48 protein-coding genes, 1 tRNA gene and 2 pseudogenes (1 of these 51 running past the window's edge) are annotated in these 57532 nt (G+C 70.2%); 10 read left to right on the top strand and 41 right to left on the bottom strand.

Annotation, left to right across the window (positions count from 1 at the left end):
- From ACFONC_RS02315 to nudE, 6 genes are all read right to left on the bottom strand, one after another.
- A protein-coding gene (locus ACFONC_RS02315; RefSeq protein WP_386741996.1) for a response regulator transcription factor crosses the window boundary here: on the bottom strand, positions 1-262 show its start. The gene continues 452 nt to the left of window position 1, outside the view; only the first 262 of its 714 coding nucleotides appear in the window; the start codon lies at positions 260-262; the stop codon falls past the left edge of the window.
- Positions 263-541: 279 nt separating this feature from the next.
- Complete coding sequence (locus tag ACFONC_RS02310; protein ID WP_386741995.1) at positions 542-844, bottom strand: Mpo1-like protein; 303 nt, start codon at positions 842-844, stop codon at positions 542-544.
- Positions 845-857: 13 nt separating this feature from the next.
- Complete coding sequence (locus ACFONC_RS02305; RefSeq protein ID WP_386741994.1) at positions 858-1181, bottom strand: YnfA family protein; 324 nt, start codon at positions 1179-1181, stop codon at positions 858-860.
- Positions 1178-2002 carry a nucleoside triphosphate pyrophosphohydrolase gene (gene mazG, locus ACFONC_RS02300; protein ID WP_386741992.1) on the bottom strand — a complete coding sequence of 275 codons (825 nt, stop codon included), beginning with the start codon at positions 2000-2002 and terminating at the stop codon, positions 1178-1180. The genes ACFONC_RS02305 and mazG overlap by 4 nt, the downstream gene beginning before the upstream one ends.
- 33 nt (positions 2003-2035) lie before the next feature.
- Positions 2036-2857 carry a 3'(2'),5'-bisphosphate nucleotidase CysQ gene (gene cysQ, locus ACFONC_RS02295; RefSeq protein ID WP_386741991.1) on the bottom strand — a complete coding sequence of 274 codons (822 nt, stop codon included), beginning with the start codon at positions 2855-2857 and terminating at the stop codon, positions 2036-2038.
- Entirely contained in the window at positions 2844-3398 is a 555-nt protein-coding gene (gene nudE, locus ACFONC_RS02290) for an ADP compounds hydrolase NudE (RefSeq protein WP_386741990.1), read from the bottom strand. Before nudE ends, cysQ begins: the two co-directional genes overlap by 14 nt.
- 53 nt (positions 3399-3451) lie before the next feature.
- Between nudE and bioA the strand changes: the two genes are divergently transcribed.
- Together bioA and ACFONC_RS02280 are read left to right on the top strand one after the other, a co-directional pair.
- A complete protein-coding gene (gene bioA, locus ACFONC_RS02285) occupies positions 3452-4945 on the top strand; it encodes an adenosylmethionine--8-amino-7-oxononanoate transaminase (protein WP_386741989.1) in 1494 nt (497 codons plus the stop codon).
- A 35-nt stretch (positions 4946-4980) separates the two neighbouring features.
- On the top strand, positions 4981-5715 hold the full coding sequence (locus tag ACFONC_RS02280) for a 16S rRNA (uracil(1498)-N(3))-methyltransferase (protein ID WP_386741988.1): 735 nt from the start codon (positions 4981-4983) through the stop codon (positions 5713-5715).
- Positions 5716-5779: 64 nt separating this feature from the next.
- Here ACFONC_RS02280 and ACFONC_RS02275 read toward each other — a convergent pair whose 3' ends face one another.
- The 3 genes and pseudogenes from ACFONC_RS02275 to ACFONC_RS02265 all read right to left on the bottom strand — a co-directional run.
- The gene (locus ACFONC_RS02275) at positions 5780-6262 is read right to left on the bottom strand and encodes a chemotaxis protein CheW (RefSeq protein WP_386741987.1); all 483 of its coding nucleotides are present in this window, start codon (positions 6260-6262) and stop codon (positions 5780-5782) included.
- Positions 6263-6275: 13 nt separating this feature from the next.
- Positions 6276-7811 (bottom strand): chemotaxis protein CheB, encoded by a 1536-nt coding sequence (locus ACFONC_RS02270; protein ID WP_386741986.1) that lies wholly within the window; start codon positions 7809-7811, stop codon positions 6276-6278.
- A pseudogene (locus ACFONC_RS02265) lies at positions 7804-10065 on the bottom strand (response regulator); the annotation flags it as partial. The pseudogene ACFONC_RS02265 and the gene ACFONC_RS02270, both read right to left, overlap by 8 nt.
- On the opposite strand from ACFONC_RS02265, the gene ACFONC_RS02260 reads away from it, so the two are divergent.
- Positions 10026-11111, top strand: coding sequence for a pentapeptide repeat-containing protein (locus ACFONC_RS02260; RefSeq protein WP_386742214.1), 1086 nt, complete (start codon positions 10026-10028; stop codon positions 11109-11111). The pseudogene ACFONC_RS02265 and the gene ACFONC_RS02260 sit on opposite strands and share 40 nt — an antisense overlap.
- A 700-nt stretch (positions 11112-11811) precedes the next feature.
- Here the strand turns inward: ACFONC_RS02260 and ACFONC_RS02255 are convergent.
- From ACFONC_RS02255 to ACFONC_RS02235, 5 genes and pseudogenes are all read right to left on the bottom strand, one after another.
- Positions 11812-14010, bottom strand: a pseudogene (locus ACFONC_RS02255) (Hpt domain-containing protein); the annotation flags it as partial.
- A gap of 79 nt (positions 14011-14089) precedes the next feature.
- Complete coding sequence (locus ACFONC_RS02250; RefSeq protein ID WP_386741984.1) at positions 14090-16111, bottom strand: methyl-accepting chemotaxis protein; 2022 nt, start codon at positions 16109-16111, stop codon at positions 14090-14092.
- Between the two features lie 39 nt (positions 16112-16150).
- Complete coding sequence (locus tag ACFONC_RS02245; protein ID WP_386741982.1) at positions 16151-16786, bottom strand: chemotaxis protein CheW; 636 nt, start codon at positions 16784-16786, stop codon at positions 16151-16153.
- 2 nt (positions 16787-16788) lie between these two features.
- Entirely contained in the window at positions 16789-17154 is a 366-nt protein-coding gene (locus ACFONC_RS02240) for a response regulator (RefSeq protein ID WP_386741981.1), read from the bottom strand.
- Between the two features lie 19 nt (positions 17155-17173).
- Positions 17174-17578: a response regulator gene (locus ACFONC_RS02235; RefSeq protein ID WP_386741980.1), complete on the bottom strand. Its 405-nt coding sequence runs from the start codon at positions 17576-17578 to the stop codon at positions 17174-17176.
- 184 nt (positions 17579-17762) lie between these two features.
- Here ACFONC_RS02235 and gshB point away from each other — a divergent pair, with 184 nt between their 5' ends.
- Both gshB and ACFONC_RS02225 read left to right on the top strand, forming a co-directional pair.
- Complete coding sequence (gshB, locus tag ACFONC_RS02230) at positions 17763-18719, top strand: glutathione synthase (protein ID WP_386741979.1); 957 nt, start codon at positions 17763-17765, stop codon at positions 18717-18719.
- Positions 18720-18833: 114 nt separating this feature from the next.
- Complete coding sequence (locus tag ACFONC_RS02225) at positions 18834-19712, top strand: TonB family protein (RefSeq protein WP_386741978.1); 879 nt, start codon at positions 18834-18836, stop codon at positions 19710-19712.
- A 4-nt stretch (positions 19713-19716) separates the two neighbouring features.
- Here ACFONC_RS02225 and lepB read toward each other — a convergent pair whose 3' ends face one another.
- From lepB to mrcB, 5 genes are all read right to left on the bottom strand, one after another.
- On the bottom strand, positions 19717-20346 hold the full coding sequence (lepB, locus tag ACFONC_RS02220; protein WP_386741976.1) for a signal peptidase I: 630 nt from the start codon (positions 20344-20346) through the stop codon (positions 19717-19719).
- A gap of 61 nt (positions 20347-20407) precedes the next feature.
- Positions 20408-21112 (bottom strand): tRNA (adenosine(37)-N6)-threonylcarbamoyltransferase complex dimerization subunit type 1 TsaB, encoded by a 705-nt coding sequence (gene tsaB, locus ACFONC_RS02215; RefSeq protein ID WP_386741974.1) that lies wholly within the window; start codon positions 21110-21112, stop codon positions 20408-20410.
- A gap of 153 nt (positions 21113-21265) precedes the next feature.
- On the bottom strand, positions 21266-23236 hold the full coding sequence (locus ACFONC_RS02210) for an ATP-dependent DNA helicase (protein ID WP_386741973.1): 1971 nt from the start codon (positions 23234-23236) through the stop codon (positions 21266-21268).
- A gap of 1 nt (position 23237) precedes the next feature.
- Positions 23238-23780: a hypothetical protein gene (locus ACFONC_RS02205; RefSeq protein ID WP_386741972.1), complete on the bottom strand. Its 543-nt coding sequence runs from the start codon at positions 23778-23780 to the stop codon at positions 23238-23240.
- 11 nt (positions 23781-23791) lie between these two features.
- Positions 23792-26209: a penicillin-binding protein 1B gene (gene mrcB / locus ACFONC_RS02200; protein WP_386741971.1), complete on the bottom strand. Its 2418-nt coding sequence runs from the start codon at positions 26207-26209 to the stop codon at positions 23792-23794.
- Positions 26210-26394: 185 nt separating this feature from the next.
- On the opposite strand from mrcB, the gene ACFONC_RS02195 reads away from it, so the two are divergent.
- A complete protein-coding gene (locus ACFONC_RS02195) occupies positions 26395-28500 on the top strand; it encodes a glycosyltransferase (protein WP_386741970.1) in 2106 nt (701 codons plus the stop codon).
- An 84-nt stretch (positions 28501-28584) separates the two neighbouring features.
- On the opposite strand, the gene ACFONC_RS02190 is transcribed toward ACFONC_RS02195, so the two are convergent.
- Positions 28585-30186, bottom strand: a complete 1602-nt coding sequence (locus tag ACFONC_RS02190) for a hypothetical protein (RefSeq protein ID WP_386741969.1) — start codon at positions 30184-30186, stop codon at positions 28585-28587.
- Positions 30187-30253: 67 nt separating this feature from the next.
- Positions 30254-32416, bottom strand: a complete 2163-nt coding sequence (locus tag ACFONC_RS02185; protein WP_386741968.1) for a bifunctional (p)ppGpp synthetase/guanosine-3',5'-bis(diphosphate) 3'-pyrophosphohydrolase — start codon at positions 32414-32416, stop codon at positions 30254-30256.
- Between the two features lie 62 nt (positions 32417-32478).
- Between ACFONC_RS02185 and ACFONC_RS02180 the strand changes: the two genes are divergently transcribed.
- Both ACFONC_RS02180 and ACFONC_RS02175 read left to right on the top strand, forming a co-directional pair.
- On the top strand, positions 32479-32988 hold the full coding sequence (locus tag ACFONC_RS02180; protein ID WP_386741966.1) for a hypothetical protein: 510 nt from the start codon (positions 32479-32481) through the stop codon (positions 32986-32988).
- Entirely contained in the window at positions 32985-33929 is a 945-nt protein-coding gene (locus ACFONC_RS02175; protein WP_386741964.1) for a 2OG-Fe(II) oxygenase, read from the top strand. The genes ACFONC_RS02180 and ACFONC_RS02175 overlap by 4 nt, the downstream gene beginning before the upstream one ends.
- Positions 33930-33999: 70 nt before the next feature.
- Here ACFONC_RS02175 and hrpA read toward each other — a convergent pair whose 3' ends face one another.
- Positions 34000-38229 (bottom strand): ATP-dependent RNA helicase HrpA, encoded by a 4230-nt coding sequence (gene hrpA, locus ACFONC_RS02170; RefSeq protein ID WP_386741962.1) that lies wholly within the window; start codon positions 38227-38229, stop codon positions 34000-34002.
- An 83-nt stretch (positions 38230-38312) separates the two neighbouring features.
- On the opposite strand from hrpA, the gene ACFONC_RS02165 reads away from it, so the two are divergent.
- On the top strand, positions 38313-38855 hold the full coding sequence (locus ACFONC_RS02165; protein WP_386741960.1) for a Dps family protein: 543 nt from the start codon (positions 38313-38315) through the stop codon (positions 38853-38855).
- A 245-nt stretch (positions 38856-39100) separates the two neighbouring features.
- Positions 39101-40948 (top strand): DNA helicase RecQ, encoded by a 1848-nt coding sequence (gene recQ, locus ACFONC_RS02160; protein WP_386741958.1) that lies wholly within the window; start codon positions 39101-39103, stop codon positions 40946-40948.
- 96 nt (positions 40949-41044) lie between these two features.
- Here recQ and ACFONC_RS02155 read toward each other — a convergent pair.
- From ACFONC_RS02155 to ACFONC_RS02065, 19 genes are all read right to left on the bottom strand, one after another.
- A tRNA-Lys gene (locus tag ACFONC_RS02155) sits at positions 41045-41120 on the bottom strand.
- A 58-nt stretch (positions 41121-41178) separates the two neighbouring features.
- Complete coding sequence (gene queC / locus ACFONC_RS02150) at positions 41179-41862, bottom strand: 7-cyano-7-deazaguanine synthase QueC (protein ID WP_386741956.1); 684 nt, start codon at positions 41860-41862, stop codon at positions 41179-41181.
- Between the two features lie 129 nt (positions 41863-41991).
- A complete protein-coding gene (queE, locus tag ACFONC_RS02145; RefSeq protein WP_386741954.1) occupies positions 41992-42675 on the bottom strand; it encodes a 7-carboxy-7-deazaguanine synthase QueE in 684 nt (227 codons plus the stop codon).
- 125 nt (positions 42676-42800) lie between these two features.
- Positions 42801-43619 carry a tol-pal system protein YbgF gene (gene ybgF / locus ACFONC_RS02140; protein WP_449284275.1) on the bottom strand — a complete coding sequence of 273 codons (819 nt, stop codon included), beginning with the start codon at positions 43617-43619 and terminating at the stop codon, positions 42801-42803.
- Between the two features lie 115 nt (positions 43620-43734).
- Positions 43735-44250, bottom strand: a complete 516-nt coding sequence (gene pal / locus ACFONC_RS02135) for a peptidoglycan-associated lipoprotein Pal (protein WP_386741949.1) — start codon at positions 44248-44250, stop codon at positions 43735-43737.
- A 76-nt stretch (positions 44251-44326) separates the two neighbouring features.
- The gene (gene tolB, locus ACFONC_RS02130; RefSeq protein ID WP_386741947.1) at positions 44327-45655 is read right to left on the bottom strand and encodes a Tol-Pal system beta propeller repeat protein TolB; all 1329 of its coding nucleotides are present in this window, start codon (positions 45653-45655) and stop codon (positions 44327-44329) included.
- Between the two features lie 566 nt (positions 45656-46221).
- Entirely contained in the window at positions 46222-47187 is a 966-nt protein-coding gene (tolA, locus tag ACFONC_RS02125; RefSeq protein ID WP_386741945.1) for a cell envelope integrity protein TolA, read from the bottom strand.
- The gene (gene tolR / locus ACFONC_RS02120) at positions 47187-47630 is read right to left on the bottom strand and encodes a protein TolR (RefSeq protein WP_386742213.1); all 444 of its coding nucleotides are present in this window, start codon (positions 47628-47630) and stop codon (positions 47187-47189) included. The genes tolA and tolR overlap by 1 nt, the downstream gene beginning before the upstream one ends.
- A gap of 80 nt (positions 47631-47710) precedes the next feature.
- Positions 47711-48508 carry a protein TolQ gene (tolQ, locus tag ACFONC_RS02115; RefSeq protein WP_386741943.1) on the bottom strand — a complete coding sequence of 266 codons (798 nt, stop codon included), beginning with the start codon at positions 48506-48508 and terminating at the stop codon, positions 47711-47713.
- Positions 48509-48580: 72 nt separating this feature from the next.
- Positions 48581-49030: a tol-pal system-associated acyl-CoA thioesterase gene (gene ybgC, locus ACFONC_RS02110; RefSeq protein ID WP_386741941.1), complete on the bottom strand. Its 450-nt coding sequence runs from the start codon at positions 49028-49030 to the stop codon at positions 48581-48583.
- A 61-nt stretch (positions 49031-49091) separates the two neighbouring features.
- Complete coding sequence (ruvB, locus tag ACFONC_RS02105) at positions 49092-50135, bottom strand: Holliday junction branch migration DNA helicase RuvB (RefSeq protein WP_386741939.1); 1044 nt, start codon at positions 50133-50135, stop codon at positions 49092-49094.
- Positions 50136-50273: 138 nt separating this feature from the next.
- Positions 50274-51269: an LLM class flavin-dependent oxidoreductase gene (locus tag ACFONC_RS02100; protein ID WP_386741937.1), complete on the bottom strand. Its 996-nt coding sequence runs from the start codon at positions 51267-51269 to the stop codon at positions 50274-50276.
- Between the two features lie 168 nt (positions 51270-51437).
- Entirely contained in the window at positions 51438-53360 is a 1923-nt protein-coding gene (locus tag ACFONC_RS02095) for a potassium transporter Kup (protein WP_386741935.1), read from the bottom strand.
- 41 nt (positions 53361-53401) lie between these two features.
- On the bottom strand, positions 53402-54001 hold the full coding sequence (gene ruvA, locus ACFONC_RS02090) for a Holliday junction branch migration protein RuvA (RefSeq protein ID WP_386741933.1): 600 nt from the start codon (positions 53999-54001) through the stop codon (positions 53402-53404).
- 136 nt (positions 54002-54137) lie between these two features.
- Positions 54138-54659, bottom strand: a complete 522-nt coding sequence (gene ruvC, locus ACFONC_RS02085; protein WP_386741931.1) for a crossover junction endodeoxyribonuclease RuvC — start codon at positions 54657-54659, stop codon at positions 54138-54140.
- Positions 54660-54865: 206 nt separating this feature from the next.
- Positions 54866-55597: a YebC/PmpR family DNA-binding transcriptional regulator gene (locus ACFONC_RS02080; RefSeq protein ID WP_386741929.1), complete on the bottom strand. Its 732-nt coding sequence runs from the start codon at positions 55595-55597 to the stop codon at positions 54866-54868.
- 158 nt (positions 55598-55755) lie between these two features.
- Positions 55756-56472: an esterase/lipase family protein gene (locus ACFONC_RS02075; protein ID WP_386741927.1), complete on the bottom strand. Its 717-nt coding sequence runs from the start codon at positions 56470-56472 to the stop codon at positions 55756-55758.
- Positions 56429-56740, bottom strand: a complete 312-nt coding sequence (locus tag ACFONC_RS02070; RefSeq protein WP_386741925.1) for an I78 family peptidase inhibitor — start codon at positions 56738-56740, stop codon at positions 56429-56431. The genes ACFONC_RS02075 and ACFONC_RS02070 overlap by 44 nt, the downstream gene beginning before the upstream one ends.
- A 187-nt stretch (positions 56741-56927) precedes the next feature.
- Positions 56928-57488 carry a GNAT family N-acetyltransferase gene (locus ACFONC_RS02065; protein ID WP_386742211.1) on the bottom strand — a complete coding sequence of 187 codons (561 nt, stop codon included), beginning with the start codon at positions 57486-57488 and terminating at the stop codon, positions 56928-56930.
- Positions 57489-57532 lie beyond the last annotated feature (44 nt).

Here is a 57532-nt window from a genome sequence, read left to right as displayed (position 1 = left end):
TCAGCATCAGCACCGGCGTCGACTTGCGCGCTTCCTCGCGCAGGCGCTTGCAGACCTCGATGCCGTCCAGCCGCGGCAGCATCAGGTCGAGGACGATCACGTCGTAGGTGTTCTCGGCCGCCAGCCGGTAGCCGTCGAGGCCGTCGGAGGCGTAATCGACCTCGAAGCCGCGGCCTTCGAGGTATTCGCCCACCATTTCCGAGATGTTGCGGTTGTCCTCGACGATGAGGACGAGCCCGCCCGGTTCCGTTGATCCACGCATGCCTGCTCCAGCAAGGTTGATGAGTCGGGGTAGTGTCTTCAGGTTTGTGAAGGCTGCCGGTTCGGCGGTGGAAATCGCGTGAAGAGCGACCCACTCCGGCAAAGCGACAGGTCCCGGACCGGGGCATCGCCCTTTCAAGGACGTGCGTAGGTCGGGACTACGCCCCCGACGCTCGATCGATCCGTTGGCCCCGCGTCTTCGGCCATCCCGAGCGTCGAGGGCGTAGCGCCGGCCCACGGCGGAACGCACGGGGCCGGGATTCCTTGAACATCACCCCGCTCAGAAGCGAATCCGTCCGGTCAGGATGTCCCGGAACATCACCCAGTCGCCGGCAAACGAATAGAACGGATGCTTGAACGTCGCCGGACGGTTCTTCTCGAAGAAGAAGTGCCCGACCCAGGCGAAGCCGTAGCCGCACAGCAGCGCGCCGAGCACCCACCACGCATTGCCCATGGCGATCGCCACGGCCAGCAACGCCAGCACGCCACAGCTGCCGACGAAATGCAGTCGGCGCGAGGTGCGGTTGGCGTGTTCGCTCAGGTAAAACGGGTAGAACTCGCGGAAGCTGGCAAACCGGGCCACGGCGGTCCTCCGGTCACAGGGGTCTTGGCGAAAACATGATGACCGCCATCCCGCACAGGCACAACATCGCCCCGAGCAGGTCCCAGCGCGTCGGCCGCACCGCGTCCACCGCCCACAGCCAGCCGATGGCGACGGTGACGTAGACGCCGCCGTAAGCGGCATACACGCGGCCCGACGCCGTGGGATGCAGGGTCAGCAACCAGACGAACGCGGCCAGCGCGACCGCCGCCGGCAGCAGCAGCCAGGTGCTGCCGTCCTTGCGCAGCCACAGGTATGGCAGGTAACAACCGACGATCTCGGCCAGCGCGGTGGCGACGAACAGCAGCAGGGTTTTCATTCGCCCTCACCGCGCTTGGCGTGCACCCAGTACGCTTCCTGCGCGTCCAGCGGCAGGTCCTGCAGGCGCACGCCATCCGCCCGCGCCAGTCGCTCGATCGCGCGGAAGCGGCGCTCGAACTTGGCGTTCGCCCGGCGCAGCGCGCTGCCGACGTCGACCTTCGCGTGGCGGGCGAGGTTGGCGCAGACGAACAGCAGGTCGCCCAGTTCGTCCTCCAGCCGTGCGTGCACCACCGCGTCATCGGGCGCGTCGGCCAGGGCGGCGAACTCGGCCTGCACCTCGCCGATCTCCTCGTGCAGCTTGTCGATCACCGGCGCCGGTCCCGGCCAGTCGAAGCCGACCCGCGCCGCGCGCTGCTGCAGCTTCACCGCGCGCTGCCACTCGGGCATGCCGCGGGCGATGCCGGCCAGCGCCGATGTGTCGGCGTCTCCCGCGGCGGCACGCTCGGCGCGCTTGATCTCTTCCCAGCTGCGGAGCACGCCTTCGGCATCGCTTTGTTCGTCGTCGCCGAACACGTGCGGATGGCGGCGGACCATCTTGTCGCTGATCGCGGCGGCGACGTCGTCGAAGCCGAACGCGCCCTGCTCGCTCGCCATCTGCGCGTGGAACACCACCTGCAGCAGCAGGTCGCCCAGCTCGTCCTTCAGCGCCGGCAGGTCGTTGCGGTCGATCGCATCGGCGACCTCGTAGGCCTCCTCGATCGTGTACGGCGCGATGGTGGCGAAAGTCTGTTCGATGTCCCACGGGCAACCGTTCTCGCGGTCGCGCAGGCGGGCCATGATGTCGAGCAGGCGTTGGAGGCTGGCGAACGGACTGCTCACTGTTGCTTCCTGATCGTCATTCCCGCGAAGGCGCTACGCACTCTCGCCCACCCAGTCCTGCCACGGCAGCGCCGGGTCCCCCAGCACCATGAAGTCACCATTGAGCACCGTGTCGCGCTGGTTGTAGCGCAGCGGCCGGCCGCGCGGGTCGAGCACGACGCCGCCGGCGGCCTCGACGATCGCCTGCCCCGCCGCGGTGTCCCACTCGCTGGTCGGGCCGAAGCGCGGATAGACGTCCATGCCGCCCTCCGCCAACCGGCAGAACTTCAGCGACGACCCGAGCGCCACCGGCTCCCCGGCGGCGCCGGTCTCCGCGGCGATGCGCTCGAGCAACGCCTCGGTGCGCGCGTTGCGGTGCGAGCGGCTGGCGGCCACCCGCAGCGGCGCCTGCGCGGGCACGCGGGTATGCAGCGCGACGTCGACGTCGCCATCGCGGCGGAACGCACCGTGTCCGCGCGTCCCGTGCCACAGTGCGCCGGTCACCGGCGCCTGGATGACGCCGAACACGACCTCGCCATCTTCGACCAGGGCGATGTTGACCGTGAACTCGCCGTTGCGCTTGACGAACTCGCGCGTGCCGTCGAGCGGGTCGACCACCCACAGCCGCGTCCACGTGCGCCGCACCGAAGTGGGAATGGTGTCGGCCGATTCCTCAGACAGCACCGGGATGTCCGGCGTCAGCGCCTCGAGGCGGTCGACGATGCAGCGATGCGCGGCGAGGTCGGCGGCGGTCAGCGGGCTATCGTCGGCCTTGTGGTCGACGTCGAAGCAGGTGTCGTAGACGCGCAGGATCTCCGCCGCCGCCTCGCGCGCGGTGGCGATGACGGCTTCGCGCAGCGCGTCAGGGACCTGCATGGCGCTGCAGGTATTCGCGCGCGATGAACAGCGCGGCGATGGACCGTCCTTCGGAAAAATCCTCGCGCAGGATCAGTTCATGCAGGGCATCGAGTTTCCATGGCACCACGTCGAGTTCCTCGGGTTCGTCGCCGGGCAGGCGTTTCGGATACAGGTCGCGCGCGAGTACCAGGTAGGTCTGGTGGCTCATGTAGGTGGGCGCGAGGGTCAGCGAGCGCAGCACCTGCACCGAATTGGCGCCGTAGCCGGCTTCTTCCATCAGCTCGCGGTTGGCGGCTTGCTCGGGCGTTTCGCCGGCGTCGATGCGGCCCTTGACCAGTCCCAGTTCGTAGCGGTGCACCCCGGCGGCGTACTCGCGCACCAGCAGCACGGTGTCGTCGTCGAGCATCGGCACCACCGCCACCGCGCCGTGGCCGCGTCCGTGCAGGCGCTCGTAGCGGCGGCGCTCGCCGTTGCCGAACTCCAGGTCCAGGCGCTCCAGCCGGTACGGCCCGGCGTCATGCTCGGTGATGCCATGGATGATGGGCAGGCGGCGCGTCATCTGCGCGCCCCGGCCGCGCCGCGGATGGGCGCCGGGCGCGCGATAATGGTGGAATGAATATAAAGGCTCACGATGCGTCGATTCTAAACGACGCGGCCTCCGGCGAGGCCGCGAACTGGCGTTCGCGCGACCTTGCCGTGCTCTGGCACCCCTGTACGCAGATGCGCGAGCATCTCTCCCATGGCGCGGCGGCGGACGGCCGCCATGGCGACACCCTGCCGCTGCTGCCGATCGCCCGCGGCGAGGGCGCCTGGCTGGTCGGCCACGACGGCCGCCGCACGCTGGACGCGGTGAGCAGCTGGTGGACCAACCTGTTCGGCCACGCCGAACCACGCATCGCCGCGGCGATCGCGCAGCAGGCGCACACGCTGGAACAGGTGATCCTGGCCGGCTGCTCGCACCCGCCGGCGGTGGAACTGGCCGAACGCCTGCTGGCCATCGCCCCGCGAGAGGCCGGACGCGACCCGCTGGCCAAGGTGTTCTACGCCGACAACGGCTCGGCCGGCGTCGAGGTGGCGCTGAAGATGGCTTTCCACTGGTTCCGCAACCGCGGCGACGAGCCGCGGCGCACGCGCTTCGTCTCGCTGACCAACAGCTACCACGGCGAAACGATCGGCGCGCTGTCGGTGGGCGACATCCCGCTGTACCGCCGCGTGTATGCGCCGCTGCTGCTGGAACCGCTGTTCGCGCCCTCCCCCGACGCCTACGCCGCGCGCGCAGGCCAGTCCGCCGCGGCCTGCGCGGAGGAGGCCGCCGACGCGCTGGCGCGCCTGCTCGACGAGCACCCCGGCGAGGTCTGTGCGCTGATCCTGGAACCGCGCGTGCAGTGTGCCGGCGGCATGCGCATGCACGACCCGGTGTATCTCAGGCGCGTGCGCGAACTGTGCGACGTGCATGGCGTGTTCCTGATCGCCGACGAGATCGCGGTCGGCTTCGGCCGCACGGGCACGATGTTCGCCTGCGAGCAGGCCCCCGCCGACGCTCGCGTCGGCGGGTACGGTGGTGTTCAGCCCGACCTGCTGTGCCTGTCCAAGGGCCTGACCGGCGGCTTCCTGCCACTGTGCGCGGTGTTGGCCACGCAGGCGATCTACGACGGCTTCCTCGACGACTCGCGCGAGCGCGCCTTCCTGCATTCGCACAGCTACAGCGGCAACCCCCTGGCCTGTGCCGCGGCGATTGCGTCGCTGGACATCTTCGAGAGCGACGACGTGCTCGCGCGCAACCACGACACCGCGGCGAAGATGGCGAAACTGGCCGCCCCGTTCGCAAGCCATCCGCTGGTCACCGACGTACGCCAGGCCGGGATGATCCTGGCGATCGAACTGCAACCCGAGCCCGGCGGCCGCGAAGACGGAAACGCCGTGGAAATCGCCAATCGCCGCGGCCCGCAGATGTATCGCGCCGCGCTCGAGCGCGGCGTCCTGCTGCGTCCGCTGGGCGACGTGCTGTACTGGATGCCGCCGTATTGCATCGACGACGAACAGCTCGCCCTGCTAGCCGACGCCACCGCGGCGGCAATCGAAGCGGCAGCCGCCGATGTCGAATAGCAACGTCTTCGGCCACGGATGAAAGAGGCTTTTGCATGCGAGTGAACCGGGCTTACGTCGAGGGACCGCTTGTGGTCGGGGCGCGCGTCGCGCTGCCCGAAGGCGCCGCGGCACACCTGCTGCGCGTGCTGCGGCTGGGCGTCGGCGACGGCTGCGTGCTGTTCAACGGCGACGGCCGCGACTATGACGCGCGCATCGTCACGGCCGGCAAGCGTGGCGGTGAGGTCGAGGTCACTGCCATGCGCACGGCCAGCGTCGAATCGCCGCTGCGCATCGTGCTGGTGCAAGGCATCGCGCGCGGCGAGAAGATGGACTGGATCCTGCAGAAGGCGACCGAGCTGGGCGTGGCGGGCTTCGTGCCGGCCAGCTCGGACCGCAGCGAGGTGAAGCTCGACGGCGAGCGCGCCGGCAAGCGGCTGGCGCACTGGCGCAGTGTGGTCGTTGCCGCCTGCGAGCAGAGCGGGCGCGCGCGCGTGCCCGATGTCGCGCCGCCGCAGTCGCTGGTGGCCGCATTGCAGGCGCTACCAGGCGACAGCCTGCGCCTGAGCCTCGACCCGGGAGCCCAGGCGAGCGTTGCATCGCTGTCCGTACCGGATGGACGCACCGTCGTGGTCGCGATCGGACCCGAGGGCGGGTGGTCACCACGCGACCGCGCAACGCTGGCCGACACCGGTTTCACCGGCCTGCGGCTGGGCCCGCGCATCCTGCGCACGGAAACTGCCGGCATGGCCGCGATTGCCGCGCTTCAATCCAGGTTCGGCGACCTGTAGGTCGGGGCTACGCCCCCGACGCTTCGCGTTGCAGATCAAGAACCGTCGGGGGCGTAGCCCCGACCTACGCCGCCAGCGCTTCGTGCAGCGAGGCTTCGACGGCGCCGATATCGGGGATCAGCACCGCGTCGTCATTGAGCAGCACACGGGCCTGCACGCCCTTGGGCAGCGCGTCGCTGCCGTCCGCATCAGCCACCAGCGTGTCGCGCGACACCGTGACCAGGCGCGGGAAGCCCTGGGTCAGCATCGCGAAATGCGGCAGCTTCGCGTCGCCGCCCAGCGCCTTGAGCACCGCGACCTTGCTGCCCAGGCCGCCCTGCTCTTCGGCCAGCCCGGCGATGCGCGAGAACGAGACCAGCGGCAGCTGCCAGCCGCGCCAGCGGATCCGGCCCAGCAGCCATTCCGGCGCGTTCTCCACCGGCTCCGGGTCGGCGTAGGACAGTACTTCCGAAATCGTGGCGTTGGGCAGCAGCAGGCGCGCGCCCCCGACCTGGATCAGGACGCCGCGGATGTCCTGGATGGAATCGTTCTGGCTGGATGTGTTCATGCGTGCCTCGAAGTCAGGACGGCCAGCGCCCGGCGAGCTGCTCGGCAAGCTCGGCCGGCGTGGCCACGGTGGCGCCGCGTGCGATCAGGGCATTCGACGCGGTGGCGTCGTAGCAGCCGTCCAGCGCCTGGCCGGCCACCAGCAGGCCGCCCGGGACGCGCGCCATCGCCGCGTCGACGCTGTCGGCGCTGCTGCCGCTGAGCAGCAGCAGCGCGCTGTCGCTGGCGGGCAACACGTCCAGCATCGGGCGCGCATCACCTTCGCCGGCGACGAACACGATGCGCGTCTTGTCCTGTTCGATCGACAGTTCCGGCGGCACGAAGTACACGGTGCCCGCTTCGGCCGATTGCCCGGCCTCGGCCAGCGCGACCGGCAGCTGCGCGGCCCGCCCCATCTGCTTGACCAGGCGGTCGTAGCGGCCGCCGTCGAGCTGCAGCCGCACCAGCACGGGGCGCGGGAACCCCTCGGGAATCGCGGCGAGCAGCTGGCGCACCGCGTCCGGCCCGCCCAGCCCGCCCTCGACCAGCACCGCGCCGCGCTGCGGGCCGTGGCCGTAGCTGTCGACGTCCGCCAGCGACAGGCCGCCGACGCGCTGTTCGAGTGCGTCGAGGTCGATCGTGGGCGCTGCGGCCGGCGGCGACGGCAGGTCGCCGTCCGTGGTTTCCAGCGATTCGACGGACGCCAGCAGCGCATCGACGTCGACCAGTTCGATGCCGCCAGGCGATGCCGTCGTGTCGCCATCCGTCGGCGCTTCGAAGTCCAGCGATGCGCCGTCGTCGTCGGCGTTGGAACCGTCGAACGGGATTCCATCGGTTTCGCCGGATTCCGGCGCAGCCACGCCGTCATCGACCGGCATCCCGGTGTCCGTTTCGTCGGCCGGCAGCGCTTCGAGCGACAGCGAATCGGCGGACAGGGCGTCGATCGCCGCATCATCCGCGTCGCCTGCGACGACCGCTGCGTCGGCGACGGGGTAATCCGGCTCGAGCGGCGCAGCCGCCTCCTGCGCGTCATCGACCAGCGCAAGGCCGGACGGGTCGGCTTCGAGCCGGACGTCGGGTTCCAGCCCTGCGTCGCGCGGGACCTCGTCGGCAAGCTGCTGGGCTTCGTCGGCGAATGGCGCGATGTCCAGGCCGGCGGCATTGCCCGGCACCGGCAACGCACCGGGCGACGGCTGCAGGTCGCCCTCGGTGTCCGCGCCCGGCGGCAGCACGTCGTCGTGGCGGTGCAGCTTGGCGGACAGGTGCCGCACCCAGCGTGCCGCGTCCCAGCCCTGGCGCTGCGCGGCCAGCTCGGCCTCGTCGAAGATCACCGTGATGTCCGGGCTGGACAGCAGCGCATCAAAGCGCTCCAGCGCGTCCTCGACCGCCGGTTCCAGCGCCACCAGCACCGCCTGCGGGTTGCTCGCGAGCGCATCGCCCGGGTCCGAGGACACCGGGTCGGCCACCAGCGCGATGTCCGCGCCGGCCCGTGCGAGCGCATCGCCGAGCCGCGCGCGGGCCTCGCCCTCGCGCGCCAGCAGCACCACGCGGGGCGCGCTGCGCTCAGTCATCGACGCGCTGCTCCAGCTTGAGCAGTTCGTAGACGTTGCGCACGAGTTCGTTCTCCTGGTACGGCTTGCCGAGGTAGCGCTCGACGCCGATCTCGAACGCGCGCTGGCGGTGCTTCTCGCCGGTACGCGAGGTGATCATCACGATCGGCACGTTGCGCAGGCGCGGGTCTGCCTTCATCTGCGTGGCGAGCTCGTAACCGTCCATGCGCGGCATTTCGATGTCGAGCAGCATCAGGTCGGGCACGCGCTCTTCCATGCGTTCGAGCGCGTCGATGCCGTCCTTCGCGGTGAGCACCTCGAAGTTGTGGCGCTCAAGCACGCGGCCGGTGACCTTGCGCATCGTCACCGAGTCGTCGACCACCATCACCAGCGGCACGCGATGGGTCTCGGCGGCCTGCGCCGGCTCCACCTCGCGCGGCAGGGTGGCACGGCGGCGGACCAGCGGTGCGACGTCGAGGATCACCACGACGGAGCCGTCGCCCATGATCGTCGCGCCGAAGATGCCCGGGATCGAGGCCACCTGCGGGCCCACCGGCTTGACCACGATTTCGCGGCTGCCGACGATCTGGTCGACCGCGACGGCGACGCGCAGGTCGCCGGAGCGGATCAGCAGCAGCGGCATCTGCAGCTGGCCCTCGGCCTTGGCGATGCCGTGGCCGACCAGCCCGCCCAGGTCGTGGACCGCGTAGTCCTCGCCGCCGTAGGCGTAGCTGGCGTCGGGCTTGCCGAACTCGTCGCGGCCGATGCGCCCGACGCCGCGCACCGAGGCGATCGGCACCGCGAAGCTGGTCTCGCCGATCTTCACGAACACCGCCTGGGTGACCGCGAGCGTCTGCGGCAGGCGCAGGGTGAAGGTCGTGCCCTCGCCCTTGCGCGAGGCGATGTCGAGCGTACCGCCGAGCTGGCGCACTTCGCTGGCGACCACGTCCATGCCGACGCCGCGGCCGGCCAGGCGGCTGACTTCGTCGACGGTGGAGAAGCCCGGTTGGAAGATCAATGCGTCGAGGTCGCTGTCGGCGAGCACCGCGTCGGCGCGGACCAGGCCGCGCTGCTCGCCGCGCTGGCGGATCGCCTCGCGGTCCAGGCCGCGGCCGTCGTCACCGACTTCCAGCACGACTTCCGAACCCTCGCGGCGCACCGCGATGCGCACCGAACCTTCCTCGGGTTTCTTCGACTTGCGACGCTGCTGCGGCGTTTCCAGCCCGTGCGCCACCGCGTTGCGCAGCATGTGCTCCAGCGGCGCGGTCATGCGTTCGAGCACGTTGCGGTCGAGCTCGCCCTGGGCGCCGTCGAGCCTGAGCTGCACCTGCTTGCCGGTGTCGCCGGCGGCCTGGCGGACCACGCGGCGCAAGCGCGGCACCAGCGCGTCGAACGGCACCATGCGCGTGCGCATCAGGCCCTGCTGCAGGTCCGAGCTCACGCGCGACTGCTGCAACAGCAGGGTTTCGTACTGGCGGGTCAGGTCGTCGAGCGTGCCCTGCAGGCTCGACATGTCGGCCGCGGACTCGCCCAGCGCACGCGAGAGCTGCTGCAGGGTGGAGAAGCGGTCGAGTTCCAGCGGGTCGAAGGTGGCGTCGGCGGTTTCATGCTCGCGCTGGTAGCGGGCGATGATCTGCGCTTCGGTCTCGATATCGAGGCGGCGCAGCTGGTCGCGCAGACGCATGTTGGTCTGCTCCATCTCGCCCATCGCGTTGCGGAACGCACCCAGCTGCTGCTCCAGGCGGGCGCGGTAGATCGCGACCTCGCCGGCGTAGTTGACCAGCTGGTCGAGCAGGTCGGCACGGATGCGCACCTGTTCCTGCGGCGCGCGCACGCTGATGTCGTCGTCGTCCGAGGCTGCGGGGTCGGCGTCGCCGATCGGCGCGGACAGCGGCTTGAGCTCCGTGCCGGCGACCGGCACCCGAGGCGCGGGTACCGCCACGCCGGCGGGCACCGCGGCAGGCGCGGGCTTTCCGAGCGCGCGGGCGTTGAAGGCCTCGATCAGTTCTTCCGACGGGTCGATCGCGCGACGTTCGCCGACGCGGGTGACCATTGCATGCAACCGGTCGAAGCCGCGCTCGAGCAGAGGAATGCCGTCGCGGCCGAGTTCGCCGCGCTGTTCGACCACCGCTTCGAGCAGCGACTCCATGGCGTGGCCCAGCTCGCCCACGGCCATGATGCCGGCCATGCGCGCGCCACCCTTGATGGTGTGCAGGTCGCGCTGCAGCCCGACCAGTGCCTCGCGCTCGGTGGGGTTTTCGCGCAGCTGCGCGAGCAGGCCGTCGGAATGGTCGAGCAGGTCGCCGGCCTCCTCGACGAAGATGTCGACGAGTTCGGGATCCAGGTCGCCGAGGTCAAACGCCGCGTCAGGATCCCGGGTGGTGGCGAGCGCGTCCGCAACGATCGCCACGACGGCCGGTTCCTCGGCATCCGCGTCCATGTCGACGGCAGGAATCTTCTCGACCGCGGCGCGCGCGGCCTCGAGGCGTTCGGCTTCAGCGCGCTCTTCTTCGAGACGTTCGGCTTCGAGACGTTCTGCTTCGGCGCGTTCTGCTTCGACACGTTCTGCTTCGGCGCGCTCGGCTTCGAGGCGTTCGGCTTCGACACGTTCTGCTTCGAGGCGCTCGGCTTCGACACGTTCTGCTTCGATACGTTCTGTTTCGAGGCGCTCGGCTTCCAGGCGTTCGGTCTCCGCCTGCCTGGCAGCGGCCTGCTCGGCCTCCGCCTGTTCCGCCTCGCGTTGGTCGGCAGCGGCCTGCTCGGCAGCAATCCGCTCGGACTCGATTCGTTCTGCTTCGAGAAGCGCCGCTTGCGCGCGCTCGGCCTCCGCCTGCTCGGCTGCAAGGCGCTCGGCTTCAGCCTGTTCCGCCTCCAGCCGCGCCTGTTCCTGGATGCGCTCGGCCTCCAGGCGCTCGGCTTCGATGCGATCGATCTCGGCGCGCTCGGCCGCAAGACGCTCGGCTTCGGCCAGCGCCAGCATCCGCGCTTCTTCCTGGGCGCGTTCGGACTCGAGGCGCTCGGTTTCGGCGCGCTCTGCTTCCAAACGTTCGGCTTCAAGACGTTCGGCTTCTACGCGCTCCGCTTCGATACGCTCTGCTTCGACGCGCTCCGCTTCGACACGCTCCGCCTCAAGGCGCCCTGCTTCGATGCGTTCGGCTTCGGCACGCTCGGCCTCGACCCGCTCGGCCTCGACCCGCTCCGCTTCGGCACGCTCGGCTTCGACCCGCTCCGTTTCGACACGCTCGGCGGCTTCCGCCGCGTCGTGGCCCGCGTCATGAGCGATGGCGGGGTCGAGCGTCCCGAGGTCGCCGTAGGCGCTGAGATCGGTATCGGTCAACTCGGCGCCGGCATCGACCAGGTCGATAGGTTCCACCGGCTCGGGGATCGTCGTCGACTCCGCCGGCATGGTTGCCTCCGGCAGGCTGTCGCGCAGGGCCACGAGGCTCGCGGCGAGCGCGGCGCAGGTGGGGACGTGCGGCGCGGCCGCGTGCAGCCCGGCCACGGTGGCGCGGATCACGCCGGCCAGCTCGCCGATCGCCGCCACGCCTTCGCTGCCCACGTCCTGCCGCGCCGCAAGCAGGCGCCGGATGTAGGTTTCCGCGGGGCTCAGCGCATCGGTGATCGCCGGCACTTCGGTCATCGCGAAGGCGCCGTTCATGGTGTGCACGGCGCGCAGCAGCGCGTCGCTGGCCGGGGTCGAGGCGGACTGCGCCTCGGCCAGCCAGGCATCGACGGTGGCCAGGTGGCCGGATACTTCCGTATCGAGGATTTCCAGCAGCAGCGCATCCACCGATGCCGGCAGCATGCCCTCGCCGGCCGGCGCGTCCACGGCCTCCGCGGCAATGGCTCCACCGGCCTCGACTTCCGCATCGAGTTCGGCGTCGACAAGCATCGACTCGGGCGTTGCCGCACCGGGCGCCGCGAACGCCGGCAGGACTTCCTCGCCCTCGGCAATACGGTCGGCCAGCGCCTGCATGCCTTCAAGGTCGGCGTCGACCGCCGCGGTGCCGCGCAGCGCTGCCAGCAGCTGCGGCAGCGTGTAGAAGGCCTGGTCGACCATCGCCACCACGGCCGGGCTGGCCTCGCGCGTGCCGTCGAGCACGCGGTTGAGCATGTTCTCGACCTTCCAGCTGAACTCGCCCAGCGCGCGCGCGCCAACCAGGCGGCCGCTGCCCTTGAGCGTGTGGAACACGCGACGGATCGGGCGCAGGCGCTCGAGGTCGTCGGGGCGTTCGCGCCAGACCGGCAGCATCTGGTCGAGGTTGTCGATCTCCTCGCCGAACTCCTCGAGGAACACCTCGCGGATCTCGTCGTCGATCTCGTCGCCGGTGATTTCGAAGCCGCCCCGGCCGCCGGCCGCGGCGGGGACCTGCGCTGCGACCTGCGCGCTGTCGGCCTGCGAAGTGCGCGCCTGGTCGATGCTGCGGTCGATGAACGCGGCGACGTTGCGGTCGACGTCGTCGGCCAGCACCTGCTCCGCCTGTGCGTCCGGCTCGGCAACGGATTCTTCCTGCGCCGGCTGCACGTCCGGCAGCGGCCAGTAGCCCAGCGATTCGAGGCTGCCGCGCGCGATCTCGAGGATGTTTTCGCGGTTGAGCCGGTTCTCGCGCAGCGCTTCGAGGTAGTACTCGAGGCTGGCCAGCGCGTCGGCGAAGGTGTCGAGCTGGCGGCCGTTGGGCACGCGCTTGCGGCCGAGCAGTTCGACCTCGGTGTACATGCGCACGCCGGCCAGGTAGGCGGCGGCCTGCGGCAGTTCCAGCATCGCCATGGCGCCGGCGACTTCCTGCAGCAGGCGCGGGACTTCGACCAGCTCCGAATGGTCCCAGCTGGTTTCGACAAAGGCCACGAAGGCCTGCCGCGCATCGGCGAAGTTGGCGATCGCCTCGCGGGCGATGACCTCGAGCACCTTGCGCGATTCGTTGGAGAACAGGTCGTCCTGGCTGCCGTCGGCGCCGGCGTCGCTGTCGCCCAGGCGCGCGACCTGGTCGTCGAGCGTCGCGTCGACGTACAGCAGCGCGCCGGCGACGTCGAGCAGCGCGCCCTCGTCGGCGACGCGGTCGCCGCGGACGATGGCGTCCATCGCGTCGCGCTGCTGCTGGACGACGTTGCGCGCCACGCCCAGGCCAAGCATGCCCAGGGTATCGGCGACGCGGCCCAGCGCCTCGACCTGCGGCTGCAGGGCGGTGACGTTGGATGCGTTGGTGCGCAGGTGCAGGTCGAGCACGTCCTTGACCCGCAGCAGGTCTTCCTTCACCGCTGCCGAGACCGTATCGAGCAGCGCGCGGTTGCGGCCGCTCAGGCTGCCCTGGGCGTGGCTGATCTCGGTTTCCGTGGGCTGCGCGGCGTCGAGGTCGAAGGTTTCGCGCAGTTCCCGCAGCACCGGATGGTCCGCGTCGCTGTGGGCGACGTGGTAGAGCAGCTGGCGGGTGGGTTCGAGCGTGGTTTCCGGGCGCGGAATGCCGAAGCCGTCGTCCTCGAACTGCCGGCGCGCCTCGCGCTGCACGCTGGCGAAGGCCTGGCGCAGGCCCGCGGACGGCTGCAGCGCGCCTTCGCGCAGCGCGGTGGCCACGGAACCGGCGACCCACAGCATGCGCCGGGTCTCGTCCTGTTCGGTGCGCACGAACAGCGCATCGATGGCGGTGCCGATCTCGCCGGCATCCTTCGGTGCGCCATCTTCCGGCCACTCCGAAATGGCGGCGGACAGCCGCTCGAGCAGCGGCAGGACTTCGGCGTTGCGGCCGCGGCCGGCCGACGCGGGCACGCTCGACGGCAGCGGCCGGCCGAGGTCGGGCGCGAACAGCACGCTTTCGCTCAGGCCGCTCTCGCCGCGCGCGGCGCGCAACTCGTTGAGCAGCGGCAGCAGGACGATCGGGATGTCCTTGTGGCCGCTCTGCAGGCGCTCCAGGTAGTCGGGCAGCAGCACTACGCCGCGCATCAGCGTCGCGCAGGCACCGTCGCGGTCGGCGATCTCGCCGTGCTGCAGCGCCTGGGCCAGGCGCTCCATCTCCTCGGTCACCATCGCCGGCGCGTACAGCTCGACCATGCGCAGCGTGCCCTGCACCTGGTGCAGGTAGCTGGCGCAAAAACGCATGCGGCTGGTGTCGGACGGGTCGTCGACGAAGCCCTCGATCTCGATCCGCGCCTGGCGCAGCGTCTCGTCGAGCTCCGGCTTGACCCAGCCGAGCGTGGTGTAGTCGATCGCGTCGCGCAGCGCGGTCATGGCGTCCCTCCGTGGAGGCCCGCGCGCGCCTTGCAGCGGTCGTTGGCGATGCCCGTCATGCTCTCGATCGTCCTGGCACTCAGGCCGGCAGCTTGAAGTCGGCGACCGAACGGCGCAGGTCCGCGGCGAGCTGGGCCAGGTTGCCGATCGACTCGGCCGTCTGGTTGGCGCCCTGCGAGGTCTGCGCGGTGATCGACTGGATCGTGTTCATGGTCGAGGTGATGTTGGTCGCCGCCGCGGACTGCTGCTGCGAGGCGTTCGAGATGCCCTCGATCAGCTCTGCGAGGCTGGTCGACACGTTTTCGATCTCGCCCAGCGCGGTACCGGCGTCCTCGGCCAGGCGCGCACCGGCGACCACCTCGGACGTCGTCTGCTCCATCGAGCTCACCGCCTCGTTGGTGTCGGACTGGATCGCCTGCACCAAGGTTTCGATTCGCTTGGTCGCGTTGGACGCGCGTTCCGCGAGTCGCTGCACTTCGTCGGCCACCACCGCGAAGCCGCGGCCCGCCTCGCCCGCCGACGCCGCCTGGATGGCCGCGTTCAGCGCGAGGATGTTGGTCTGCTCGGAGATGTCGTTGATCAGTTCAACGATCGAGCCGATTTCCTGCGACGATTCGCCCAGGCGCTTGATGCGCTTGGAGGTTTCCTGGATCTGGTCGCGGATCGAGTCCATGCCGGCGATGGTCTCGCGCACCACACCCGCGCCCTTGGTCGCGATCTGCACCGAGCGCTGGGCCACGTCGGCCGATTCGGCGGAGTTCTTCGACACCTGGTTGATGCTGGCGGCGATTTCGTTGATGCGGTCGGAGGCGGAGTTGATCTCCTGCGCCTGGTGCTCGGCGGCCTCGGCCAGGTGCATGGCGGTGGCCTGCGTTTCCTGCGCGCTGGACGCCACCTGCACCGAGGTGTCGTTGATCGTCTGCACCAGGCTGCGCAGCTGCTCGACGGCGAAGTTGATCGAGTCGGCGATCGCGCCGGTCATGTCCTCGGTCACCGTCGCCTTCACGGTCAGGTCGCCTTCGGCGAGCGAGCCCATTTCGTCCAGCAGGCGCATGATCGCCTCCTGGTTGCGGTTGTTGAGCTCCATCGTGGTTTCGTAGCGCTGGCGCTGCGCGCGGTTGATGCTGAAGATCAGGCCGACGATGGCGATGATGGCCAGGGCGCCGAATACGAGGCTGATCCACAGGTTGCCCAGCAGGCTCTTGTCGCGCAGCGAGCCGAACGCGGTGAAGGCCTGGAACAGGTCGCGGCTGTCGGCCAGCAGCTTGTCCGAGCCGCTGGTGAGCGCCGCGGCGGCGTTCTGCGCGGCGAACAGCTTCTGCGAGCTGCCCAGGATCGCGTCGAGGTCCTTCTTCATCGTCTCCCACTGCTCGGTCGCGCGGTTGAGCGCGGCCACGGCACCGGAGTTCGACAGCGCCTGCACGTTCATCGCCTCGTCGCCGGCCTTCAGGCCGGCCAGCACCTGCTCGAACACGTTGGCGTCGCGCGCCAGCGCCTGGCCGGCGACCGCGGCGCCGGCGCCGCCGGCGCGCACCTCGGTGACGCGGCGGGCCAGGTTGCCGGCCAGCACGTTCTGGCGCAGCGCGATGTAGATCTGCGATGACGGCGAGCCGCTGGACGACATCGCGCGCACCACCTCGTCGAGCTGCGCCTGCAGCTGCGGGATGCCCTGGGTGAAGCGGTTGGCGTTGCCGGCCAGCGCCAGCACCGCCGCTTCACTGGCGATCACGTCATCGGCATTCTTGGCCAGCGGCGCCCAGGTCTGCGAGACCTTGGCGATCGGCCCGGACACGCCGGTGGTGTCGCCGAAGTTGCTGTTCAGCCCGGCGATGTCGGCATCGACCTCCGCCTTGGTCGCCTTGAACGCGGTGAACGCCTCGCGGTCGCCCTCCACCGCCTCGCGCCCCTGGTTGGCCAGCCGCTGCGAGTTGAGCTGCAGGTTCGACGCCGCGGTACTGGCGCCACCCAGCCGGGCTGCCTTCCACGTTGCGTAGCCGGTGTTCGCACCGAAGACGACCAGTGAGATCGCCAGCACGATCAGCCAGAAGTTGGTACCCATGTTGCGGCCCTTGCCGGCAACGGTGTCCATAACAGTGCTCATGATGTGACCTCGGATCCTGCGGTGCGTGCTGTGCGGCGATCAGGCCGCGGCTTGTCTGAACTCGGGTGTGCGGGCCAGCCGGTCCAGGCTGAAGATCCCCCACGCGTGGCCGGCCAGGCGGTAGGCCCGGTCGACGAAGTGTGCGTAACGTCCCTCGGCCAGCGTGCTGGCCGGCAATTCGTCGCCTGCCAGCGCCTGCTCCTCGAGGAACGAGCGCTGGCCGAACAGCTCGTCGATCGTCACCGCGACGTCGCCGCCGGGCTGGCGCACGATCAGCACGCGCTGGCCCTCGTGCAGCACCGTGCGCTCGCCCTCGAGGAACTGCTTGAGGTCGACGGTCGGCAGCAGGTTGCCGCGGATGTTGGCCACGCCGAGCATCCACGGCTGCGAGCCGGGCACCGGCGTGACCTGCGGCATCGGCAGGATCTCGACCACCTCGTCGAAGCCCGACGCCAGCCGGCGCTGGCCGACGCGGTAGCCGACGCCGCGCCACAGTCCGGGCGCGTCGAGCTGCTCGGGCAGGCCGGCGACATGCGCCAGGCTCTTGCGCTCGTAGTCGACGAGGATCGCGAACGGATCGAGCGGGCCGTTTTCAGGCTTGCGGCCGACATCGGCCGGCGCGACGGCCGGCTTGGCAACGTCCGGCTTGCGCTCGTTGTGGCGGCGACGGCTCATCGTCAGCCGCCGAGCAGCTCGTTGATATGGGCGATCAGCGCGCCTTCGTCCGGCGGCTTGACGATGTAGCCCCGCGCGCCCTGGCGCATGCCCCAGGCCTTGTCGGTCTCCATGCCCTTGGTGCTGACGATCAGCACCGGGATGTTGCTGGTGGCGCCGTCGCGCGACAGCGCGCGGGTGGCCTGGAAACCGTTCATGCCCGGCAGCACCACGTCCATCAGCACCAGGTCCGGCAGTTCGCGCTTGCAGACCTCGATGCCGTCCTCGGCGCTGCCCGAGGACAGCACCTCGTGGCCGTTGCGTTCCAGCAACTGGGTGAGTACCGCCGTGTCGGTCGGCGAGTCCTCGATCAGCAGAATTCTTGCCATTGGTTGCCCTACCCCCCGGTCAGGCGTGGTTGACGTGCTTTCGGATCGCGTCGAGGAGCTCCTCGCGCGTGAATGGCTTGGTGACGTACTGCTCGGAGCCCACGATGCGCCCGCGCGCCTTGTCGAACAGGCCGTCCTTGGAGGACAGCATGATCACCGGCGTGTGCTTGAACATCTGGTTGTTCTTGATCAGCGCGCAGGTCTGGTAGCCGTCCAGGCGCGGCATCATGATGTCGACGAAGATGATCTGCGGCTTCTGGTCGGCGATCTTGGCGAGCGCCTCGAAACCGTCGGTCGCGGTCGTGACCTCGGCCCCTTCGCGCTTGAGCAGGGTCTCGGCGGTGCGGCGGATGGTTTTCGAGTCATCGATCACCATCACCCGCAAGCCCCCGAGGCTGCCGGCGCGACTGTCGTCTTGCGTCATCTTCAAATCCCCCATGCGCAGCGCTTCGTGAATGCCGGCGCCGCTGCAAACCGTCTTATATCCCAGTCGGCCGCCACACTGTCAAGCATTGTGCGCGCCGCGACGAAGCTAAATGCCACGCAGTCCGCAACATAGGCCCGGGCCCCTGCTAACATTTGTCAGAATCTGCCGCGGAATGCTGGAAATGCCACTCGACGTCATTGTCGTGATGGACCCCATCGGGTCGATCAAGATCGCCAAGGATTCCACGTTCGCGATGCTGCTCGAAGCGCAGCGCCGGGGCCATCGCCTGCACTATGTCATACCCGGCGGCCTGTCGATGCACGGCGGCGAGGCGGTGGCGCAAGTCGCGCCGCTGACGGTGCGCGACGACCCGGCGGCCTGGTTCGAACTGGGACAACCATCACATCACACCCCGAGGGCCGGCGACCTGGTGCTGATGCGCAGGGATCCGCCGGTCGATGCCGGATTCATCCACGACACCCTGCTGTTGGGGTCCATGCAGCGCCAGGGCGCGCAGGTGGTCAACGACCCGCAGGGCCTGCGCGACTTCAACGAGAAGCTCGCCGCGCTCGAATTCCCGCAGTGCTGCCCACCTACCGTGGTCAGCCGCGATGCCGCCGCACTCAAGGCCTTCGTTGGCGAACACGGCGACGCGGTGCTCAAGCCGCTCGACGGCATGGGCGGGCGCTCGATCTTCCGCGTCCGCGCAGGCGAGCCCAACGTCAACGTCATCCTCGAGACGCTGACCGAGGGCGGCCGCAACCTGGCGATGGCCCAGCGCTACCTGCCGGAGATCGTCGACGGCGACAAGCGCATCCTGCTCATCGACGGCGAGCCGGTCGACTACTGCCTTGCGCGGATCCCGCAGGGCGACGAGTTCCGCGGCAACCTGGCCGCCGGCGGCCGCGGCGAGGGCCGCCCGCTGAGCGAGCGCGACCGCTGGATCGCCGCCCAGGTCGGCCCGCGGATGCGCGAGCGCGGGATGCGCTTCGTCGGCCTGGACGTGATCGGCGACTACCTCACCGAGGTCAACGTCACCAGTCCGACGTGCATCCGCGAGCTGGATGCGCAGTTCGGCCTGAACATCGCAGGGCAATTGTTCGACGCGATCGAGCAGGGAATGGGGAATGGCGGATAGGGAACGAGGCATCGCCCGCGCCTTTTCGTACTCATGCATGCGTGCTGCCCGGTGGAAAGCCAAAAGCGGGTAGGCTTCCACGGCTGATCCGCCCCGCCCCGAACCGATCCCACGATGTCCGCCCCCGCCGCCACCGCTCCCGTCATCGGCGACCGCCAACGCCTGAGCGCGACGATGGTGCTGTCGCTGCTGCTGCACGGAATGCTGATCCTGGGCGTCGGCTTCGCCCTGGACGACGCCGCGCCGGTGCTGCCGACGCTGGACGTGATCCTGACCCAGACGCAGACCGAGCTGACCCCGGAGCAGGCCGACTTCCTCGCCCAGGCCAACAACCAGGGCGGCGGCGAGCACGAGAAGACCAACCGGCCGCGTGAAGCGCAGGCCGGGGTGGTGGCGCAGGCCGAGTCCGGCGTCGCGCCGCGGCCGATGCGCGCGCAGTCGCCCACGCCACGGCCGCCGCCCGAAGCGCGCGTGGTCAGCAGCACGCGCGCCCAGCAGCCGATGCCGACGCCCGACGCGCGCCCGCAGGCCGAACAAACGCCGCTGCCGCGCGGCCAGGAGAAGATCGACCACGACCTGGCGATGGCGCGGCTGGCGGCCGAGATCCACCTGCGCTCGGAGCGCTACGCCAAGCGCCCGAAGCGCAAGTTCGTCTCTGCCAGCACCACCGAGTACGCCTGGGCCGGCTACCTGCGCGCGTGGGTGGACCGGGTCGAGCGCGTCGGCAATCTCAACTATCCGGACGAAGCGCGGCGACGGAAGCTGGCCGGCACCCTGGTGATCAGCGTGGCGATCCGCCGCGACGGCTCGGTGGAGCGCGCCGACGTGATCCAGTCCAGCGGCATCAAGCTGCTCGACGCCGCGGCGATGCGGATCGCCAGGCTCGCCGAGCCCTACCCGCCGCTGCCCAAGACCGAGGAAAACATCGACGTGCTGCACGTGACGCGCACATGGAATTTCCTGCCCGGCGGCGAGCTGCTCGACGAGCGCTGAGCGCCTACAGCGGCTTCCACACCAGGCCTTCGCCGCTGCGCCAGAACACGCCGACGGCGCGCGCATACAGCGCCGAAGCCGGCACCAGGCCGAAATAGCGGCCGTCGATGCTGTTGCCGCGGTGGTCGCCGACCACCAGCACCTGCCCCGGCGGGACGACGAGGCCGTCGATGTCCGGCCCACCGCCCATGTCGAGGTTCAGCCGCGCGCGCCTGTCGCCGAAATGTTCCACGTCCGGTGCGCCGGTCTCGGCCAGCGGTTGGCCGTTGATCGAAAGATGCCCGTCCTCGAGCGCGACCCGGTCGCCGCCGACCGCGACCACGCGCTTGATCAGCCGCACGCCGTCACGCGGCGACTTGAACACCGCGATGTCGCCGCGGCCGGGATCGTCGCGCGGCACCACGGTGATGTCGGTGAACGGAACGCGCAGGCCGTAGGCGCTCATGTCGACCGCGACGTGGTCGCCGGGCATCAGCGTGTACTCCATCGAGCCGCTGGGCACGCTGTAGTGGTTGGCCAGCGAGGTGCGCGCGACCGCCAGCAGCACCAGCATCACGAGCAACTGGCGGCCTTCGCGCATGAACCAGCCGCGCAGGCCGCGCGTGCGCCCGTTGTTTGCTTCCGTGTGCGTCATGTCGTGCTCCCCGGTGCGGACGAGGAGTGACCCGCGCAGGTGCGCGATGGTTCCCGCGGCGTCAGCGCGCGTCGCGCAGGGCCTGCTGCTCGACCAGGGTCAGGGCGACGTTGTCGCGCAGGTAGGCAGGCTCGACGCGCTCCGGCGGCAGCGCCTCGCCGCGCTCGAAGGCAGCGGCGGCAAGCCGGGCCACGTTGGCCGCATGCGGCAGCGCGGTAACGTCGACGTTGGCCAGCCACGCCCCGAGGCGTGCCTGCAGCGCGCCCTCGCCGGCCGCGAAGCCGGTACCGACGCCCTGCCAGCGATCGTCATCGGTCGGCAGCGCAACCGCGTCCGCAGCGCAGACGCTTTCCTTTGTCAGCGCCACCAGGCCGCCATCGCGCCGCTCGAACGCGCCCGAATACACCTCGCCCATGCGCGCGTCGATGGCGGCGAGGATGCATGGCGAGCCGGTTTCCGGTGCCCCTGCCGCCAGCGCTGCCAGCGTCGACACCGGCACGACCGGCCGGTCCAGCGCCAGCGCGATGCCCTGCGCGATCGCGATCGCCAGGCGCACGCCGGTGAACGCGCCCGGGCCGCGGCCGACGGCGATCGCGTCGAGCTGCGCCTTGGCCACGCCGGCCTCGGCCAGCAGCTGTTCCGCCCACGGCAGCGCCAGCTCGGCGTGGCGGCGCGGCGCGACCTCGAAGCGCTCGCGCACGTCGCCGTCGACCCAGACGGCAACCGAGCAGCCCTCGGTGGCGGTTTCGAATGCAAGCAGTTTCACGGGGCGGGAATCGGGAATCGGGAATCGGGAATCGGGAGAAGCGTAACGCGTTCGCCGTAGGTCGGGGCTACGCCCCCGACGCCGGCGAAGCCTGATGTCGAGCGCATGGCCTCGACCCGTGGGGAACATCGGCGTCGGGGGCGTAGCCCCGACCTACGTCTCGAAAAATGCTTCCACGTCGGCAACGTCGCGGGTTTTCGGGAACGGCGGCAGCGAGTCGAGGAACAGCTTGCCGTAGCTCTTGCCGAGCAGCCGCGGATCGCACAGCACCAGCACGCCACGGTCGGTCTCGGTGCGGATCAGGCGGCCGACGCCCTGCTTGAGCGCGATCACCGCCTGCGGCAGCTGTTCGTCGCGGAAGGGATTACCGCCGGCGCGGCGGATCGCGTCGAGCCGGGCCTCGAACACCGGGTCGTCCGGCGCGGCGAAGGGCAGCTTGTCGATCACCACCACGCTCAGCGCATCGCCGGCCACGTCCACGCCCTCGCGGAAGCTGGCCGCGCCCAGCAGTACGCCGTTGCCCGATTCGCGGAAACGCTGCAGCAGCTGCGCGCGCGGCGCCTGGCCCTGCACGAACAGCGGCCACGGCCCGCCCTGCAGGATCTCCGCCGCCTCGCGCAGCGCGCGGTGCGAGGCGAACAGTACGAACGCGCGCCCCCGTGAGGCGTGCAGCACCGGCAGCAGCGCCTCGGCGACCGCGGCGGTGTAGTCGCGCGCAGACGGCTGCGGCAGCCGCGGCGGCAGGTAGCACAGCGCCTGCGAGGCCCAGTCGAAGGGGCTGGGCGCGAGCAGTTCGTGCGGATCCTCCAGGCCGAGCCGCGTGGCGATGTGGTTGAAGTGGCCGTCGACGGCCAGTGTTGCCGAAGTGAAAATCCACGCTGCGCGCGAAGCCTCGCGGTGCGCGCGCAGCGGCCCGGACACGTCCAGCGGCGTGCGCTGCAGGCGGAAGCCGCGCGGCGAGAGTTCGTACCAGCGCACGTCGTCGTCCGGCCCGCCGCCGCTCGCATCGTCCAGCTCGCCGTCGAGGTCGCGCTCGACCTGCCAGCGCGCGACCCGCGCCAGCTGGTCCTGCGCGCGCACGTGGCAGGCCTCGAAGCCGGGCGCGGCCTCGCGCAGCGGCGCGAGTGCGGTCGCCAGCCGCGACAGCGCCTGCGACAGCGCGTCGAGCGCCTCGCGCACACCCACGTCCTGCAGCGCGCGGAACCGTGTCCCGCGCGGCGGCAGGACTTCCATCGCCGCACGCAGCGCGCGGGTAGCCTGCTCGAGGTCGCGCGCGGGCTGCTGCACGACTGCCAGCGAGCCTTCGACGTCCTTGCATTCGGCCAGCGCGTCTCGGCCCAGTTCAACCAGCGGCCGCGCGCTCAGCGATTCGCCGAAGAACTGCGCGGCCAGGTCCGGCAGCTGGTGGGCCTCGTCGACGACGAAGGCCTGCGCGCCGGGCAGAATTTCGCCGAAGCCTTCCTGCTTGAGCGCCAGGTCCGCCAGCAGCAGGTGGTGGTTGACCACGACCACGTCCGCGTTCTGCGCGCGCTGGCGGGCCTGGACGACGAAGCATTCGCTCCAGAACGGGCATTCGCTGCCCAGGCAGTTCTCGGCGGTGGAGGTGACCATCGGCAGCAGCGGCGAGTCGTCGGGCAGGCCTTCGAGTTCGGCCAGGTCGCCCATGCGGGTGCGCCCGCTCCAGGCGACGATGCGCTGGAACTGCGCGATCTGCTCGCGCGCGGTAAAGCGTGGCTCGCCCTTGGCGCGTTCGAGCCGGTAGCTGCACAGGTAGTTCGCCCTGCCCTTGAGCAGCGCGGTCTTGATGCCGACCCCGAGCGCGTCGCGCACCCGCGGCAGGTCGCGGTGGTAGAGCTGGTCCTGCAGCGCGCGGGTGCCGGTGGAGACGATGGTCTTCAGGCCGGACAGCAGCGCCGGGACGAGGTAGGCGAAGGTCTTGCCGGTGCCGGTGCCGGCCTCGGCCAGCAGCGAGCCGCGCGAATCGAGCGCGTCGGCGACCGCGGCGGACAGGTCCTGCTGCGAAGGCCGCGGCGCGAACGCCGGGATCTGCGCGGCCAGCGTGCCCCCCTCGGCCAGTGCCGCGCGGCTGCGTTGTGCGAGGGTTCCCCTGTCCCCGGACTCCATGTCAGAAGCGGTTGACGCCGGCGACCGTGCACTGCTCGATGTGCTTCTTCGCGGCCGCCGCGCCGGCGGCGTCGCCTTCCAGCAGCCGCGACTGCTCGATCGTCGCCCAGTGGCGGCGGCACAGAGGCCCGACCTGCGAACCGGTCGCGAACGCCTGGCGGGCCAGCGCCTCGGCCCGCGCATGATCGCCGAGCAGCAACGCGGCCTCGGCGCGTTCCTGCAGCAGGGCCGGGTCGTCGGGGACGATCTCCAGCGCCTGGTCGAGCGTCTTGGCTGCTTCAGCGTAGTACTGCTGCGTTTCCAGGCGCTGGGCCTTCTCGCGCAGGTCCTCGACCTTGGGATCGCGCAGCGGCTGGATCGCCAGCTCGCCCTCGCCGTCGCCCGCGGCGGCGCGGACGGCGGCGACCTGCTGCTGCGGCGTAGCGGTGGTCAGTGACGCCGGCGGTGGCGCCGCCGGCTGCGACGTTGCGCAGGCGGCCAGCACGAGCGCGAAAACCGCGGGCGCGCAGTGGCGAACGGCCGGAAGCCGGGCGGGGGAAGACACGGGGACATCCATCAGCGTTGCTCTTGCGGCGGGGGATTCGGTGCCTGCTGCGGCACTTCGCGGGCGGGATCGCGCGGCGGCTTGGGGTCCAGGCCGAACCAGCTGCGCCAGCCGCCGCCCTGCTCCTCTTCGGGCTCGGGCTGCGCGTACACGCAGGGCTGGTACGGAGGCGCGTAGCCCTTGGCGAACGGGAAACGCCGCACGTCCGGACAGGAGGCATCGGTGCTGTTGGACTGCGCCACCCACTGCCAGTCCAGGCCCTCGTTGTCGACCTTCAGCGGCGTGCTGGGCAGGCGCGAGAACAACCCGGACCAGACCCGCATCGCGCCGGTGGAGCCGTACAGGCCGGTCATCTCGTTCTGGTCGTTGCCCACCCACACCACGGCGAGGTGGTCGCCGGTGTAGCCGGCAAACCAGCTGTCGCGGCCGTCGTTGCTGGTGCCGGTCTTGCCGGCGGCGTCGAGACGGCCGAGGCCGTCGCGGACCAGCTGGTGCGCAGTGCCGTTGCTGACCGTGCGCTGCAGCGCGGTGGTGATCAGGCGCACCGCGATCGAGTCGCCCGGCTGCGCGGGCTTGGGCGCCTTGTCGTAACGCTTGAGCATCCTGCCCTCGCGGTCGAGCACGCCGCGCACCAGGTGCAGCGGTTGGATCTCGCCGCCCGACGCCAGGAACTGGTAAAGCTGCGCGATCGCGTACGGGCTCTGGTCGACCGAACCGAGGATCAGCGAAGGATTGGGCGCGGCCTCGATGCCGGCCAGCTTCTCCAGCAGCATGGCCAGGCGCTGCGGCGTGACGTCCATGCCCACTCGCACCGTGGCCTGGTTGTACGACTGCGCCAGCGCATCGATCAGGCGCACGCTGCCGTGGCTGCGGCCGTCGGAATTGCCCGGGCTCCAGCGCTTGCCGTTGGCCAGCGTCACCGTCACCGGCGAGTCGTCCACCCAGCTGGCCAGCGACCACCGGTTGGGCGAAGCCAGCGCCAGCATGTAGACGAAGGGCTTGAGCAGCGAACCGACCGGACGCTGCGCCTCGATCGCGCGGTTGAACCCGGGCTGGCGGAAGTTGCGGCTGCCCACCACCGCCAGCACGTCGCCGTTGTCGACGTCGGTGACCACCACGCCGGCCTGCAGCGGCGGCCGCTTCTTGTTCTCCAGCGAGTCGAGCGTGCGCGTCACCGCGCCCTCGGCATAGGCCTGCGCCGAGGGCGACATCCCGGTCATCACCCGCAGGCCGGCGCCCTGCAGCGCGTCGGCCGGGTAGTCGCGCACCAGCTGCCGCCGCACCAGGTCGACGTAGGCCGGGAACGGATTGGCCGAGGTGCTGCCCGGCGCGTCGGTCACGCCCAGCGGCGCCTTGAGCGCGCGCTGGTACTCCGCGTCGTCGATCAGCTGCGGCTGCGACTCGTGCATCCTGGCCAGCACGAAGTTGCGCCGCGCCAGGGCGTTCTCCGGATGCCGGCGCGGGTCGTAGGCCGACGGCCCCTTGACCAGGCCGATCAGCATCGCGATCTGCTCCGTCGACAGGTCGCCCAGGTCGCGGCCGAACCAGAACTCGGCCCCGGCCGCGGCGCCGCGGATCTCCTGCGAGCCGCGCTGGCCCAGGTAGACCTGGTTGAGGTAGGCCTCGAGGATCGCGCGCTTGTCGTAGCGCGCCTCGATCAGCAGCGCGAACAGGATCTCGTTGAACTTGCGGGTGTAGGTCTGCTCGCGGCCGATGCCCAGGATGCCCGAGCGCGCCAGCTGCTGGGTCAGCGTGCTGCCGCCCTGCCTGGCCTCGCCCGACCTCAGGTTGACCCAGGCCGCGCGCAGCATGCCGGACAGGTCGATGCCGTGGTGGTGGGCGAAATCGCGGTCTTCCACCGCCTGCAGGCCGGTGACCAGCAGCTCCGGCACGTCCTCGATCCGCACCAGCTGGCGCTCTTCCTGCGACTGGCCGTACAGCGTGGCGATCCGGGCCGGGTCCAGGCGCACCGACTTGGCCGCCTTGCCGCTGCCGGCGTCGCGCAGGCGGGCGACGCGGCCGCCGGACAGCCTCAGTTCGACCCGGCTCGGCGCGACGTCGCCGTCGACGTCCCGGAAGCCGCGGCTGGCGATCACCCAGTCCGAACCCTCGTGGCTGTAGGTCCCGGCGCGCTTGCCGCCGTCCTCGCGGTACGAGGCCGCGGCCAGCTCGGTCTTCAGGGTCTGCGCATCCATCGCCACGCCCGGCGCCAGCTGCAGCGGGCGCGCGTAGACGCGGGTCGGGACCTGCCAGCGCAGCTGGCCGAAGCGCTCGCTGACCTGGCTGTTGAGGTACAGCGTGTACGGGATCAGGAAGCCCAGGCCCAGCCCGATCGCCGCCAGCGTCCAGGTCAGCAGCCTGCGACGCCAGTCCGGCCGGCCGTCGCCGTCGATCTCGTCTTCGTCTTCGTCGTAATCGATGCGGGCCACGGTACGGTTCGGGAAAGGCAGTGCGACAATGGCGCGGGCGCCGGGGAAGCGGCGAGTCTATCGCAGCCGGCCCTGAACGCCCGCTGGCACGCGCGCTGCGGCCGATTCCGTCGATGGCGCAAAATGCCCGGCCGGAAGGCCATCGCGGCCTGTCGCACCCCCAACCGTTAGCTGGAGCTCCGAGTTTGTCGATTTCGCTGGCCGATGCGCGCTTCCTGTTCGATCGCGCGACCGGCCTGATCCGCCGCGGCTGGCTCAGCCTGCGCACCCGTGGCCTGCGCGCCAGCTGGCAGCGCGTGCGCGCGCAGCTGCGCCGGGTGCCCGCTGCGCAGCGCGCGGACCTGTACTTCCCCGCCGACATGCCGCGCGTGCCGGCGGCGCTTCCGACCAGCGACGCGCCGCTGGCCAGTATCGTCATCCCCGTCTACGGCCAGCTCGAACACACCCTGTGCTGCCTGCGCGCGCTGGCCGGGCATCCGCCGCTGGCGCCGTTCGAGGTGATCGTGGTCGACGACGGCTCGGCGGATGACAGCGCCGACGTGCTGCCGGCGATCGACGGCCTGCGCTACCACCGGCGCGCGGAGAACGGCGGCTTCATCGCCGCCTGCAACGACGGCGCCGCGATGGCGCGCGGCGACTATCTGGTGTTCCTCAACAACGACACCGTGCCGCAACCCGGCTGGCTCGACGCGCTGCTGCAGACCTTCGCCGAGCACCCCGGCGCCGGGCTGGTGGGTGCGCAACTGCTGTATCCGGACGGGCGGCTACAGGAGGCCGGGGGCGTGGTGTTCGACGACGGCAGCGGGTGGAACTACGGCCGCAACCAGTCTTCCGCCGACCCGCGCTACGGCTATCTGCGCGAGGTCGACTATGCCAGCGGCGCGGCCATTGCCATCCCGCGCACGCTGTTCGGGCAGGTGGGCGGCTTCGACGCGCGCTATGCGCCGGCCTACTACGAGGATACCGACCTTGCATTCGCCGTCCGCGCGGCCGGCAAGCGCGTGCTGTACCAGCCGGCCGCCCGCGTGGTGCACGACGAAGGCGCGACCGCCGGCACCGACCTCGCCGCCGGCGCCAAGGCGTATCAAGCCCGCAACCGGGAGCGGTTCGCCGCCCATCGAGCCACTGAACTGCGCGGGCAGCTGCCGGCCGGCACGCTGCCCTCGCCCGCCACGTTGCACCGGGCTCGCAGGCAGGTGCTGGTCATCGATGCGTTGACGCCGATGCCGGACCGCGATTCGGGCTCGCTGCGCCTGGTCAACCTGATGCGCCTGCTGCGCGATGAAGGCGCGCACGTGGTGTTCATGCCTGCCAACCGCGAGCACGCTGGCACCTATACGGATACTTTGCAAAGCTCGGGGATCGAGGCTTGGCACGCTCCGTTCGCGAAGCGCGCACCGGCATGGCTGCGCGAACACGGACCGCGCTTCGACAGCGTCATCGCCTGCCGTCACTACGTCGCACGCGAGTTCCTGCCGCTGCTGCGCAAGCACGCGCCGCAGGCGCAGCTGGTGTTCGACACCGTCGACCTGCATTACCTGCGCGAATCGCGCGCAGCGGAAATTGCCGGCGACGCCGCCAGGGCGCGCACGGCGCAGCGCACGCGCGCGCTGGAACTCGATGTCATCGCGCGCAGCGACCTGACCCTGGTGGTCAGCGAGGCCGAGCGCGCGCTGCTCGCCGACGATGCGCCGGCCGCGCGCGTGGAAGTCCTGTCCAACCTGCACCACGTCGCCGGCGCCGGTGCCGCGTTCGCACAGCGCCGCGACCTGGTGTTCGTCGGCGGCTTCCGCCATCCGCCCAACGTCGATGCGGTGCGCTGGTTTGCCGAGGCCGTGTTCCCGCAGGTGCGGGCTCGCCTGCCCGGCATCGCATTCCACTGCATCGGCGGCGATGTACCCGAATCGATCTCTGCACTGGACGGGCGAGAGGGCATCACGATCCACGGCCACGTCCCCGACATCGCGCCGTACATGGACGGCTGCCGCGTCGCGGTGGCGCCGCTGCGCTACGGCGCCGGCGTCAAGGGCAAGGTCAACCTGAGCATGGCCCACGGCCAGCCGGTGGTGTCCACGTCGTGCGCGGTCGAAGGCATGTACCTGCACGACGGCCACGACGTGCTGGTCGCCGACGACGCGGCGGCCTTCGCCGATGCGATCGTGCGCCTGCACGAGGACGAGGCGTTGTGGACGACGCTCAGCCGCAACGGCCTGGAGAACGTCGCCCGGCACTTCTCGCTCGATGCAGCGCGCGACACCGTGCGTCGGGTGTTTTTCGCGCCGCGCGGCTGACGGAGCACCGCGTACACCGGTCGCCGGTCAGGTGCGGATGCCGGCCCGCGGCCGGTCACTGCACACATCACGTCCCGTTCCGGTTCAGCGCTGCGGCGCGGTCGCCGCACGGAGGCGACGGTCGAAGTCGTCCAGCCCCGGCGTGGCCGGGTCCAGCGCGCGGGCCGACGCCAGCGCCGCGCTCGCGCCGGCCACCTCGCCCGCGCCGAGGCGCTCGTCGCCGATCGCCAACCAGCGCGCGGCCAGCCGGCGGCGCGCGGTGGCCAGCGCCGCGGTGTCGTTCTCGAGCGCCACGCGCGCATCGAAGCAGGCGCGCGCCAAGCCCAGGTTGTTGTCGCGCAGCCCGCGCTCGAAACATTGCCGGGCCGCCGGCAGCAGGCGTGCGGTGGCCTCGCGCACGGCCGGGTCGTCCGGCGCGATCGCGCGCGCGGCGCGCAGTTTGTCGAAGGCGCTGTCGCCGGGCGGATCGAGCAGGTCGCCGCGGGCTTCAGCCTCGTCCGCCTCGGCCAGCAGCCGTGCGACCCGGCGCTTGCGCTCGCGTGGCGGCACCTGGCTGCCCAGGCGCGCGTGCGACTGCCGCGCGCGGGAGATGCGGTGCTCGGCGGCCGAAACCGCTGCCATTTCCGGGGCCAGCGCGCGCGCGTGGTCCAGCGCGGCGTTGGCGGCGGCGAAGCGGAAGTCGGCGGCCAGGGTTTCGGCGCGATGCGCCCACGCCGCGGCAACGCGCTGCAGGCCTGCGTCCGCATCGGCCTGCTGGCCAGCTTCGGCAAGCAGGCGATAGCGCCCTTCCGCCCGCTCCAGCTGCCCGTTGCCCAGCGCGCTCGCGGCGTTGCGGCGCACATCGTCGAGTTCCTCGTTCAACCGCGCCTGGGTGTCGGGCAGGTCGACGTGGCCGGCGTCGTACCGGCGCGCGACGGCGATCGCGGCGGTGGCTTCGGCCAGCTCGCCGGCGCGCAGCTGTGCGCGTGCCTGCTGCAGCAGTTCGCCCAGCGCATCCTCCCGCCCTTCCAGTGCCCCGGTGTTCTCCGGCTGCAGGGCGAGGATGCGCCGGTACAGCGGCAATGCGGCCTCGTCGCCACCAGTCAGCTGCCCTGCCTCGCGCGCGGCGTCGGCCCGTGCAAGCAGCCGCGGGATACCGGCGTGGGAGGCTTCACGCTCGCGCAGCTGCGTCGCCACGGCGTCGGCATCGGCACGCGGGACCGACAGCGCACGCGCCAGCCGCAGCGACGCGTGCGCGTCGGCGAAGCGGTCCTGCGCGGTGGCTTCGCGCGCCTGCGCCAGTGCGGTTTCGGCCACCTGCGCCAGGCCCACGCGCGCCTCGTCGCGATCCGGGTCCATCGCCAGCGCCGCCTCGTAGAGTTCGCGCGCGCCGCTGCCGTCGGGCGCCGTCAGCCGCCCCTGCGCCAGCGCCTGCGCCGCCTGCGCGCGCAGCGCCTGGGCACGCGTCTGCGGCCAGATCTGGTCGGCCAGCGGCTTGCGGAATACCACCAGCAGCACCATCGCCAGCAGCGCGAACGCCAGCAGCCATGGCCACCAGCCCGGCGCGCGGCGCCCGGTACGCCGGGGCCGCGTGCGGGGCGTGAAATCGAGACCGCTCAGCGTCCCCATGCCCGGCTCGCGGCGGCCGTCGCCGTCGTCGGCGCCGGGCGCGCGCGAATGCGGCGGAATGTCGCGTGGTCCAGTCACCGGCGCAGCATAGAAGATGCCGATGAACGCCGCCGTGAGTCCTCACCGGGGCATGGCCCCGGCCGACCTACCCGCGCCGTGTCCGCTCCACGCCGGGCAGGCTGTCGATCTTGCCCAGCAGGCGCGAAAGCTGGCCGAAATCCTGTACCCGCACCTGCAGGTGCAGCCGCTGCTGCCCGTGGCGGCCGCTGTCGCTGCGGATCGACAGCACGTGCGCGTCCTCCTGCGCGATCAGGTTGGTCAGGTCCTTGAGCAGGTACTTGCGGTCGACCGCGTCGACCACCACCGACGCCTCGTGCCCGCCGCCGGCGCGGCCCCATTCCACCGGCAGCACGCGCTGCGGGCTCGCGGCCGACAGGCGCAGGAACGCCGCGCAGTCGGCGCGGTGCACGCTCACGCCGCGGCTGCGGGTCAGGTAGCCGCGCACCGCATCGCCCGGCACCGGCTGGCAGCAGCGCGCGACCTGCACCAGCAGGTTGCCCACGCCCACCACCGTGAATGCCGAGATCGGCGCCTTCGCCTTCCTGCGCGGAGCGCGTACGGCCAGCTCCCGACCATCGGCGGTGGCAGCATCGCGCGCGCTGCGTTCGTGTTCGAGCAGCGCGCGCGCGACCTGGTGCGGGCCGACGTCGCCCAGCGCAACCATCACCTGCAGGTCTTCGAGCGTGGCCGTGTTGAACTTCTGCAGCGCCGGCGCCGGATCGGCCTGCTGCAGGCCCAGGCGCTTGAGTTCGCGGTCGAGCAGGTCGCGCCCGTCCTGGATATTGCGCGCGCGGTCGAGCTTGTGGAACCAGCTGCGCACCTTCTCGCGCGAGCGCGCGCTGGCGAGGAATCCATTGGCCACCACCAGCCAGTCGCGGCGCGGTTCGGACACCTTGCCGGTGAGGATCTCGACGCGATCGCCGCTTTGCAGCCGGTGGTCAAGCGGCACGATGCGGCCGTCGACCTTGGCGCCGCGGCAGCGATGGCCGACATCGGTGTGCACGTGATAGGCGAAATCCAGCGGCGTGGCGCCGCGCGGCAGGTCGACGACCTCGCCGCGCGGGGTCAGCACGTAGATGCGGTCTTCGACCAGCTCGGTGTCGAGGCCGCCGGCAAGCTCGCCCGCGCCCTCCGAGCTTGCCTCCAGCAGCCGCCGCATCCACCCGATCTTGCGGTCGAGCGCGGCGTTGCCGGCGGCCGAACGCTGCGAACCTCCGGTCTCCTTGTAGCGCCAGTGCGCAGCCACGCCCAGCTCGGCCTGTTCGTGCATCTCGCGAGTGCGGATCTGCACCTCCAGCGTCTTGCCTTCAGGCCCGACCACCGCCGTGTGCAGCGAACGGTAGTCGTTGTGCTTGGGCCGGGCGATGTAATCGTCGAACTCGCTGGGGATCGGCACCCACAGCGCGTGCGCCACGCCCAGCGCGGCGTAGCAGGCAGGAATGTCGTCGACCAGCACGCGCACCGCGCGCAGGTCGTAGAGTTCGCCGATCGGCACGTCCTTCTTCCGCATCTTCTTCCAGATGCTGTAGATGTGCTTGGGCCGGCCGGCAACGTCCGCGTCGATGCCCTGCGCGGCCAGTGCCTCGCGCAGGGTTGCGGTGACCTGGGCGATGTAGCGTTCGCGGCCGGTGCGCTTGTCGTCGAGCAGGCGCGCGATGCGGCGATAGGTGTCCGGATCCAGGTAGCGGAACGCCAGGTCCTCCAGCTCCCACTTCAGCTGCCAGATGCCCAGGCGGTTGGCCAGCGGCGCGTGGATGTCGCGGGTCAGCTGCGCCAGCGCGATGCGCTCGTCTTCCGGCAGCCGCGCGGCCGCGCGCAGCTGTGCGAGCTGGCGTGCGAGCAGGATCGGCACCACCCGCAGGTCGCGCACGATCGCCAGCAGCAGGCGACGCAGGCCCTCCGGATTGCCCTGCCCCGAACGCTCGGCGTGCAGCGCCCACACCTGGTTGGCCGCGCGCTGGCCGTCAAGCAGCGCGGCAACCGCAGGTTCGGCGGCGGCCAACTTCGGCTCCAGCCGCGCCGCGGCCCGCGGCAGCGCGTGCAGGATCGCGGCCAGGATCGCTTCGCCGTCGGCGTTGAGCAGCGCCAGCGAATCGAGCGTGTCGAGCAGGACGCCCGGCGCCTCGTCCTCGCCGCCGTCTTCGCCCGCCAGCGCCTCGTCGAGCAGCACGCGCAGCCGCGGCGGCAGTGCGGCGACGGCCGCATGGTCGGCCAGGGCCTGTTCGACGTTGGGCACGGGCGACGGCACGCGCGGTTCCGGCTGTGGGGGGAGGGTCTACACTAGCCGCCTCCCGACCCGAGGAACAGACCATGCGCCCGTCGATCCTGCTCGCGTTCACCCTGCTGCTTGGCTGCACGCTGCCCGTTTTCGCACAGTCCACCGCCGCGCAGCCGCCGATCGAGCAGGCGATGACGGCCGAGCAGTTCAAGGCCGCCGGCCTGGACAAGCTCAGCGCCGAAGAGCTGGCCAACCTCAACACCTGGCTCAACCGCACCATCACCACCGAGACCGCCAAGGCCGCCGAGCAGGCTTCCGTGCAGACCAAGGAACGGGTGGAAAGCGAGAATCGCGGCTTCTTCCACTTTGGTTCGGACGAGCCGATCGAAAGCCGCATCACCGGCACCTTCAACGGCTTCCGCAAGGGCAACACCTACACCCTGGACAACGGCCAGCAGTGGCGCCAGACCGACACCGCGTCCCTGGACGGCGTGCGCGTGGAAAACCCGGCCGTCAGGATCACCCCCAGCCTCATCGGCAACACCTGGTACCTGCGCATCGACGGCTACAACACCCGCGCGAAGGTCGAGCGGATCAAGTGAGCGCGGTACCGGCGCCTTCGATCACCGCGGGCCGCATCGCGGCTCGCGTGGTTGCCGAACGCGGCGAACTGGCAAGCAGGTTCGCGGGCGCGGCGCCGTTCCGGCACGTCGTCATCGACGACTTCTTCGAGGCGTCGTTCGCGCAGCGGCTGCTCGCGCAGTTCCCGGGCTTCGAGCAGGGCAACTTCCTCAGCGAGGACGGCCGCCCGGGAAGCAAGTCGACGTTCGAGCGCATCCGCGCGCTTGGCGACGGCTTTGCGGCGCTGGACGACACGATCCGCGATGATGGGTTCCTGCGCCTGCTGGGAGAGATCACCGGCATCGATGGCCTGCGCTACGACCCGTGGTACCTGGGCGGCGGCACCCACGAAAACCGCCACGACGGCGGCCTCCAGGCGCACGTGGACTTCAACTTCCACCCGCTCGAACGCTGGCAGCGCCGGCTAAACCTGATCGTCTACCTCAATCCCGGCTGGCGCGAGGAGTGGGGTGGCGCGCTCGAGCTGTTCGGCGATCCGGCGACCGCGCCGGAGCACGTCATCGCACCGGTTTTCAACCGCTGCGTGATCTTCGAAACCCACGGCCACAGCTGGCACGGTTTCAACCGCATCGTCCTGCCCGAAAACGAGCGCGGGCAGAGCCGCCGGTCGGTGGCACTGTATTTCTACACCCCGGCCGCCGAAGAACCGCGGGCGGCGCATTCCACCGTCTACGTCGATCGCCCGCTACCTGACCGGCTGCAGCCGGGCCATGTGCTCGACGCGCGGGACGTCGCGGACCTGCAGCGACTGATCGGCGACCGCGACAACCGGATCGCGCAGCAGTACGGCGAGATCTCCAGGCTGATGACCCTGGTGCGTGCGCACGAGCGCGGACTCGCCGGTTCGATGTTGTATGCCGCGCGCAGAGTGCAGGCCCGCCTGTTGCGGCGGCAAGGCTAGGGCGAAGCGATCTCGCTCTCCCGCGGAGAAGCGGTCCGTTCGGTGACGATGCGATTCCCGGCGTTGGCGCTCAGCCACGGCGCAACGCGGCAATCCGGGCCGCGAGCTTCTTTGGCGACACCCCGCCCTTCGCGCCCAGCTCCTGGGCGAACAACGACACGCGCAGTTCCTCGATGTCCCAGCGCAGGGCCTGCCATTCGGGCTCGTTCGCGAGGCCGGCGGCCTCCGCGTCGGCGAGCGCATCGGTGAAGGGCTTGAGGTCGAGCATGCGCTGCTGGTCGCGCGGCGGATCGTTGAGGGCGCGCTGCGCGCGGGTGGCCAGTGCCTTGAGGTAGCGCGGGTATTCGGCCAGCGCCGTGGCGGGGACGTCGCGCAGGAAGCCCCGCGGTACCAGCGCCGCGAGCTGCGCCTGCATGTCGTCGAGGTTGCCGCGCGCCCAGCCCACCAGCCTCGAGTCGAGCTTCGCACGCACCTCGGCCACCAGGCCGAGGATGGTTTCGGCCTGCTGCAGCCGCGCCATCGCCTCGCCGAACAGCGCCTTGCCGAGGGCGTCGCGGCGCGCGGCGAAGGTATCGGGGTCGCGGATATCGCCCAGCCCGTCGGCGGCCAGCGCGGCGAAGGCGCCGTCGACCAGGTCGTCGCGCAGGTGGTCGGCAGGCCGGCCCGGCTGCGACGCGCGCGGCGCGGCGGACTCGATCGCCGCGTACAGCAGCGCGGTCTTCGGCGACACCGGCAGCTGCTTGCGCGCCTGGCGCATGCGGTCGGCCAGGGCCAGCGCCAGCAGCCGGCGCACGCCGCGCGGATGGTGGCGCCGTGCTTCGTCGCGGTCGGCGTGCACGTCGAGCGAGACGCTGTCGCCGTGGTCGTGCAGCGCCGGGTAGGCCGGCACGCCGCCGGCGCCGGGGACGGATTCGGGAATCGGCTCGTCCGGGAATTCCGTCAGTCCGCCCTGCGCCAGTCCTTCCGAAGCGCGCGCGGCGAATGCGTCGCGCGCACGGGCGCCGAAACGCGTGCGCAGTTCGTCGAGATCACGTGATTCGGCCAGCACGCTGCGGCCGTCGACGTCGAGCAAGCGCAGGTTCGCGCGCAGGTGCGGCTCGAGCGCGGACTCGTCGAAATCGCCGCCCGCAAGCTCCACGCCCGTCATGCGCTTGAGGAAGCGCGCCAGCGTGCCGGCGAACGCGTCGGTATCGGCATCGGCGGCGCCGTGCGCCTCGGCGAACGCGCGCGCGAAATCCGGCGCGGGCACGAAGTTGCGCCGCAGCGCCTTGGGCAGGATGCGGATCATCGCCGCCGCCTTGTCGGCCACGAAACCCGGCGCCAGCCACGACAGCCGCGGCGGATCCAGCGCGTTGAGCAGGTGCAACGGCACGACCACGGTCATGCCGTCGTCCACCGCGCCCGGCTCGAAGCGGTAGCGCACCGCCAGCCGCGCGTCGCCCAGCGCGATGTATGCAGGGAACAGGTCGGCGTCGGCGCCGTCGGCCACCAGCAGATCTTCGCGCGTCCATTCCAGCGCCTGCTTCGCGTTGATCGGCAGCTTCGCGTACCAGGCATCGAGCGCCTGCGCGCTGACGATGTCGGAAGGAATGCGATCGCGGTACCACTGCGCCATCCATTCCTCGTCGACCACCAGGCCGGCGCGGCGCTGCTTGGCTTCCTCTTCCTCCGCCCGCGCCAGCGTCTTGCGGTTGCGCGCGACGAAGGCGCTGCGAGTGTTGATCTCGCCCGCGACCAGGCCGTCGCGCACGAAGATGTCGCGTGATTCCTCCGGGTACAGCCCGCCATAGTGGACCGGCTTCTTGGGCGCCAGCACCAGCCCGAACAGCGACACCTGCTCGCTGCCGATCACCCGCCCCTGGCTGCGCGACCAGCGCGGATCGAAGTGGCGGCGCGCGAGCAGGTGCGGCAGCTCTGCCATCGCCCACTCCGGCTCGATCGCGGCGTTGGTCAGCGACCAGACCTTTTCGGTGTCGAGCAGCGTCGCCGACAGCACCCAGGGCGGCGGCTTCGACGCCAGCGGCGAGCCGGGGAACAGCTGGAACCTGCGCCCGCGCGGCCCTTCGTACTGGCCGCGCTCGGTGCGATGGCCGAGCTGGGTCGGCAGGCCGGCGATGAGCGCGCGATGCAGCGCCACGTGCGCCGCGGCCGACAGGCGCACGTCGCCGGCGCCCTCTTCGGGGGGGGCGGGCGCCTGCTTTCGCCGCTGCCTGTTCCGCGCCGGCGCCGGCGACGGGTCTTCCCCACGCTTCGCGTAGGGCGGGTCTCGACCCGCCGCGGACGAAGATTGCGCAGGTGGCGGGTCAAGACCCGCCCTACCCCACAGCTCCTCGCACTGCAGCTTCAGCTGCCGGTGCAGCTCGCGCCATTCGCGCATGCGCAGGAAGCCGAGGAAGTTCCTGTCGCACCACTTGCGCAGCTGCAACTGGGTCATGTCCTCGTGCGCGGTGCGGTAGGCGTCCCAGAGCCTGAGGATGCCGACGAACTCGGACCTGGGATCGCGGAACTGCGCGTGCGCCGTGTCCGCCGCCGCGCGCTGGTCGGCGGGACGCTCGCGCGGATCCTGGATGCCCAGGAACGAGGCGATCGCCAGCATCTCGTGCAGGCAGCCGTGTGCCTGCGCGGCGACCAGCATGCGCGCCAGCTTCACGTCCACCGGCAGCTTCGCCATGGTGCGGCCGGTCGGCGTGAGCCGGCGCCTGTCGTCCACCGCACCCAGTTCGGCCAGCTGCTGCCAGCCGTCGGCGATCGCGCGCGGATCGGGCGGATCGATGAAGGGGAAATCCTCGACCAGGTTCGCGCCGCCACGCGCCTGCTCGTCGCCGCGTCCCCGCCTGCGTTTGCCGCCGCGAGCGCCCTCGCCGCCCAGGCCGAGCGACAGCATCCGCAGGATCACCCCGGCCAGCGCGGCGCGGCGGATTTCCGGGTCGGTGTAGGGCGCGCGCGACTGGAAATCGGCCTCCGAATAGATCCGGTAGCAGGTGCCGGGCGCGACGCGGCCGCAGCGGCCCTTGCGCTGGTCGGCGCTGGCCTGGCTGACCGGTTCGACGTGCAGGCGGTCGAGCTTCAGGCGCGGACTGTAGCGCTTGACCCGCGCCAGCCCGGGGTCGACGACGTAGTGGATGCGCGGCACCGTCAGCGAGGTCTCGGCGACGTTGGTCGCCAGTACGATGCGGCGCTGCGGGCCCGGGTTGAACACCCGGTCCTGGTCGCGCGCCGACAACCGCGCGTACAGCGGCAGCACCTCGGTGTGCCGGTACTTGCGCCGCTCCAGCGCCCGGTGCGCATCGCGGATTTCGCGCTCGCCGGGCAGGAAGACAAGCGTATCCCCCATCGGGCGCTCGCGCGCGATCTCGTCGCAGGCGGCGAGCACGCCGTCGAGCACGGAGACGGGGTCAGGGTCACTTTCTCCCCTGGTTCGCCGGGATCGCGCGGAGATGGGGTCAGAGTCACTTTCTCCCCTGGTTCGCCCGTGATCGGACGCATCACCCGGAGAAAGTGACTCTGACCCCAAGGGCCGGTAGCGCACTTCGACCGGATGGCCGCGGCCTTCCACGTTCACCACCGGCGCGCCGCCGAAATGCGCGGCGAAGCGTTCGGTATCGATCGTCGCCGAGGTCACGATCACCTTCAGGTCGCGGCGCCTGTGCAGCAGCTGCTTCAGGTAGCCGAGCAGGAAATCGATGTTGAGGCTGCGCTCGTGGGCCTCGTCGATGATGATCGTGTCGTAGGCCGACAGCCAGCGGTCGGAGGCGATCTCGGCCAGCAGGATGCCGTCGGTCATGAACTTGACCGCGGTATCGGCCGAGACGTTGTCGCTGAAGCGCACCTGGAAACCGACCGCGCCGCCCAGCGGCACCTGCAGCTCCTCGGCCACGCGCCGCGCCACCGCGCGCGCGGCGATCCGGCGCGGCTGGGTGCAGGCGATCATGCCGGCCGCGCCGCGGCCGGCAGCCAGGCACAGCTTGGGCAGCTGGGTGGTCTTGCCCGAGCCGGTCTCGCCGGCGATGACCACCACCGGGTTGTCCCGGATCAGGGCGATGATGTCGTCGGCGTGCGCGGCGATCGGCAGCGCCGGATCCACGACCGCCCGCGGCAACCGTTCCGCACGTGCCCGGCGGCGCTGGACCGACTGCGCAAGCCCCTGCTCGAAAGCGGCCTGCGCGCCGGTGTCGCCGGGCACCGCCTGCCAGCGGCGCAGCAAACCATGCAGGCGCGCGGCATCGCGGCTGCAGGCGTCGTCGATGGCGCGCTGCGCCGGTCTTGACGCCATGCTTGCATTCGGCTGTTTAGGCTTCATCTCTTGATGGACGGCACGATCCGACCAGAACCCGCCTGCCGCCAGTGCCTATTGTGGCGGCATGCCTGCCCAGGAGAAACCAGATGGCCAAGTCCCCAGTGAAGAAGAAGACCAAACCCAGCCTGTCGGCATCCCCGGGGGCCAGCGGCCCGCAGATCGATATCGGGATCGACGCGGCCGAACGCAAGAAGGTCGCGCAGGGCCTGTCGGTCTTCCTTGCAGATGCCTACACGCTGTACCTCAAGACCCACAACTTCCACTGGAACGTGACCGGGCCCATGTTCAACTCGCTGCACGCGATGTTCATGGACCAGTACACCGAGCAGTGGAACGCGCTGGACGACATCGCCGAGCGCATCCGCGCGCTGGGCTTCAACGCGCCCGGCTCGTATGGCGAGTTCGGCAAGCTCTCGACGATCAAGGAAGAACCCGGCCTGACCGAGGCGCCGGACTGGCGCGAGATGGTGCAGCAGCTGGTCGTGGGCAACGAGGCGGTGTGCCGCACCGCGCGCAAGGTGCTCAAGACCGCCGAGGACGCCAGCGACGACCCCTCCGTCGACCTGCTGACCCAGCGCCTGCACACCCACGAAAAGTACGCCTGGATGCTGCGCTCGCTGCTGCAGTAGGCGCCGACCCGCATCCGGGGGGCGCGGCCGTCCATGACGGCCGCGCCCCTTTTCATTGCCCTGCACCCTTGCCTTGCAGGAGCGGCCGAAGCCGCGACCTCCACCGAGGGGCAGCCGGATCGCTTCCGCCGCTCCTGCGACCCTTGGCAACCGGGACTGGATTCGGCTTCGGGCGCGAAAAATCCCTACGCCAACGCGCGTCAATCCCCGACTGACCCGCGACGCCCGCTTGCTACCCTTCCTGCATGCACGACGCCGCCCTCCAAACCCTCCGGCAGGTCTTCGGCCACGCCGCCTTCCGCGGCTCGCAGGCCGCCATCGTCGACCACGTCACCGCCGGCAACGATGCCCTCGTGCTGATGCCCACCGGCGGCGGCAAGTCGCTGTGCTACCAGGTCCCGGCCATCCTGCGCGAAGGCTGCGGCATCGTGGTTTCGCCGCTGATCGCACTGATGCAGGATCAGGTCGAGGCGCTGCGCCAGCTGGGCGTCCGCGCCGAGTACCTCAACTCCACGCTCGACGGCGAAACGGCCGCCCGGGTCGAACGCGAGCTTCTGGCCGGCGGGATCGACCTGCTCTACGTCGCCCCCGAACGCCTGCTCACGCCGCGCTTCCTGTCGCTGCTCGAACGCTCGAAGATCGCCCTGTTCGCCATCGACGAGGCCCACTGCGTCTCGCAATGGGGCCACGACTTCCGCCGCGAATACCGCGAGCTGACCCTGCTGCACGAACGCTGGCCCGGCATCCCGCGGATCGCGCTCACGGCCACCGCCGACCCGCCCACCCAGCGCGAGATCGCCGAGCGCCTGCAGCTGGAGGACGCACGCCGCTTCGTCAGTTCCTTCGACCGCCCCAACATCCGCTACACCGTGGTGCAGAAGGACAACGGCAGCGCGCAGCTACGCGACTTCCTGCAGGCCCACCGCGGCGAGGCCGGCATCGTCTACTGCCTGTCGCGCAGGAAGGTCGAGAAGACCGCCGCGACGCTGGTCGAACTCGGCTACGACGCCCTGCCCTACCACGCCGGCCTCGACGCGGCCACGCGCGCCGAGAACCAGCGCCGCTTCCTGCGCGACGAAGGGGTGGTGATCGTCGCCACCATCGCCTTCGGCATGGGCATCGACAAGCCCGACGTGCGCTTCGTCGCGCACCTCGACCTGCCCAAGTCGATCGAGGGCTACTACCAGGAAACCGGCCGCGCCGGGCGCGATGGCGAGCCGGCCGAAGCCTGGCTGTGCCAAGGCCTGGGCGATGTGGTGCTGCTCAAGCAGATGATCGAGAACTCGGAGGCCGGCGAGGAGCGCAAGCGGCTGGAGCGACGCAAGCTCGACGCGCTGGTCGGCTACTGCGAGACCATGCGCTGCCGTCGCCAGGTGCTGCTGGCCAGCTTCGGCGAAGAGTACGCGGCCAAGGGTCCGGGACAGCCGTGCGGCAACTGCGACAACTGCCTGTCGCCTGCCGAAACCTGGGACGCCACCGTCGCCGCGCAGAAGGCGCTCTCCTGCGTGTACCGCAGCGGCCAGCGCTTCGGCGTGGCGCACCTGGTGGACATCCTGCGCGGCGCGGAGAACGAACGCATCCACCAGTTCGGGCACGAGCGGCTGTCGACGTTCGGCGTCGGTTCCGACCTCGACGCGCGCACCTGGCGCGGCGTGTTCCGCCAGCTCGTCGCCGCCGGCCTGCTCGACGTGGACACCGAAGGCTACGGCGGCCTGCGCCTGACCGACGCCAGCCGCGCGGTGCTGCGCGGCGAGCAGACGGTGATGCTGCGCAAGGAGTTGCCGCGCAGGAAGCAGCGCGAGCGCAGCCGGGCGACGGGTTCGGCGGCGGCCATCGAGCTTTCAGCAGGCGAGCAGCCGCTGTTCGAAGCCTTGCGCGACCTGCGCACGCGCCTGGCGCGCGAGCAGAACGTGCCGCCCTACGTGATCTTCCACGACACCACCCTGCGCGGCATCACCCGCCAGCGGCCGTCGACGCTCGACGAGCTGGCGCAGGTCGGCGGCATCGGCGGCACCAAGCTTGCGCGCTATGGCGAGCAGGTGCTGGAGGTGGTCGCAGGTACCGCGACAGACGTCGCCGAGGCCAGCGCGTGACGCGCCAGGCAAGCCGACCGCATGGCCTGCCCCCCGAAACCGATGCCGCGCGCGCGGCTGGTGATGGCGAACCGCCGACGAAACCTGCTTTCTGGATGGTGGGCCGTGATGGATTCGAACCATCGACCAGCGGATTAAAAGTCCGATGCTCTACCGACTGAGCTAACGGCCCACGAGGCCCGCGCGCATCGCGCGGGGCGGCAATTCTACCGCAGCGCCGCCACCACGCCCTACCCCGCGTATCGCGTGGGATCGGGTGCACCGGCGGCCGCGAAGCCTTCGGCGCGCAGGCGGCAGGCGTCGCAATGGCCGCAGGCGCGGCCTTGCGCGTCGGCCTGGTAGCAGGACACGGTCTGCGCGAAGTCCACGCCCAGGCGCAGGCCTTCACGGACGATGGCGGCCTTGCCCATGCGCTGGAGCGGCGCATGGATGCGGATGCCCGCGCCTTCCACGCCGGCCTTTGTCGCCAGATTGGCCAAGCGTTCGAAGGCCTCGATGAACTCGGGCCGGCAGTCCGGGTAGCCGGAGTAGTCCACCGCGTTGACCCCGCAGAAGATGTCCGCCGCGCCCAGCACCTCGGCCCAGCCCAGCGCCACCGACAGCATGATCGTGTTGCGCGCCGGCACGTAGGTGACCGGGATTTCCGGCGCGGAGGCGTCCTGGTCGGAGTCCAGCGGCACGTCGATGTCGGCGGTGAGCGCGGAGCCGCCAATCGTGCGCAGGTCGACGTTGACGACCTTGTGTTCGGTCACGCAGAGCGTGGCGGCCACGCGCGCGGCGGCGGCCAGTTCGGAGGTGTGGCGCTGACCATACGACACGCTCAGCGCGTGCACGGCAAAGCCCTGCTCGCGTGCGACGGCGGCAACGACGGCGGAATCCATACCACCGGAAACAAGGACGACAGCTTTTTTCATGCGGGAATGGGAAATCGGGAATGGGACGAGAGCTTAATCCGTAGGGCGGGTCTTGACCCGCCATCCAGGACGCGGGGCGGGGTGGCGGGTCAAGACCCGCCCTACGCTTCCGGGTTTCCTTTCCGTTACTCAACGCCCCGGTTCGTCGTTCCACAGCAGCTTGTGCAGCTGCATCTGGAACTTCACCGGCAGGCGGTCGGCGACGATCCAGTCGGCCAGTTCGCGTGGAGCGAGTTCGGACTTGCTGGGCGAGAACAGCACGTCGCAGCGCCGGTCGAGTTCGTGCGTCGCCACCATATCGCGCGCCCATTCGTAGTCGGCGCGGCCACAGAGGACGAACTTGACCTGGTCGTGCGCGGTCAGCAAGTCGATGTTCTCCCAACGGTTGCGTTCGGCCTCCCGCGAACCCGGGGTCTTGATGTCCAGCACCCGCGATACCCGTGGGTCGACCGCGGAGATGTCGATCGCGCCGGAGGTTTCCAGCGACACTGCGTAGCCTGCGTCGCACAGCCGCTGCAGCAGGCCGATGCAACGCTTCTGCGACAGCGGCTCGCCGCCGGTCACGCAGACGTGGCGCACGCCGTGTTTCGCCACTTCGGCGAGGATGTCCTCGACGTCCCACCACTCGCCCCCGTGAAAGGCATAGGCCGTGTCGCAGTACTGGCAGCGCAGCGGGCAGCCGGTCAGGCGCACGAACACGGTCGGCCAGCCGGCATCGCGGGCTTCGCCCTGCAGCGACAGGAAGATTTCGGTGATGCGCAGCCGGTCCGCGGATGCGGTAGCCGCATCGATGGGAGCGGAAGCGGTGTTCATGGGGGAATTGTAGGGCCTGCCGGGGCTTGATCCGGGGCGGGTCTTGACCCGCCGCCGTACGGCATGCCGCGCCGGTCGACGTGGTGGCGGGTCAAGACCCGCCCTACGGATGCGTGGTGGCGGGCCTACTGCACCTGCGACAGTTCGATCGCGCGCAGCCGGTCGTCCGCGGTGCGCGCGGCATCGGTGCCTGGGTAGCGGGTCGTGACCTCGGACAGGGTCTTCTCCGCGTCCGCCACCAGTTGCTGCCCGTACTGCGACAGGCCGATCTTGAGCAGCGCACCGGGCGCCTTGTCGTGGGTCGGATAGCGGTCGATCAGGGCCTGGAACTGCTGCTGCGCCAGCGCGTAGTTCTGGGTGACGTAATAGCTCTCGCCCAGCCAGTAGTAGGCATTCGGCGCGTACGCACCGCTCGGATGGGCCCTCAGGAAGTTCTGGAACAGCTGCGCCGATTCCGCGTACTGGCCGGCCTTGAGTGCATTGAACGCGACCTCGTAGTCGCCGCGCTCATCGGCGGTCCGCGCCATCGCCCCCGGATCGCCGTAGACCGCAGGCGCGGGTTCGGATGCGGCTGCCGATGCGGGCGCCGCCGGCGTCGTGGCGGCGGGGACCGAGTCCGGGTCGAGCGTCGGCGGGGCCACGCCGCCTTCGATCCGGTTCAGGCGCCCGTCCAGGTCAAGGTACTGGGCGCGATTGGTCGATTCGAGCTGCTCGTTCTTGCGCTGCAGCTCCTCGAGCTGCGAGCGCAGCGCCTGCAGCTCGTTCTTGATCTGGGTGACCTGGTGGAGCAGGTCGACGTTGCCGCGGTTGTTGGCCGCCTGCTGCTCGAGCGAGGCGACGCGGTCGGCGAGGCTGGCGCGCTGCGCGAGCGCGGGCGTCGCCGCCAGCGCGGCGCCGGTGGCCGCGACGAAAACGAGGCTGCGGAGGATCGTGGTCGAATGCATGGTCATGGCCGGGATGCTTCGTGGTCGGAAGTTTTTCTGGTGCTGTAAAGACAATCGGCAGCTGACGGGGTTCCCGCCAGCTGCCGACGTCGGTTTGCGCAGGATCGCTTACTTCTTACTTGGCGGTGTAAACGATCTCGACGCGGCGATTCTTGGCCCAGCAGTCCTCGCTCGACGCGGTGCAGGTCGGGCGCTCCTCGCCGTAGCTGACCACCGTGATCTGGCTTCCGGAACCGCCGTTGGCCTGCAGCGCGGACGACACCGAATTGGCACGGCGCTCGCCGAGGCCGAGGTTGTAGTCACGGCTGCCGCGCTCGTCGGCGTTGCCTTCCAGGGTCATGCGCGAGGACGGGCGGTCACGCAGGTACTTGGCGTGGCAGGCCATCGCGGCCTGGAACTCCGGACGCAGCGCGTCCTGGTCCAGGTCGAAGTACACCACGCGCTGGCGCAGGCAGGCGTCGGTGTCCAGGTCCCCGGGACCATAGGCACCCGCGGCGGTGGGCGGGGTCTGGTCGACGACGCCGGTGCTCGGACCAGTGTCGGCCGGCGGCACTTCCTTGACCTTCTTGGAGCAGGCAACGGCAGCGGTGCAAAGCACGGCCGTCAACAACACGCGGCTAATGGTATTCATCTCGTCGAATCCTTTGCGTTGAAGGGGTATTACGGAAACGTCGGTAAAGCTTCGTGGTCAAGGTGTGCAGGGAACGTCATCGCTGCGAGCGGAACGGGCCCCAGGCCGGCTCGCGGACGTCACCGTCGGCGAGCACCAGTCGCTGGCGCACGCGGCCGTCGGCCGAGACGGCGTACAGCACGCCACGCTGTCCTTCACGTGCCGCATACAGCACCATGCTGGCGTTCGGGGCGAAGCTCGGCGATTCGTCAAGTGACCCCGGCGACAGCGTGGACCAGCGCGGCGACCCCAGGCTGCGGTCCAGCAACGCAATACGGTACACGTTGCCGCTGCCCTGCGCCACGGCGATCTTCTTGTCGTCGTACGACACCGTGGGGCTGGCATTGTAGTTGCCCTGGAACGTCACCCGGCTGGCGCTGCCGCCGCTGGCCGACACCTGGTAGATCTGCGGCTGGCCGCCGCGGTCGGAAGTGAAGTACAGGGTGCTGCCGTCGGCGCTCCACGCCGGCTCGGTGTCGATGCCGAACTGGTTGGTGATCCGGGTCAGCGCCTTGCTGCCCAGGTCCATCACGTAGATTTCCGGATTGCCGCTGCGCGACAGGGTCAGCGCCAGGCGACGGCCGTCGGGCGAGAACGCCGGCGAACTGTTGATGCCGCGGAAGCTGGAAATCAGCTCGCGGCTGCCGGTGGTGATGTCCTGGATGTAGATTGAGGAGTTGCCCTTCTCGAAGCTGACGTAGGCCACCTTGCGCCCGTCCGGGCTCCACGATGGCGACAGCAGCGGCTCGGGCGAGCGCACCACGGTCTGCGGGTTGTAGCCGTCGGAATCGGCCACCATCAGCGCGTAGCTGGCGCCCTTGCCGGTGCCGGTCACGGTGACGTAGGCAATGCGGGTCCAGAACGCACCGCGCACGCCGAGGATCTTTTCGTAGATGGCGTCGGCCATCTGGTGGGCCACGTCGCGCATCGCGCTCGAACGGGCGGTCATCGCGAAGCCGAGCAGGCGCTCCTGCCGGGCCACGTCGAACAGCTCGTACTCGACCCGGTAGCTGCCGCCGCCAGCGTCGAGCACGTGGCCGACGACGACGAAATCCTGCTTGAGCAGGCGCCAGGTCGGGAACTGGATCTCACCGCCGCGGGTCGGCTTTTCGACCATGTCCGACACCGGCATGGTGCGGAACTGGCCGGAGCGCGCCAGGTCGGCGCCAACCACGGCCGACACGTCCGTCTCCGGCGCCGCGCCGCTGCCCTGGTACGGCATCGGCACCACCGCGATCGGCAGGGCCGAGGCGTTACCGCCGACGATGTCGATCTCCAGGCCCCGCTCCTGGGCGAGGGCCGCCAGCGGCAGCAGGAAGGCGAAGACCGCCGCGAAGGCGGCAAGAAGGCGCGGGGATGCTTTCATGGGCAGGCCGGGTCCGGAAAAACTGAATGGTGGCAGGGTGCACGTGAACGGCGTCTCAAAGCTGAACACGGACCGGCCGCGGCGGTCTTGACGACGTGAATTTGCCGGTTTTTCGGGGCTCGCGGCTTCCGCCGCTCCTACGGGGGGCGCAACGATCGGTGCGTTTGCGTTTGCGTTTGCCTTTGCCTTTGATCTTGATCTCCGGGGCCCCTCCGGAGCGGCGGAGCCGGCGGACAAGACCCAAAGGGCGCCGCACAGGGATGTGCGGCGTTTTTCGCAGGGGCAGGATGCCCCTTCGAAAAATCCCGCCGGCTCCGCGGACCCGACGCGAAGCGTCGGGCGCGAAGGCGGGGTGTGCTTTCTTTGCGCCAGGTTTCTTTGCACAAGCAAAGAAAGGTGGCTCGCGCCGTCACGGCGCGAAAGCTTTTGATCTTTCTTGATTTCAGCGGAACCGGAACAGCAGGCGGGTCAAGACCCGCCCTACGATTCGCAGCGGCGCCAACGCGAAGAGCGCGTCGGGGGCGTAGCCCCGACCTACGGTCAGAGAGGTCCCGGGCCCCTGTTTGCTACCGATCCTGCGCCTCGAAGTTGAGGATCAGGTTGCGCTGGAACACCGACTCGAAGCCCGCGTACGGCAGCGGCTTGGCCTTGAGCACCGCCGCTTCGACCGAACGGCGGCCGAGTTCGTCGTAGGGACAGGACGGATCGACCTTGGCGCTCATCACGTCGCCGCCGGGCAGCTGGGTGATGTAGATGCGGCAGCGCTGGCCCAGCGGCACGTTTTCAGGCCGGGTCCAGTTGCGCAGCACCGCCTCCTGGATCGCGGCTGCGTAGCGCGCACTCAGCCCGGTATCCACCCCGGCGTTGCCCGGCGGCGGCGGCGCGCTCGCGGCGGCATCTTCCGAGGCCTGCTTGGCCCGAAGGTCGGCGATCTGCTTGAGTTTCTGCTCGGCGAGCTTCGCTTCGCGCTCGGCCTTGGCGCGCTCGGCCTGGATCTTCTTGAGCTTCTCGTCGCGCTGCTGTTCGGCGAGGCGGAACTTGCGCTCGGCCTCTTCCTGCTTCTTGCGCTCGGTCAGGTCGATCTGCTCCTGGCGGCGCTTTTCCTCCTGCTCGCGCTCGCGCTTCTCGGCGGCGATCGCGTTGCGGTCGACCTTCTCCTGCTCGACCGGCGACGGCTCGGGCACGAAGTCCTGCGCCTCCTGCTGCTTGGGCACCGGCGATTCCTGCGGCGCGGGCTCGGGGATCGGCTGCGGCAGCGGCGCGGCCTCTTCTTCGACCACCTGCGGTGGCGCCGGCTCGGGCTCGGGCTCAGGTTCCGGCAGCGGCTCGGCCTCTTGTGCCAGCGCGCGGCGCATCTGCGTGGACAGCTCGCTGGTGTCGACCATCTCCGCGCTGATCGGCGAACCGGCGGCCGCGATCGGCGCGGCGTCGCGGGTCCACCACAGGCCGACGAACATCAACGCGAACAGGAACGCGTGCAGCGCGATCGCCAGCACCACGGCCTGGGTCGAGTCGGCGCGCGTTTCCTGCATCAGTTGCCGCCCTGGTGCTGCGGTTCGCTCATCAGGCCGACCTTCTGCACGCCAGCGCCCTGGAGCAATACCAGCGCGTCCATCACCTTCTGGTAATTGGCGCTGCCGTCGCCGGCGACGAAGATCGCCTGGTTCGGGTTCTGGTTGATGATCGCGCGAATACGATCACCAAGTTCCTGCTCGGTCACCGCCTGCGGCGTTTCGTTGCCGGGCAGGATCAGCGCGTAGCGGCCGTCGAGGTCCACGCGCACCACCATCGGCTCCTTGCTCTGCTCCAGCGACATCGCGTTGGAATCGGGCAGGTCGACATCGACGCCCAGGTTCATCAGCGGCGCGGTCACCATGAAGATGATCAGCAGGACGAGCATCACGTCGATATAGGGCACGACGTTGATGTCGGCCTTCAGGCGATGCTTGCGGATGCGGCGGCCGTTGGCGTTCATGGCCATGCGGGATTCACCTCGTTCTGGATGGGGGGCCGGCCCGTGCAAACGCGCGACGGCCGGCGCCGGGGTTCAGTCGCTCAATCGTCGAGGTGGGACTGGCGCTGCATGATCGAGGAGAACTCCTCGGAGAACGCGTCGTAGCGCGTGGCCAGGCGCTCGACCTTGGTGGCGAAGCGGTTGTAGGCCCACACCGCCGGGATCGCCGCGAACAGGCCCATCGCGGTCGCGATCAGCGCCTCGGAGATGCCCGGTGCGACGCTGGCGATGGTCGCTTCCTTGACGTTGGCCAGGCCCTGGAACGAAATCATGATCCCCCACACCGTGCCGAACAGGCCCACGTAAGGGCTGATCGAACCGACGTTGGCGAGGAATTCCAGGTTGCGCTCCAGCCCGTCGAGTTCGCGCGAGGTGGTCACGCGCATCGCCCGCTGCGCGCCCTCGAGCTGCATGCGGCTGTCGACGCCGCGGCGCTCGCGGATGCGGTTGAAGTCGCGGAAGCCGCTTTCGAAGATCGCCTCCAGGCCGCCCGAGTCGCGGCCGCGGCCCTGCGCGCCGGCGTAGAGCTTGGCAAGGTCCGCGCCCGACCAGAAGCGCTCCTCGAAGCGGTCGGCCTCGTCCTCCGCGCGGCTGAACAGGCTGCGCTTGCGGAAGATGATCACCCACGACGCGATCGAGGCGACCAGCAGCAGCAGCATCACGAACTGCACCGGGATCGAGGCGTGCAGCAGCAGCTGCACGATGTCCAGGTGGTTGCCCGCGGCCGCGGCGCCGGCGGCGACGTTGGGGTCGGCCGCCAGTTCGGACACGCTGGCCGCGGCCTCTTCCGGCAGGGGTTCGACCGACGTGGCCTGCAGCAGTGCGAATAGGGGCGTCATGGATGGGCTCCGGTGTCTGGTTTCAATCGGTGGCGCGGTGGCGGCGGGGCGATGGGGAACACCCGGTCGTGGTCACTGCGCGCCTTGTTCGAGGGATTTGAGTTTTTCATACAGCGTTTCGGGAATGCCGCGGGGGCGGAAGCCATCGGCATCCAGGGCCGCGACCTTTACCTCTGCGTCCAGCAGCAGCCTGCCGTCGCAGCGGATGTCCTGCGCGATCACCAGGCTCGCACGCCGGCACTGGCGCAGCGCGACCGACACGTCCAGCGCATCGTCCAGCCGCGCCGGCGCGCGGAAATCGATCCGCATCGCCCGCACCGCGAACACCAGGCCGTGCTCGACCCGCAGCAGGTCCTGCCCGTAACCAAGCGCGCGCAGCCATTCGGTCCGCGCGCGCTCCAGGAACGCCAGGTACTGCGCGTGGTAGACCACGCCACCGGCGTCGGTATCTTCCCAATAGACCCGTGTCGGCCAACTGAACGGCGGGGGCTGGGAGCTGGGGACTGGGGGCTGGGAAGTCAAAATCCGGTCCTCGCACCGACCGTTGCCGGACCGAGGTGACGCCCGGGAAAATCACGAACTGTCAAAACAGCCCTCCCGAGTCCCCAGTCCCCAGATCCGGGCCCCCGCTCTTGGGCTTCAACCCCAGGTGCCGGTACGCCTTGTGAGACGCCATCCGCCCGCGCGCGGTGCGGACCAGGAAGCCCTGCTGGATCAGGTAGGGCTCGATCACGTCCTCGAGCGTGCCGCGCTCCTCGCTCAGCGCCGCGGCCAGCGACTCGACGCCGACCGGGCCGCCGTCGAAGTTCTCGATGATCAGGTTGAGCAGCCGCCGGTCGAGGTCGTCGAAACCTTCCGGATCCACCTTCAGCATCTGCATTGCCGCATTCGCCACGTCGTGGTCGATGCGCCCGCCGGCGCGCACCTGGGCGTAGTCGCGCACGCGCCGCAGCAGGCGGTTGGCGATGCGCGGGGTGCCGCGCGAGCGGCGCGCGATCTCGCCCGCGCCCTCGGCCACGCAGTCGATGCCGAGGATCTGCGCCGAGCGCTTCACGATCCGCGTCAACTCTTCGGCGCTGTAGAACTCCAGCCGCTGGACGATGCCGAAGCGGTCGCGCAGCGGCGCGGTCAGCAGGCCTGCGCGGGTGGTGGCGCCGATCAGGGTGAACGGCGGCAGGTCGAGCTTGATCGAGCGTGCGGCCGGACCCTCGCCGATCATGATGTCGATCTGGAAGTCCTCCATCGCCGGGTACAGCACTTCCTCGACCACGGGCGAGAGGCGGTGGATCTCGTCGATGAACAGCACGTCGTGCGGCTGCAGGTTGGTCAGCAGCGCGGCCAGGTCGCCGGCCTTCTCGATCACCGGGCCGGAAGTGACGCGCAGGCTCACGCCCAGCTCGTTGGCGATGACGTGGCTGAGGGTGGTCTTGCCCAGCCCGGGCGGGCCGAAGATCAGCACGTGGTCGAGCGACTCGCTGCGGCGCTTTGCGGCCTCGATGTAGATCGACAGTTGCTCGCGCACCGGCTGCTGGCCGAGGTACTCGTCCAGCCGCTTGGGCCGGATGCTGGCCTCGATGGCCTCGTCCTCGCGCGTGGCGTCGGCAGCGATGATGCGGTCGTCGGTCATGCGCCTATGTTCGCACGCGCCGAACGTCCGTAGGATGGGTAGAGCCGAAGGCGAAACCCATCGCCCGGCCGGAGTCAGGGGGCGCGGGGTGATGAGTTGACCAGCTTCGCTGTTGAAAACCGCTGCGCTCTACCCATCCTACGGGGTGGAAAGCCTGCGGCAGGCTTCGGCGGCGATTTCGAACGAGCGCTTGCGCTCGGCATGGTCGAAGATGTTGGCCGTCAGCAGCAGTTCGTCCGGGCGGTGGCGCTCGACGAATGCCGAGATGCCGGCGCGCAGCTGGTCGCGATCGCCCAGCACGGTGCAGGCCAGTGACTGCTCCACCATCGCCTTCTCCGCCGGGCTCCAGAACGCCTCGATGTCGTCGATCGGCGGCGGCACCAGCCCCGGCTGGCCGCGGCGCAGGCGCACGAAACTCTGCTGCTGGGTGGTGAACAGGCGCCGCGCCTCGGCCTCGCTGTCGGCGCCCACCACGTTGAGCGCCAGCATCGCGTACGGCTCGGCCAGCCGCTTCGACGGCCGGAAGTCCTGCCGGTACAGCGCCAGCGCCTGTTCCATCGCCGCCGGCGCGAAGTGCGAGGCGAAGGCGAACGGCAGTCCCATCGCCGCGGCCAGCTGGGCGCTGAACAGGCTCGATCCCAGCAGCCACACCGGCACCTCGATGCCGCCACCGGGCACCGCCTGCACCGGCTGCCCGGGCCGCACGGGTTCGAAGTAGCGCAGCAGTTCGGCCACGTCCTGCGGGAACGCGTCGGCCCCGTCGAAGTACCGCCGCAGCGCGCGCACCGTGGCCTGGTCGGTGCCCGGCGCGCGGCCAAGCCCGAGGTCGATCCGGTCCGGATACAGCGACGCCAGCGTGCCGAACTGCTCGGCCACCTGCAGCGGCGCATGGTTGGGCAACATCACCCCGCCCGCCCCGACCCGGATCGTCGACGTGCCCCCGGCCACGTGCCCGATCAGCACCGCCGTCGCCGCGCTGGCGATGCCGGGCATGTTGTGGTGCTCGGCCAGCCAGTAGCGATGGTAGCCGAGCGACTCGGCGTGGCGCGCGAGATCGAGCGTGTTGGCGAAGGCTTCCCGCGGCGTGCTGCCTTCGGTGACGGGGGCGAGGTCGAGGAGCGAATACGGGATCATTGGAGGACTCTGGCGGGAGGGGGCCCCGTGGATATCGGGACGATCGACGCTTTTGCCATGCCTGCATGGCCTGGACTGCCTGCCTCGCGGGAACACACCGTCCCATCGCCCGTGGATCCCCCGGCCGCCGCCGCTCCTACGGGAACCACGGGAGAGCCAGGCGTTCGCCTAGATCTCCACCTGCGAGCCCAGTTCCACCAGCCTGTTGCCCGGGATCCGGAAGAACCCCGTCGCCGGCGCCGCGTTGCGGTGCATGAAGGCGAACAGCTTGTCGCGCCACACCGGCATGCCGTGGCGACGGCTGGCGACGACCGTTTCGCGACTGGCGAAATACGTGGTGTCCATCGGGTCGAAGTGGATGCCGCCCTGGTCGCAGGAACGCATCAGCGCCAGCGGCACGTCCGGGGTTTCCATGAAGCCGAAGCGGATCAGCACGCGGTGGAAGTCCTCGCCGATCGCTTCCATCTTCAGCCGCTCGCCCGGCGCCGCGTACGGGATGGACAGTGTCTCCACGGTCAGGAACACGTTGCGCTCGTGCAGCACCTTGTTGTGCTTGAGGTTGTGCAGCAGCGCGTGCGGCACCACCCCCGGGTCGGCGGTCATGAAGATCGCGGTGCCGGGCACGCGCACCGGCGGCGCCAGCATCAGGCCCGGCAGGAAGGTATCGAGCTCGATGCCCTCCTTGCGGACCTCGGCGTGCAGCAGCTCGCGTCCGCGGCGCCAGGTCCTCAGCATGGTGAACAGCACCAGCCCCAGCACCACCGGGAACCAGCCGCCGTCGAGGATCTTGGCGCCGTTGGCGATCAGGAAGCCGACGTCGGCGACGAAGAACACCACGCACAGCGGCAGCACCCACTTGCGCCAGCCCGGCCACAGCGCGCGCGCGACCAGCGCCAGCAGCAGGGTATCGATCAGCATCGTCGCCGACACCGAGATGCCGTAGGCGGTGGCCAGCGCGGTGGACGAGCCGAATGCCAGCACCAGGCCGATCACCAGCACCGCCAGCATCCAGTTGATGCCGGGGATGTAGATCTGGCCGATCGTCGAACTCGAGGTGTGCTTGATCGCCATGCGCGGGATGTAGCCCAGCTGCATCGCCTGGCGCGAAATCGAGAACGCGCCGGTGATCACCGCCTGCGAGGCGATCACCGTCGCGGAGGTGGCGAGGATGATCATCGGCCAGCGCGCCCACTGCGGCACGCCGACGTAGAACGGGTTCTGGACGGCCTCCGGGTGCTCGAGCACCAGCGCGCCCTGCCCGAGGTAGTTGAGCATCAGCGCCGGCAGCACGAAGTAATACCAGGAATAGCGGATCGGACGCGCGCCGAAGTGGCCCATGTCCGTGTACAGCGCCTCGCCGCCGGTCACCGCCAGCACCACGGCGCCGAGGATGAAGATGCCCTCGAAATGATGCACGTAGAAGAAGTGCAGCGCCCACCAGGGGTTGATCGCCTTGAGCACTTCCGGCGCGTGCAGGATGTTGACCACCCCCAGCACCGCCAGCGACGCGAACCACAGGATCGTCACCGGCCCGAACACCTTGCCCACCTTCTCGGTGCCGAAGCGCTGGGCCATGAACACCGTGAGCAGCACCACCACCACGATCGGCACGATCCAGGCGTGCAGCTGCGGCGCCACCACTTCCAGGCCCTCGACCGCGGACAGCACCGAGATCGCCGGGGTGATCACACCGTCGCCGAAGAACAGCGAGGCGCCGAAGATACCGAGGATGCCGACCACGTAGGTCGAGCGCGAGCCCTTGCGCAGCGTGCGCTGGGCCAGCGTCATCAACGCCATGATGCCGCCCTCGCCGTCGTTGTCGGCACGCATGATGATGGTCACGTACTTGATCGTGACCACCATCATCAGCGCCCAGAACACCAGCGACAGGATTCCCAGCACGGTGTCGTGGTTGGCGACCAGGCCGTAGTGCGGCGAGAACGCCTGCTTGATCGTGTACAGCGGGCTGGTGCCGATGTCGCCGAAGACGACGCCGATCGCGCCGACCATCAGCCCCGCGAGGCCGGCGCCGCCATGGCCATGGGCATTGCCCGCGCCGTGTTGTGGGGAACTGCTCGGAGAGGTGGCCATGGGCTTCCTGTATCCGGTCGGCGCGAGGGCGCCGGGCCGGTTCAACGCAGCGCGGACTGTAGCGCCTTGCGGATGATGGTTTCGGCAACATCGCCTTCTGCGAACGCCTGCCGGGCCATGCGCTGCGCCTCGGCCGGCTTGTAGCCGAGCTGCTGCAGGGCGACGGTCGCCTCCGACAGCGGGTCGGCCGCGACGGCCGCGCCCTTCCCGGCCACGGCAGTGGCGCCGGTGGCGTAGCCGTCCGCCATGCGCTCGCGCAGTTCGACGACCATGCGCTCGGCGGTCTTCTTGCCGATGCCGGGGATGCGGGTGAGCGCGGTCACGTCGCCGGCCTGCACCAGGCGCGCGAACTCCTCGACGCCGGCGCCGGACAGCACCGCCAGCGCGATCTTCGCGCCGATGCCGCTGACCCGCTGCACGTCGCGGAACAGGCGCCGCTCGGCTTCGCTCAGGAAGCCGTACAGCGAAACGCTGTCTTCCTTCTGCGCGTAGTGGGTGAACAGCGACACTTCGCCACCCACCGCGGGCAGGTCGTAGAAGGTGCTCATCGGCGCTTCAAGCTCGTAGCCCACGCCATGCACGTCCACCACCAGCCACGGCGGCTGCTTGTGGACCAGGGTGCCTTTCAGGCGGCCGATCATGGCGTCTCCCCGGGACGGCCCTTGATTTCTCCCCCTTTGAAAAAGGGGGATACAGGGGGATTTGCTGTTGCTGTTGCAACAAGCAAGAGCAAATCCCCCCTGCCCCCATTTTTCTTAGGGAGGAAAAGCAGGACGCTCACTTCCTGCTCCACGCTTCGCGCGTGCCCACGCCCAGGCGCTGCGCGCTGGCACGCACGTGGGCGTGGGTGATGGCGACCGCCAGCGCGTCGGCGGCGTCGGCCTGCAGCTTGCCTTTGAGGTTGAGCATGATCCCCACCATGTGTTGCACCTGCACCTTGTCCGCACTGCCCTTGCCCACCAGCGCCAGCTTGATCTCGCGCGCGGCGTACTCGTGCACGGGCAGATCATGCATCACAACCGCGCACAGCGCCGCGCCGCGCGCCTGGCCGAGCTTGAGCGCCGAGTCCGGGTTGCGTGCCATGAAGACCTGTTCGATCGCCACTTCATCGGGCCGATGTTCGGTGATGATCGTAGTCAAACCATCGAGCAGGCGCTTGAGCCGCTGCGCGAATCCACCCTCGCCCAGCAGCAGCAGCGGCGCGTGGAACACGTGCGTCGCGCGACCGGCATCATCGACGTCGATGATGCCGACGCCGGTGCGCTGCGAGCCCGGGTCGATGCCGAGGATGCGGGTCATTGCGGTGCCATGGACGAAGGAAGGCGACTGGTGGGAGCGGCTTCAGCCGCGAGCTTCTTGCTTCTGGCTCTTCCCCCTGCGAAGGCAGGGGGAGGTTGGGAGGGGGTAGCCACGATTCGCGATGATCCGCAAGACACCCCTCCCCAGCCCTCCCCTGCCTTCGCAGGGGAGGGAGCCGAGGCACCAACCATTACCCGTCCCGGCCATCACCCGTAGGCGCCTTCGCCCAGCTCCGCGTTGCTGTAGACGTTCTGCACGTCGTCGAGATCCTCGAGCCAGTCGAGCAGCTTGACCACCTGCTGCGCGGTCTCGCCTTCGACGGCGATGTCGTTGTCGGCGCGGTAGGTGACCTCGGCGTCGTCCGGTGCCGCACCCGCGGCCTTCATGCCGTCGCGCACGGTTTCGAAGGACTCGGGCGCGGTGACGACGTCGATCGCGCCGTCCTCCGGATAGACGACCACGTCGTCCGCGCCTGCCTCGATCGCTGCCTCGGTGACCTTGTCCTCGTCCGCGCCCGGCGCGAAGCGCAGCACGCCCATGCGCTTGAACATGAAGGCCACCGAGCCCTCGGTGCCCAGGTTGCCGCCGAACTTGCCGAAGGCGTGGCGCACGTCGGCCACCGTGCGCACGCGGTTGTCGGTAAGGCAATCGACGATCACCGCCACCCCACCCGGCGCGTAGCCCTCGTAGCGGATTTCCTCGTACTCGACGCCTTCCAGCTCGCCGGTGGCCTTCTTCAGCGCGCGCTCGATGGTGTCCTTGGGCATGTTGATCGCCAGGCCCTTGTCGATGGCCGTGCGCAGCGCCGGATTGTTGGCCGGCTCGGCGCCGCCCTTGCGGGCCGCGACGGAGATCTCGCGGATGATCTTGGTGAAGATCTTGCCGCGCTTGGCGTCGGAGGCGTTCTTGCGTGCTTCGATGGAGGGGCCGCGACCCATTTGGAAACCCCGGTCTTGCGTGGAAAGCCGGCGATTTTACTCGAAGCGGCCGGCACCAACCTGATTGTGGGAGCGGCTTCAGCCGCGAGCTTGTCAAGGATCCCGGCAGGTTCGCGAAAAGAGCTCGCGGCTGAAGCCGCTCCCACGGGAATCGGGGGTCAAGCCGCCTGGTCCGGATGCTCGAACCGGCCCGCGTGCAGGAATGCCAGTGTCTGCGCGATCGCCTCGGCCGAGAACAGCAGCCCGCTGTGGCTGGCAGCGACCACGACGTGGTCGGCCAGCTGCGGGCTGCGGGTCTCCTCGACCGACACGCTGCCGTCGTTGTCGCCCTCGAAACTCGCCAGCAGGCCGCCGAGGCCGTGCGGCAGGCTGCCGGCGATCATCCCCACCTCGGGGCCCCGCGGCCAGGCCACGCAACCGTTCTGCAGCAGCTCCGCGCTGCGCCCCAGCCACAGCGCCGCGAGCGGCCAGCGCGAAAGGTTGCTCGCCGCGCTGCTGCCGCACAGCGGCACGCCCAGGCACACCACCCGGCGCACCGGCAGGCCGGGCTCGGCGGCCAGCGCCTGCAGCGCGACCAGCCCGCCGAGGCTGTGGGCGACGATGTCGGTTTCACCGCCGTCGCGCAGCTGTTCGGCCAGCTGCGGCACCGCTTCGTCGGGCCCGCCGACGATGCTGTGGTAGCCGAAGGTTTCCGTCGCGAACCCGGCCGCGCGCAGGCGCGTGCCCACCCACTGCATGGTCGCGCCGACCATCCAGATGCCGTGCAGCAGCACGACGCGTCGCGTGGGCACACCCGGATTCGCGGACCGCGAGGAGGACGGCACGCCGCGGTCAGCCGCAGTCGATTCCGGTAATGACGTTGCCGTCATCGACATGGACGTTGATGCGGTCGCCGCGGTAGTCGCGCGTCACCGCCTGGCCCGGCGCGATGGGGCGGATCAGGCCGGCGCCGCTTTCGCGCCAGATGCGCCCCATGGTCTCCTGGGTGGCCGCCTGCCCGACCGCCCACCCGAGGCCTTCCGCCTTGCAGGTTCCGTTGCCGGCGATCGTCGGGCCGCCGCTGGCCGGCTGCAGTGCCTGCGGCGGCGCGCAAGCCGCCAGCAGCAGGGCCAGGCACGCGAGAATCGGGGTCTGCAGGCGCATGGGCAATCCGATGGAGAGGGGGGAGGTCGCAGTCTAGGGCCTGTCCCTGTGGAAGGCACGCTGCCGCAGCGAGTCAGCGAGCGACGTTACGCGCGATGGACGACGCCCGCGCTCGCAGGTTCTTCGCAGGAGCGCACTGGGGCGTGACAGGCTTTCGCCGGAAAAGCTGTCGCGCCCCAGTGCGCTCCTACGGCGCGGGCCGCACGCTTGCCGAGCGTGTGCCTGCACCGGCGCGGCGGCGCAGGATGAACTCGCGGTCGCGCACGCGGCCGACCGGGAACTCGTATTCGCCTGCCTTTTCGAAGCCATGCCGGGCGTAGAAGCGCTGCGCGCCGAGGTTTTCCGACCATACCCCGATCCACAGCGTGCGCGGGCCGTTGCGCTGCAGCCAGTCGAGCGCGGTGTCGAACAGTTTCCCGCCCATGCCGCCGTTCTGGTGCGCCTTGAGCAGGTACAGGCGCTTGAGCTCGCCGTCGCCCGGCGCGACATCCGGATGCGGCAGGCCGCAGGGGCCGGCGGCGGCGTGGCCGATCGCAACGCCGTCGCGTTCGAGCAGCCAGACCGCGTAATCGGGGTGCGACAGGATCATGCGCTGCTTCTCGACCGCATAGGCGTCGGCGAGGAAGGCGTCCAGGTCTTCGGCCGGATACAGGTGGCCGAAGGTTTCCACGAAGGTGCGAGTGGCGAGCGCCGAGAGGATTTCGGCGTCGTCGGGCGTGGCGCGGCGGATGGCGGGAAGCTGCGGCATGACATCGAGATTATTCGTGGGAGCGGCTTCAGCCGCGAGCTCTT

This window comes from Luteimonas soli, from assembly GCF_042648865.1.
GTDB classification, from domain to species: domain Bacteria; phylum Pseudomonadota; class Gammaproteobacteria; order Xanthomonadales; family Xanthomonadaceae; genus Luteimonas; species Luteimonas soli.
This window is presented reverse-complemented; position numbering and strand designations above follow the sequence as displayed.

Coding starts and splice junctions, on each gene's coding strand:
- queC (WP_386741956.1), bottom strand. CDS start 41,862: ATGAAAAAAGCTGTCGTCCTTGTTTCCGGTGGTATGGATTCCGCCGTC.
- ACFONC_RS02180 (WP_386741966.1), top strand. CDS start 32,479: ATGCGCCCGTCGATCCTGCTCGCGTTCACCCTGCTGCTTGGCTGCACG.
- ACFONC_RS02075 (WP_386741927.1), bottom strand. CDS start 56,472: ATGTCGATGACGGCAACGTCATTACCGGAATCGACTGCGGCTGACCGC.
- lepB (WP_386741976.1), bottom strand. CDS start 20,346: ATGACGCACACGGAAGCAAACAACGGGCGCACGCGCGGCCTGCGCGGC.
- ACFONC_RS02225 (WP_386741978.1), top strand. CDS start 18,834: ATGTCCGCCCCCGCCGCCACCGCTCCCGTCATCGGCGACCGCCAACGC.
- ruvB (WP_386741939.1), bottom strand. CDS start 50,135: ATGACCGACGACCGCATCATCGCTGCCGACGCCACGCGCGAGGACGAG.
- ruvC (WP_386741931.1), bottom strand. CDS start 54,659: ATGACCCGCATCCTCGGCATCGACCCGGGCTCGCAGCGCACCGGCGTC.
- gshB (WP_386741979.1), top strand. CDS start 17,763: ATGCCACTCGACGTCATTGTCGTGATGGACCCCATCGGGTCGATCAAG.
- ACFONC_RS02080 (WP_386741929.1), bottom strand. CDS start 55,597: ATGGGTCGCGGCCCCTCCATCGAAGCACGCAAGAACGCCTCCGACGCC.
- pal (WP_386741949.1), bottom strand. CDS start 44,250: ATGAATACCATTAGCCGCGTGTTGTTGACGGCCGTGCTTTGCACCGCT.
- ACFONC_RS02235 (WP_386741980.1), bottom strand. CDS start 17,578: ATGACGCAAGACGACAGTCGCGCCGGCAGCCTCGGGGGCTTGCGGGTG.
- ACFONC_RS02250 (WP_386741984.1), bottom strand. CDS start 16,111: ATGAGCACTGTTATGGACACCGTTGCCGGCAAGGGCCGCAACATGGGT.
- tolQ (WP_386741943.1), bottom strand. CDS start 48,508: ATGACGCCCCTATTCGCACTGCTGCAGGCCACGTCGGTCGAACCCCTG.
- queE (WP_386741954.1), bottom strand. CDS start 42,675: ATGAACACCGCTTCCGCTCCCATCGATGCGGCTACCGCATCCGCGGAC.
- ACFONC_RS02240 (WP_386741981.1), bottom strand. CDS start 17,154: ATGGCAAGAATTCTGCTGATCGAGGACTCGCCGACCGACACGGCGGTA.
- hrpA (WP_386741962.1), bottom strand. CDS start 38,229: ATGAAGCCTAAACAGCCGAATGCAAGCATGGCGTCAAGACCGGCGCAG.
- ACFONC_RS02280 (WP_386741988.1), top strand. CDS start 4,981: ATGCGAGTGAACCGGGCTTACGTCGAGGGACCGCTTGTGGTCGGGGCG.
- tolB (WP_386741947.1), bottom strand. CDS start 45,655: ATGAAAGCATCCCCGCGCCTTCTTGCCGCCTTCGCGGCGGTCTTCGCC.
- ACFONC_RS02275 (WP_386741987.1), bottom strand. CDS start 6,262: ATGAACACATCCAGCCAGAACGATTCCATCCAGGACATCCGCGGCGTC.
- ACFONC_RS02270 (WP_386741986.1), bottom strand. CDS start 7,811: ATGACTGAGCGCAGCGCGCCCCGCGTGGTGCTGCTGGCGCGCGAGGGC.
- ACFONC_RS02095 (WP_386741935.1), bottom strand. CDS start 53,360: ATGGCCACCTCTCCGAGCAGTTCCCCACAACACGGCGCGGGCAATGCC.
- cysQ (WP_386741991.1), bottom strand. CDS start 2,857: ATGCAGGTCCCTGACGCGCTGCGCGAAGCCGTCATCGCCACCGCGCGC.
- recQ (WP_386741958.1), top strand. CDS start 39,101: ATGCACGACGCCGCCCTCCAAACCCTCCGGCAGGTCTTCGGCCACGCC.
- ybgF (WP_449284275.1), bottom strand. CDS start 43,619: ATGCATTCGACCACGATCCTCCGCAGCCTCGTTTTCGTCGCGGCCACC.
- ACFONC_RS02070 (WP_386741925.1), bottom strand. CDS start 56,740: ATGCGCCTGCAGACCCCGATTCTCGCGTGCCTGGCCCTGCTGCTGGCG.
- ACFONC_RS02305 (WP_386741994.1), bottom strand. CDS start 1,181: ATGAAAACCCTGCTGCTGTTCGTCGCCACCGCGCTGGCCGAGATCGTC.
- ACFONC_RS02100 (WP_386741937.1), bottom strand. CDS start 51,269: ATGATCCCGTATTCGCTCCTCGACCTCGCCCCCGTCACCGAAGGCAGC.
- ACFONC_RS02065 (WP_386742211.1), bottom strand. CDS start 57,488: ATGCCGCAGCTTCCCGCCATCCGCCGCGCCACGCCCGACGACGCCGAA.
- tolA (WP_386741945.1), bottom strand. CDS start 47,187: ATGCAGGAAACGCGCGCCGACTCGACCCAGGCCGTGGTGCTGGCGATC.
- ruvA (WP_386741933.1), bottom strand. CDS start 54,001: ATGATCGGCCGCCTGAAAGGCACCCTGGTCCACAAGCAGCCGCCGTGG.
- ACFONC_RS02245 (WP_386741982.1), bottom strand. CDS start 16,786: ATGAGCCGTCGCCGCCACAACGAGCGCAAGCCGGACGTTGCCAAGCCG.
- ACFONC_RS02210 (WP_386741973.1), bottom strand. CDS start 23,236: ATGGAGTCCGGGGACAGGGGAACCCTCGCACAACGCAGCCGCGCGGCA.
- tolR (WP_386742213.1), bottom strand. CDS start 47,630: ATGAACGCCAACGGCCGCCGCATCCGCAAGCATCGCCTGAAGGCCGAC.
- bioA (WP_386741989.1), top strand. CDS start 3,452: ATGAATATAAAGGCTCACGATGCGTCGATTCTAAACGACGCGGCCTCC.
- ACFONC_RS02165 (WP_386741960.1), top strand. CDS start 38,313: ATGGCCAAGTCCCCAGTGAAGAAGAAGACCAAACCCAGCCTGTCGGCA.
- nudE (WP_386741990.1), bottom strand. CDS start 3,398: ATGACGCGCCGCCTGCCCATCATCCATGGCATCACCGAGCATGACGCC.